The sequence below is a fragment of the Serratia sp. MYb239 genome, from assembly GCF_002966855.1.
GTDB classification, from domain to species: Bacteria; Pseudomonadota; Gammaproteobacteria; order Enterobacterales; family Enterobacteriaceae; genus Serratia_B; species Serratia_B rhizosphaerae.
Window position 1 is genome coordinate 1 of sequence record NZ_CP023268.1, and the last position, 57,671, is coordinate 57,671.

The window sequence follows — 57,671 nt, forward strand, 5'->3', positions numbered from 1 at the left end:
GTGTCACTTTCGCTTTGGCAGCAGTGTCTTGCCCGATTGCAGGATGAGTTACCTGCCACAGAATTTAGTATGTGGATACGCCCCTTGCAGGCGGAACTGAGTGACAACACCCTGGCGCTGTATGCGCCCAATCGTTTCGTGCTGGACTGGGTACGAGATAAATACTTAAACAATATCAACGGACTGCTGAACGATTTCTGCGGTACGGACGCCCCTTTGCTGCGTTTTGAAGTCGGCAGCAAGCCCATCAGCCAAACCGTCAGCGAAGCGGTGGCCGAAAGCCGCAGCGCCCCTGCGGCGCCGGTGGCGCGTACGGCTGCGCCTTCACGGCCGAGCTGGGACAACGCGGCCCCGCAGCCGGAGCTGTCCTATCGCTCTAACGTCAATCCCAAGCACACGTTTGATAACTTCGTTGAAGGTAAGTCGAACCAGCTGGCGCGCGCGGCGGCGCGTCAGGTGGCGGACAACCCGGGCGGCGCCTATAACCCGCTGTTCCTGTACGGCGGCACCGGTCTGGGTAAAACTCACCTGCTGCACGCGGTGGGCAACGGCATTATGGCGCGCAAGGCCAATGCCAAAGTGGTCTATATGCACTCGGAGCGTTTTGTGCAGGACATGGTCAAAGCCCTGCAGAACAACGCGATCGAAGAGTTTAAGCGTTACTACCGCTCGGTTGACGCGCTGCTGATCGATGATATTCAATTTTTTGCCAATAAAGAGCGTTCGCAGGAAGAGTTCTTCCATACTTTTAATGCGCTGCTGGAAGGCAATCAACAGATTATCCTGACGTCGGACCGCTATCCGAAAGAGATCAACGGCGTGGAAGACCGCCTGAAGTCCCGCTTCGGCTGGGGTCTGACGGTGGCGATCGAACCGCCGGAGCTGGAAACGCGCGTCGCGATCCTGATGAAAAAGGCCGACGAGAACGACATTCGCCTGCCGGGCGAAGTGGCGTTTTTCATCGCCAAGCGCCTGCGTTCCAACGTGCGTGAGCTGGAAGGCGCGCTGAACCGCGTGATCGCTAACGCCAACTTTACCGGCCGCGCCATTACCATCGATTTCGTGCGTGAAGCGCTGCGCGATCTGCTGGCGCTGCAGGAAAAACTGGTCACCATCGACAACATTCAAAAGACGGTGGCGGAATACTATAAGATTAAAGTCGCGGATCTGCTGTCTAAACGGCGTTCGCGCTCCGTCGCCCGTCCGCGCCAAATGGCGATGGCGCTGGCGAAAGAGCTCACCAACCACAGCCTGCCAGAAATCGGCGATGCGTTTGGTGGCCGCGACCATACCACGGTGTTGCACGCCTGCCGGAAGATTGAGCAGTTGCGTGAGGAAAGTCACGACATCAAAGAAGATTTCTCCAACTTAATCAGAACATTATCTTCGTAGCGCTATGAAATTTATCGTCGAACGTGAGCATCTGCTAAAACCGTTGCAACAGGTGAGCAGCCCGCTGGGCGGCCGCCCAACGCTGCCGATTCTGGGTAACCTGCTGCTGCAGGTGACGGAAGGTTCCCTGTTGCTGACCGGTACCGATCTGGAGATGGAGATGGTGGCGCGCGTCGCCCTGTCCCAACCCCATGAGGCGGGCGCGACTACCGTCCCCGCGCGCAAATTCTTTGATATCTGCCGTGGTCTGCCGGAAGGCGCCGAGATCGCCGTGACCCTGGAAGGGGAGCGGATGCTGGTGCGCTCCGGGCGCAGCCGCTTCTCGCTGTCCACCCTGCCGGCGGCGGATTTCCCTAACCTGGACGACTGGCAAAGCGAGGTGGAGTTCACCCTGCCGCAGGCGACGCTCAAGCGGCTGATCGAAGCGACCCAGTTCTCCATGGCTCACCAGGACGTGCGCTATTACCTGAACGGCATGCTGTTTGAAACCGAGGGCGCGGAGCTGCGCACCGTGGCGACCGACGGCCACCGGCTGGCGGTCTGCGCGATGCCTATCGAGCAGCAGCTGCCGCTGCATTCGGTGATCGTGCCGCGTAAAGGGGTGATGGAGCTGGTGCGCCTGCTGGACGGCGGCGATACGCCGCTGCAGCTGCAGATCGGCAGCAACAATATCCGCGCCCACGTCGGCGACTTTATCTTCACTTCCAAGCTGGTTGACGGCCGTTTCCCGGATTATCGCCGCGTATTGCCGAAGAATCCGGATAAAACGCTGGAGGCCGGCTGCGATCTGCTGAAGCAGGCGTTCGCCCGGGCGGCCATCTTGTCGAACGAGAAGTTCCGCGGCGTGCGGCTGTATGTCAGCCATAACCAGCTGAAGATCACCGCCAATAACCCGGAACAGGAAGAAGCGGAAGAGATCCTCGACGTGGCGTATGAAGGCACCGAGATGGAGATCGGCTTCAACGTCAGCTACGTGCTGGACGTACTGAACGCGCTCAAGTGCGAAGAGGTGCGCCTGCTGCTGACCGACTCGGTATCCAGCGTGCAGATTGAAGACGCGGCGAGCCAGGCGGCGGCCTACGTTGTCATGCCAATGCGGTTGTGATCGACATCCGGGCTATCTTGCTTGCCATTTTACGTTTGGGCAGTGCTCGCAATCCTCACGTACTCGACGTACGCTCCGGTTGCTGCGCGCTGTCCGCACGTAAACTGCCTGCGCCGATAACGCCCTCACATTGAGCGTCATTTCCCGGTGATAGAATAGGCATGGCATTAACGCGTTTACTGATTAAAGATTTCCGCAATATTGAAGCGGCGGATCTGGCGCCGGCGCCGGGGTTTAATTTCCTGGTTGGCGCCAACGGCAGCGGCAAAACCAGCGTGCTGGAGGCGGTATACACCCTTGGCCACGGGCGTGCGTTTCGCAGCCTGCAGGCCGGACGGGTTATCCGCCACGAGCAATCGGAGTTTGTGCTGCACGGCCGCATAGACAACGGCGCGGAGCGTGAACTGTCGGTCGGGCTGAGCAAAAGCCGCCAGGGCGACAGCAAAGTGCGCATCGACGGCAGCGACGGCCACAAAGTGGCGGAACTAGCCCAGCTGTTGCCGATGCAGCTGATCACGCCGGAAGGTTTTACCCTGCTGAACGGCGGGCCGAAGTACCGGCGCGCTTTCCTTGACTGGGGCTGTTTCCATAACGAACCCGGTTTTTTCACCGCCTGGAGCAACCTGAAGCGGTTGCTGAAGCAGCGCAATGCCGCGCTGCGCCAGGTGAGCCGCTATGCGCAGATTCGCGCCTGGGATCAGGAACTGATCCCGCTGGCCGAGCGCATCAGCGAATGGCGGGCGGCTTACAGCGACGCAATCGCCGCGGATATCACCGCGACCTGCGCGCAGTTTCTGCCCGAGTTCGCCCTCAGTTTTTCGTTTCAACGCGGTTGGGACAAAGAAAGCAGCTATGGCGAACTGCTGGAGCGTCAGTTTGAACGCGACAGAGCATTGACCTATACCGCGTCGGGGCCGCATAAGGCGGATTTCCGCATTCGCGCCGACGGTACGCCGGTAGAGGATTTACTATCGCGCGGTCAGCTGAAACTGCTGATGTGCGCGTTGCGCTTGGCGCAGGGTGAGTTTCTCACCCGGCAGAGCGGGCGGCGTTGCCTGTATCTGATTGATGATTTTGCCTCCGAGCTGGACACCGGCCGTCGCCGGTTGCTGGCCGATCGCCTGAAAGCCACCCAGGCCCAGGTTTTTGTCAGCGCGGTGAGCGCTGAACAAGTAATCGACATGGCCGGTGAAAAGGGCAAGATGTTCCGCGTGGAACAAGGTAAAATAGAGGTTCAACCACAGGACTAAAATGAGCGAGAAACGTTGATGTCGAATTCTTATGACTCCTCAAGTATCAAGGTATTAAAAGGGCTGGATGCGGTGCGTAAGCGCCCGGGCATGTATATCGGCGATACCGATGACGGCACCGGTCTGCACCACATGGTATTCGAGGTTGTGGACAACGCTATCGACGAAGCACTCGCTGGCCACTGTAGTGATATTCAGGTCACCATCCATGCCGACAACTCCGTGTCGGTGCAGGATGACGGCCGTGGCATTCCGACCGGGATCCACCCGGAGGAAGGCGTTTCCGCCGCGCAGGTCATCATGACCGTACTGCACGCCGGCGGTAAGTTCGACGATAACTCTTACAAGGTTTCCGGCGGCCTGCACGGCGTGGGCGTCTCGGTGGTTAACGCCCTGTCCGAGAAGCTGGAGCTGACTATCCGCCGCGATGGACAGGTGCACGAGCAAACCTACAGCCACGGCGAGCCGCAGGCGCCGCTGACCGTGGTCGGCGAGACCGAGCAGACCGGCACCATGGTGCGCTTCTGGCCGAGCCATCAGACCTTCACCAACGTGGTGGAGTTCGAGTACGACATCCTGGCGAAACGCCTGCGCGAACTGTCGTTCCTGAACTCCGGCGTTTCCATCCGTCTGAAAGACAAGCGCAGCGACAAAGAAGACCACTTCCACTATGAAGGCGGCATCAAGGCGTTTGTCGAGTACCTGAACAAGAACAAAACCCCGATCCACCCGAACGTGTTCTATTTCTCCACCGTGAAAGACGATATCGGGGTGGAAGTGGCGCTGCAGTGGAACGATGGTTTCCAGGAAAACATCTACTGCTTCACCAACAACATTCCGCAGCGCGACGGCGGCACCCACCTGGCGGGCTTCCGTGCGGCGATGACCCGTACGCTGAACGCCTATATGGACAAAGAAGGCTACAGCAAGAAGGCGAAGGTCAGCGCCACCGGCGACGATGCGCGTGAAGGCCTGATCGCCGTGGTTTCCGTGAAGGTGCCGGATCCGAAGTTCTCCTCCCAGACCAAAGACAAACTGGTCTCCTCCGAGGTGAAATCGGCGGTGGAACAGCAGATGAACGAACTGCTGAGCGAATACCTGCTGGAAAACCCGTCCGATGCGAAGATCGTCGTAGGTAAAATCATCGACGCGGCGCGCGCACGTGAAGCGGCGCGCAAGGCGCGTGAGATGACGCGTCGTAAAGGGGCGCTGGATCTGGCAGGCCTGCCGGGCAAGCTGGCGGACTGCCAGGAACGCGACCCGGCGCTGTCCGAACTGTACCTGGTGGAAGGGGACTCCGCGGGCGGCTCTGCCAAGCAGGGGCGTAACCGCAAGAACCAGGCGATTTTGCCGCTGAAAGGTAAAATCCTCAACGTGGAGAAAGCGCGTTTCGACAAGATGCTCTCTTCGCAGGAGGTGGCCACCCTGATCACCGCACTGGGCTGCGGCATCGGCCGCGACGAGTACAACCCGGACAAACTGCGTTACCACAGCATCATCATCATGACCGATGCCGACGTCGACGGCTCGCACATCCGTACGCTGCTGTTGACCTTCTTCTACCGTCAGATGCCGGAAATCATTGAGCGCGGCCACGTGTTCATTGCCCAGCCGCCGCTGTACAAAGTGAAGAAAGGCAAGCAGGAGCAGTACATCAAAGATGATGACGCGATGGACCAGTACCAAATCGCCATCGCGCTGGACGGCGCCACCCTGCACACTAACCCTGATGCGCCGGCGCTGTCGGGCGAAGCACTGGAAAAACTGGTGTCCGAGCACAACAGCGTGCAGAAGCTGATTGCGCGTATGGAGCGCCGCTACCCGCGCGCGCTGCTGAACAACCTGATCTACCAGCCGACGCTGGCGGAAGAGGACCTTGGCGACCGTGCGAAAGTGCAAGGCTGGATCGAAGCGCTGGCTAACCTGCTGAACGAAAAAGAGCAGCACGGCAGCAGCTACAGCTTTGAAATCTATGAAAACCGCGAACGTCAGCTGTTCGAGCCGGCGCTGCGCATCCGTACCCACGGCGTGGATACCGACTATCTGCTGGACTTCGACTTCATCCACGGCGGCGAATACCGCAAGATTTGCCAGCTGGGCGAGAAGCTGCGCGGCCTGATCGAAGAGGGCGCGTTTATCGAACGCGGCGAGCGTCGTCAGCCGGTCGACAGCTTCGAAAAAGCGCTGGAGTGGCTGGTGAAAGAGTCACGCCGCGGCCTGGCGGTTCAGCGCTATAAAGGTCTGGGCGAGATGAACGCCGAGCAGCTGTGGGAAACCACCATGGATCCGGAAAACCGCCGCATGCTGCGCGTCAGCGTCAAAGATGCGATCGCGGCGGACCAGTTGTTCACCACCCTGATGGGGGATGCGGTTGAACCTCGTCGCGCCTTTATCGAAGAGAACGCCCTGAAAGCGGCGAACATCGATATCTAAGCGTCGACAGCACGATAAAATCCGCGCCGGGCAACCTGCGCGGATTTTTTTTCGGCTTTTTTCACGCTGACAAGCCAGGCTGAAACGCGTTAGCATGACAAAAAACAGTGGGAGACTGCGCATGGCTATTGAACTGATTGCAATTGATATGGACGGCACGCTGCTCAATCCGCAGCACCAGATTACGCCGGCGGTAAAGCAGGCGATCGAGGCCGCGCGCCGCCAGGGAGTGCACGTGGTGCTGGCGACCGGGCGGCCTTACGTTGGCGTGCAGGACTATTTGCGTCAGCTGGATATTCAGGGAGCTAACGATTACTGCATTACCTATAATGGTGCGTTGGTGCTGCAGGCGGTCGACGGCGCCTGCGTCCTGCAGGAAACGCTGGGTTTTGAGGACTATCTATACTTCGAACAGCTGGCGCGCGAGCTGGGCGTCCACTTCCACGCGTTTGATTTCGACACGTTGTACACCCCGAATAAAGACATCGGCAAATATACCGTGCATGAGGCTTCTCTGACCGGTATCCCGCTGAAATACCGCAGCGTGGAAGAGATGGATCGCCAGATGCGTTTCCCGAAAGTGATGATGATCGATGAGCCGGCGCTGCTCGACGCGGCGATTGCGCGCATTCCCGCCGAAGCGCAGGCGCGCTATACGCTGCTGAAAAGCTCGCCGTACTATCTGGAGATTCTGCATAAGCAGGTGGATAAAGGCGCCGGGGTGAAAATGCTGGCCGAACATCTGGGCATCGCGCAGGCAAACGTGATGACATTGGGCGATCAGGCCAACGATACCGCGATGATCGAGTATGCCGGCGTCGGCGTGGCGATGGGCAATGCGATTGACGAACTGAAAGCGGTGGCGCAGTTTGTCACCAGCAGCAACGCCGAGGACGGTGTGGCGCGGGCGATCGAGAAGTTTGTACTCAATGCCTGACCAATCAGGGGCGCCGCGGCGCCCTTTACACGGCGGCTAACACCCCTTTCGCAATTTGCAGGTCCTGAATCGCCAGCCCGGTGAGATCGGCTACCGTGATCTGCTCCCGGCCGCTGCGGACTTTTCCACCCTGCGCCAACGCGGCGCCAAATTCGACGATCGGCGTCGATGTCAGCATATTTTGCCGGTAAGCCGCCGCTATTTCGCCATATTCCGCACACTGCGCCAGCGCATCAACCAACAGAATATCTGCCTTGGCCGTCAGCGCGGTCGCCAGCTCCTGTTTGCCGTCCGCGTCGGCGCCGACCGCGGTGATATGGGTGCCGGGGCGGATATCCGCCGCCTGCAAAATTGGCTCACGGCTTGGCGTGGTGGTGACGATCAGCCGGCAGTGTGTCGCCAGCTCTGCCGCATCCTGCGTAGTGCGCACCCGGAAGCCCTCGGCTTCGGCATCGTGGCGATAAGCCTCCAGCGCCTGCTGATTCCGGCCCCATACCCATAGGTCGCGGCAGTCGGTAACCGGCTTCAGATATTGCAGCTGCAGCCTTGCCTGCAAACCGGTGCCGAGGATGCCGATCGCCTGAATATCCGGCGGTGCGCAGAGTTCGGCGGCGATGCGTCCGGCCAGCGCGGTGCGCAACGCCGTCAGCCACCCCTCATCCAGCAGCAGCGCCTGCGGTTCACCGGTCAGGGCGGAAAATGCCATCATCAGCCCCTGGTTGCTGGGCAACCCGCGTTCAGCGTTGCGGTAGAAGCCGGTGGACACTTTGACGACGAATAACTCATCCCCCTCCAACCAGGCCGATTTGATACAGCCATCACCGGCCGCCTGTTCAAACAGGAAGTGCTGTACCGGCGGTTGCTGAACCCGGCGCTGCGAATAGGCGATAAAGCCCTGCTTCAGCAGCGCCGTGACGGCATCGGCATCGAAAGCGGCCAGGATTTGCTGCCGGTCAAGGATGCGCATGGTCGATGGCCTTCAGGTATTTCTCCAGCACGATATTTTTGCCGCACAGCACTACCGCGACCTTTTTCCCCTGCAGTTCCGGCGCCAGCTTTATGGCGGCGGCCAGCGCCACGCCGGCCGCACCTTCGATAATCCAGCGCTCGCTGGCGGCCAGGGCGCGCATTGCCCGGCGGATTTCCGCTTCGCTGACCAGCACGCGCCGATCGATCAGGCGCTGGCACAGCGGGAAGGTGATAGCATCAGGTTCGACGCCGCCGGCGGTGCCGTCAGACAGGGTCTCCTGCTCCTCGACCGGGTGGATATGGCCGGCCTCCAGCGCGCTGTACATGCTGGTGGCGTTCTCCGGCCAGCAGCCAATCAGCCGGGTTTTCGGCGACAAATGCTGCAGTACGCTGCCGATGCCTGCAATATACCCGCCGCCGCCGACCGCCACGAATACCGCATCCAGATCGCTAAGCTGTTCGGCCAGCTCCATGCCGCAGGTGCCCTGACCGGCGATCACCTGTTCATCGTTATACGGGGAAATATACACCTTGCCCTGTTCGGCGGCGGCGCGCTCTCCGGCGATTTCCGCCTGCAGTGCATCGCCGGGCACCAGCGTCACATCGGCGCCGAGCGCGCGGATGGCGTCCAGTTTGACCGAGGCGGCGTTCTCCGGCGCATAAACCGTCACGCCGATACCCATCAGTTTACCCGCCTGCGCAATGGCCAGGCCGTGGTTGCCGCTGGAGGCGGCGATCACGCCGTTGCGGCGCTGGGCGTCGCTCAGCAGGCGCAGCTTGTTGCTGGCGCCGCGAAACTTGAAGGAGCCGGTTTGCTGCAAATGGTCGCACTTTAGCCACAGTTCACAGCCTAATTGCTGTGAAAGCAGGATGCTGTGCTCCAGCGGCGTGACGCGTACCTGTGGCCGCAACTGCCGGTGCGCGTCCTCAATGGCGGCGAATAAATCTGTCATACCGACTCCTTAATATTTTTCAGGTAGTTGTAAACCGTGGCGCGGCCGATACCGAGGATTTTCGCGACATAGCCGGCGGCATTTTTTCCCCGGAAGGCGCCCTGGTGATACAGCGCTTCCACCAGCGCCCGTCTGGCGGGGCCGCCCAGCGTCGACAGCGTTTGCTGATGCTGCTGCAGCCACTGGTGAATAAAGGTATTGATGCGTTCCTGCCAGTCGTCCTGGAACAGCACGGCGGGCTGTGGCTGGAGCGTGCTGCCGGACAGGAAAGTCTCCAGCGCCGCTTTGGCGCTGCTGAGCACCGTAATATCCAGATTGATGCACATCAGGCCGATCGGGCGCTGGTTGTCGTCACGCAGCACTGCGCTGATAGAGCGCATTTGGCCGCCGTCCCAGTTGTGCTTCTGATAGGGGCCGAGCACCTGCAGATCCAGGTTGTCCTGCAGGTCGTTCAGGTTGGAATCTTCGCCCAGTTCACGCTGCGAACGGTTATTGGCGATATACACCAGCTTCTGACTGGCCAGATCGTGGATCGCTACTTCGGCATAGGGGGTAAACAGCAGCGCGATGGCATCGGCGATGGCGTGATAGCGGTTCAACATGGGCGGAGGCATTCCGAATAGACTTAAAAGTCTACATTGTACTTTTTATTCCAATTTGTAAAACAAAATTGATGTCAGGTGATTGCCGTGTTTGTTTTGTGACCCAGATTGTAGTACGAGATTTATTAATGGTACTACAATCATGGGGTAGGTAACGGTGAGTCAATAAAGATTGTGCTGCAATCACAGGTATTACCAACGCTGGCGGAGTAAAGTTAAAGCCTGTCCAGCAGGTGAACACAGTGGGGAAACCATGAAGCAGCAGATCGGTAAAACTGACCGCATCATTATTGAGATTGGCCGGCAGATCGTCGGCGGTAAGTATGTTCCTGGTGCAGCGCTGCCGTCAGAAGCGGAGCTGTGTGAAGAGTTTGCTACTTCGCGCAATATCATCCGCGAAGTGTTACGGGCGTTAATGGCCAAACGGCTGGTGGAGATGAAGCGATACCGCGGTGCCTTCGTCACCCTGCGTAATCAGTGGAACTATCTGGATACCGATGTCCTGAACTGGGCGCTGGAGCAGGATTATGATCCGCGCCTGATTGTGGCAATGAGCGAGGTACGCAACCTGGTGGAGCCGACCATCGCCCGCTGGGCGGCGGAGCGTGCCACGTCCAGCGAGTTGGCGGTGATAGAGGCGGCATTGAACGACATGCTCGCCCATCACCAGCAGCGCGAGTTGTTTAATGAGGCGGATATTCGCTACCACGAAGCGGTGTTGGCGTCGGTGCATAACCCGGTATTGCAACAGCTCAGTGTGGCGATAAGTTCACTGCAGCGCGCAGTGTTTGAGCGTACTTATATGCCGGATGAGGACAATATGCCGCGCACGCTGCGTGAGCATCAGGATTTGTATGACGCGATACGTCATCAGGATGCGGATGCGGCAGAGCGCGCTGCGCTGACGATGATCGCCAGTTCGACAAAAAGGTTAAAGGACATGCTATGAGTGACAGCTTTATCGCGATTGACTGGGGTTCCACCAACTTGCGCGCCTGGCGTTATGAACGGGGCGTATGCGTCGACAGCGTGCAGTCCGAAGCCGGAGTCACCCGCCTCGGTGAGCGTTTGCCGCAGCAGGTATTTGGCGAGCTGATGGCCCGTTGGGCGGAGCCGCTGCCGGTGGTGATGGCGGGGATGATTGGCAGCAATGCCGGCTGGATTCAGGCGCCGTATTTGTCTTGTCCGACCCGCCTGACCGGCATCGCCGCCCAGTTGACCACGATAGAGCAAGCCGCGCCGTATCACGCCTGGATTATCCCGGGGATATGCGTTGCTAACGAAGATAACTGTAATGTGATGCGCGGCGAGGAAACACAGCTGGTCGGCGCCTATGCCGCGCGGCCGTCGCCGCTGTACGTCATGCCGGGTACTCACAGCAAATGGGTGCGGATGGACGGGGATGCGCTGGTGGATTTTCGCACCGTGATGACCGGCGAACTGCACCATTTACTGCTGGCCCATTCACTGGTTGGCGCCGGCCTGGGCGAACAGCTGAGTGATGAACGGGCGTTTGAACGCGGGTTGGCGATAGGGCTGAGCGAACGGCATATCGTCCGTCGGCTGTTTGAAACCCGCGCTGCCCATTTGCTTGGCAAGTTGGAAAAGAGCGCGGTCAGCGACTGGTTGTCCGGCCTGCTGATCGGCAATGAAGTGGCGCAGATGCAGCAGGAATTTGCGTTACCGGCGCAGGATGCGTTAACGGTAATCGGCAACCCAAAACTGACGGCGCGTTATGCCCGGGCGCTGAGCATGGCTGGCATGGCTCACAGCGTATTGGATGGCGATGACGTTTTTCAATTAGGCATCAGGAGCATAGTCAATGAGTTGGAATACTAAATTGCCGTTGATCGCTATTCTGCGCGGCATCACGCGGCCGGAGGCAGGTGAACATATAGAGGCGCTGCTGGCAGCGGGTTTTGATGCGATAGAAATCCCGCTGAACTCGCCGGAGTGGGAGGAGAGCATCGGTGATGCGGCGCAGCGTTTTGGCGATCGCGCGTTGATTGGCGCCGGCACGGTATTGCAGACGCAGCAGGTAGAACGCCTGGCGACACTGGGCAGCCGGCTGGTGGTGACGCCCAATACGCAACCGGCGGTTATCAGCCGTGCGGTTGCGCTGGGCATGACGGTGTGCGCCGGCTGTGCGACGGCGACCGAAGCATTCAACGCGCTGGACGCCGGTGCGCAAGCGTTGAAAATTTTTCCGTCCATGTCGTTCGGCCCGTCTTATATCAAAGCGCTGAAGGCCGTATTGCCGCCGCAGGTGCCGGTCTTCGCCGTTGGCGGCATCACGCCGGAAAACGTGCACCAGTATTTGGCCGCAGGTTGTGTTGGCGCAGGATTAGGCAGCGATTTATATCGCGCCGGTCAGCCGCCGGAACGTACCGCGCAGCGGGCCGCTGCTTTTGTCCAAGCCTATAAGGAAGCCACATCATGAAAATCACCAAACTGACCACCTATCGGCTGCCACCGCGCTGGATGTTCCTGAAAGTAGAAACCGATGAAGGCATTATCGGCTGGGGCGAGCCGGTAATTGAAGGACGGGCGCGCAGCGTTGAAGCCGCAGTGCATGAGCTGTCCGAATACGTGGTTGGGCAGGATCCGGCACGCATCAATGATATTTGGCAAACGCTGTATCGCGGGGGTTTTTATCGCGGCGGGCCGGTGCTGATGAGCGCGATCGCCGGCATCGACCAGGCATTGTGGGATATCAAAGGCAAAGCGCTGGGGGTGCCGGTGTACCAGCTGTTAGGGGGGTTGGTGCGCGATAAAATCAAAGCGTATAGCTGGGTCGGTGGCGATCGGCCGGCAGAGGTGATCGCCGGCATAGAAAAACTGACGCAGATTGGCTTCGACACTTTCAAGCTGAACGGCTGCGAAGAGATGGGCATCATTGATAGCTCGCGCAAAATCGATGCCGCGGTGGCGGTGGTGGCGCAGATTCGCGAAGCGTTTGGCAACAAGATTGAGTTTGGCCTCGATTTTCACGGCCGTGTCGCTGCGCCTATGGCGAAGGTCTTAATTAAAGAGCTGGAGCCTTACCGTCCGCTGTTTATTGAAGAGCCGGTATTGGCGGAGCAGGCCGAATATTACCCGCGTCTGGCGGCGCAAACCCATATTCCTATCGCCGCGGGGGAGCGTATGTATTCACGCTTTGATTTTAAACGCATCCTGGCTGATGGCGGCCTAGCGATCGTGCAGCCGGATCTTTCACATGCGGGCGGCATCACCGAATGTTTTAAGATTGCGGCGATGGCGGAATCTTACGACGTATCGTTAGCGCCGCACTGTCCGCTGGGGCCGATCGCGCTGGCTTCTTGCCTGCACGTTGACTTTGTGGCGCGCAACGCGGTGTTCCAGGAACAGAGTATGGGGATTCACTATAACCAGGGGGCGGAACTGTTGGATTACGTGCTTAACAAGGATGATTTCGCCATGGACGACGGCCATTTCTATCCGCCGTGTAAACCAGGGTTAGGGGTTGAGGTGAACGAAGAGCTGGTGGTTGAACGCAGCAAACCGGCTGCCGACTGGCGCAATCCGATCTGGCGCCATGCCGATGGTGCTGTTGCTGAATGGTAAGCGTGCGTTAGTCAAAATAATCAAACCTAATAGGAAAGTATATATATTAAACAGCGCCCGGCTGAGGGGTTTTCCTGGCCGGGTGCACACCTGCAAATAGATAGCTCGGGGGTAAGTGATGAATAACGATCTGTACTCCTCAACCATCAATAAAATGAATGTCAGGATCATTCCTTTTATTATGGTTCTGTATTTAATTGCTTATATCGATCGATCTAATATTTCGGTGGCGGCGTTACAGATGAATGCCGATTTGGCCATGACGGCCGAAATGTACGGTATTGCCGCCGGTATATTTTATATTTCCTATATTATATTTGAAGTTCCGAGCAATGTTATCCTGACCCGTGTTGGCGCAAAACTCTGGATTGCGCGGATTATGGTCACCTGGGGCGTTATCGCGGCCGGCATGAGCCTGGTGCAAACGCCGATGCAGCTGTACATCATGCGTTTCCTGCTGGGCGTCGCCGAAGCCGGCTTTACTCCCGGCATTATTTATTATCTCTCCTGTTGGTATCCGCGCAGCGAGCGTGCACGCGCTATGTCCCTGTTTTATATCGGCGCGGCGCTGGCTTCGGTGATCGGTTTGCCCCTTTCCGGCTCTATTCTCAATCTGCACGGTTTTTTCGGTATTGAAGGCTGGCGTTGGTTATTCCTGTTGGAAGGCATCCCGGCGTTTATGCTGGGGATCGTGGTGTATTTCTATCTGGATGATGCGCCGGAAAAAGCGCGTTGGCTAACTACGGCACAGCGTAGCTGGCTGAGTGAGCAACTGGCCAGTGAAAATGCGCAGACGGCGATCGGTCATCATCATGACTGGCGCACAGCGTTGAAAACCCGGCGCGTCTGGGTGCTGAGCCTGTTATGGCTGCTGCAGGCGTTCGGCACCATTGGCATAACCCTGTTTCTCCCGCTGATCGTGAAAGGTGTGGCGGCGCAGCAGAGCAATTTTATGGTCAGTGTGCTGTCCGCCGTCCCGTTTCTGTTCGCCTGTATTTTTATGTATGTGAATGGCCGCCATTCCGATCTGACCAAGGAGCGCGCCTGGCATCTCGGTTTGCCACTGATGGTCGCTGGTGCGCTGCTGTTGCTGGCGATCTACAGCCAGAATCTGCTGCTGGCGTACGTGTTGCTGGTATTGACCGTTGGCCTTAACTGGGCCATTACGCCTATTTTCTGGGCGGTGACTACCGAAACCGTCGTGGGTGCTGCCGGCGCCGCCTCTATTGCGTTGATTAATGCCGTAGCGAATATTGCCGGCCTGATTTTCCCTCCGGTAATGGGAAGAATAAAAGATGTGACCGATAGCTATAACAGTGCGCTGATTATTGTCGCTCTGGCATTAATTATTGGTGGTGCCATCGGTTTGAAAATTGGCCGGAAAAACATGTCATCCGTTGCTAAAAAAGAAACCAGTATTTCCTCTCGTTACTAGTATTTATCCGGCGAAATCGTACCCTACACACGTATTTCGCCATTATTAAAATCCGAAAAATAACGGAATACGATAATGGAAATGACATTAACCGCAACACCAAAAACCAAGCGTCGCTACCTGACATTATTAATGATATTTGTCACCGTGGTGATTTGTTATGTCGATCGCGCCAATTTAGCGGTGGCGTCGGCGCATATTCAGCAGGAGTTTGGCATCAACAAGGCGCAGATGGGCTATATCTTTTCTGCCTTTGCCTGGACGTACACGCTGTGCCAAATCCCCGGCGGCTGGTTCCTCGATCGCTTAGGTTCCAAACTGACCTACTTTATCGCCATTATGGGCTGGTCGATTGCGACATTGCTGCAGGGGTTCGCCAACGGGTTAAGCGCGTTGATCGGCTTACGGGCGGTCACCGGGCTGTTTGAAGCGCCGGCATTTCCGACGAACAACCGTATTGTGACCAGCTGGTTCCCGGAACAGGAACGTGCATCGGCCGTCGGTTTTTATACTTCCGGCCAGTTTGTCGGTCTGGCGTTTTTAACGCCGCTGTTGATTTGGGTGCAGGAGCTGCTGAGCTGGCACTGGGTGTTTATTATCACCGGAGGCGTCGGCATCGTCTGGGCGCTGATTTGGCACTTCGCGTATCAGTCGCCGCGGAAAAGCAAAGGCGTGAATGAAGCGGAGCTGGCGTATATCCAGGCCGGCGGCGGCATGGTGGACGGCGATGTTCCCGATGAGAAAAAGGCGCGTGTCGCCCTGACAGCGGCGGACTGGAAGTTGGTGTTCCACCGCAAGCTGTTGGGGGTATACATCGGCCAGTTTGCCATTACCTCGACCCTGTGGTTTTTCCTCACCTGGTTCCCTAACTACCTGACGCAAGAAAAACACATTGCTGCGCTGACCGCCGGCTTTATGACCACCGTACCATTTTTGGCGGCATTTTTCGGCGTACTACTGTCAGGATTTGTCGCCGATCGCTTGCTGCGTAGCGGGAAATCGATAGGTTTTGCACGTAAAACGCCGATCATCTGTGGGCTGCTGCTCTCTACCTGCATCATGGGCGCGAACTACACCGACGATCCGTTCTGGATTATGGTGCTGATGGCGCTGGCGTTCTTTGGTAATGGTTTTGCCTCGATAACCTGGTCGCTAGTGTCATCGTTAGCGCCGGTGCGCCTGATTGGCCTGACCGGCGGTTTGTTTAACTTTGTTGGCGGATTAGGCGGAATTACCGTACCGCTGGTAGTCGGCTATCTGGCACAGGACTACGGCTTCGCCCCGTCGCTGATTTATATTTCCGCCGTGGCGCTGATTGGCGCATTGTCCTATTTGTTGCTGGTGGGCGATGTGAAACGGGTGGGGTAATCCGCTAAACTGGCGGCTCAATGCCAGCATGCGCAGGGGAGCCGCCATGAGTCAACGGGACACACAGCTTACGTTCGATCAACGGGGCCATCAGTTAACCAATATCAACGTCTGGACGCCGTGCAGCCAGTGGCTGGCGTATGACGTGCGCCCGAGTGGCGCATCGTTTACCGGGCTGACCATCGAGCGGGTCAACGTAGCCAGCGGCGAAGTGCAGGTGGTGTACCGCGCCGAGCATGGCGCGCACGTCGGCGTGGTGACCGTCAGCCCGGACGCGCCGGCGCGCTATGCGTTTATCCACGGGCCGGAGCACCCGGACAGCCACTGGCATTATGATTTTCATCACCGTCGCGGCGTGATAGTCAGCGAGCCGGACCGCGAACTGGCGGTGACGCTCGACGCGTTGGATATCACCGCCCCCTACACGCCGGGCGCGCTGCGCGGCGGCAGCCATGTTCATGTGTTCAGCCCCGACGGCAGCCGGCTCAGTTTTACCTATAACGATCACGTGATGCATGAGCGCGATCCGGCGCTGGACCTGCGCAACGTCGGCGTCGCGCTGCCGCTGCGCGGCGTTAATCCGCCGAAACAGCATCCGCGTGAATATGACGGCAGCCACTTCTGCGTGCTGGTCAGTCGTACCACGCCGCAGCCGCGTCCGGGAAGCGATGAGATTAACCGGGCGTATGAAGAGGGCTGGGTCGGTAATCACGGCTACCTGAAGCCGGACGGCAGCCGGCAGCGCTGGGCGCTGGCGTTTATCGGCGACACGCTGGCGGAAAACGGTGAAAAACTGCCGGAAGTGTTTATCGTCGACCTGCCGGAAAACGACGCCGACTATGCAAAGGCCGGCGATGAGCCGCTGCAGGGCAGCGAAGGTCGCCTGCCGGCACCGCCGCGCGGCGTGCGACAGCGGCGGCTGACCTTTACCGGCGAACGGCGCAACCCCGGCGTGGCGACAGCGCCGCGCCACTGGCTGCGCAGCGCGCCGGACGGCAGTCAGATCGCTTTTTTGATGAAAGATGATAACGGCGTGGCGCAGCTGTGGACGGTTTCTCCCAACGGCGGGGCGCCGCGGCAGGTGACGCAGGGCAAACATGCGGTGCAGTCGGCGTTTAGCTGGCACCCGCAGGGCGGGCATGTTGCGCTGGTCTGTGATAACAGCGTGATGTTGTGCAATATGGCGACCGGCGCGCTGCGTCGCCTGACGCCGCGTAGCGAGCAGCCGCCCAGCGGCGATGCGGTGGTGTTTTCTCCCGATGGCAAACGGGTGGCGTTTATGCGGGACGTGGCGGGCTTTAGCCAGATATTTATCGTCGAGGTCTAGCAAAGAGGGCGGGTCGGCGTGCGACCCGTATCACGTCAGTGTGTGACGGGGCCTTGTCCCGGGTTGCCGGTAGAGGCCAGATTCTGCTGCTCGCTGCGCAGAATGCGCTCTCTTGGCGAGTCGGCAGTTTTGTCGCTGTCGGCACGCAGGTAGTCGTAAGGCAGCAACACGGTATCCATTACCGCAGAGAAAGGCAGATCCAGCGCCACCAGCGGCTTCATTGCCCAGCCGGTCTCATTGTCTTTCAACATGTTCATACTGGCGCGCGTGCCGGGATAGTAGCCCATATCGGGGCCGCTGTGGCTCATTACGCTGGAGCAACCGCTGGTCGCCAACAGCAGGCAACTGGTCGCCATCAATCTTTTCATCATCATTTCCATCCTGAAGGGTGCTGTTCCCCTGAATTGCTGATTTATCACATCCGGCAGATGCTTTTAAAGGAGCAAAACGCCGCTCTGTGGCGGTTATCTCACTCTTTATTGTATGTGATAAAAAAACTTTCGCTGCCTTCATTGGCAATTTTTTATCTTGGGCGCTTGAAAGGGAAAAAGCAAACCCCATTTAATCTACAAGGCCAAATTAAGAATTCGCCGTCAGGGAATTCCGGTCGTTGCGTCTGTCCATGATGGAAGACCTGTTTTTTAAACCTCGCTAAAGTGCCTTAGGAGGCTATGTTATGCGCAGTTTCGATTTGTCCCCGCTCTACCGTTCCGCAATTGGTTTTGACCGTTTATTTAACGCGCTGGAAGCCGGGCAGAGTCAGGGAAATGGTTATCCTCCCTACAATGTTGAGCTGGTTGACGAGAATCATTATCGCATTGCCATTGCGGTTGCCGGCTTTACCGAGCAAGAACTTGAGATCACCTCGCACGATAATCTGCTGACGGTGCGCGGCGCACACAGCGGCGAGGCGACAGAAAAAACCTATCTGTATCAGGGGATTGCTGAAAGAAACTTCGAGCGTAAATTCCAGCTTGCCGAACATATCCATATTAAAGGCGCCAAACTGGAACATGGTTTGTTGTATATCGATATGCAACGCATCGTGCCGGAAACGTTAAAACCGCGCCGTATCGAAATTAAATGATTGTTATTATTTCCGCTGATTAATTATTTTCAGAGGAAATATCTGATGCCCGCCGAAAGGGGGCGTTATAAGTGTCTCTCGCTTCATAGAAGGAGTAACTATTATGCGTAACTACGACTTATCCCCGCTGCTTCGCCAATGGATCGGTTTTGATAAATTAGCCAGTTCAATGGGCGGACAGGAACCTCAGGGATTCCCTCCCTACAATATTGAAAAAAGTGATGATAACCATTATCGCATTTCCCTGGCGCTGGCCGGATTCAGGCAAAGCGAGCTGGATATCGAGGTGGAAGGCCCGCGCCTGACGGTGCGAGGTAAACCGACGCCGGCGGAGAAACCGGTGGAGTACCTGCATCAGGGGCTGGTCTGCAAAGAGTTCAGCCTGAGCTTTACGCTGGCTGAACATCTGCACGTGGCCGAGGCCCAGTTTGAGAACGGCCTGCTGCACATTGATTTGGTGCGGCAGGTGCCGGAAGCGTTGCAGCCGCAGCGCATCGCCATCGGCAGCACGCCGGGGCTGGAAGAAAAATAACCGGCCGCTGACGCGGTAAAAAAACGGGGGGAAGTCCTGACGGACTTCCCCCCGTTGCGTTTATGGCCGGCGGCGTTATTGCGCTTCGCGGTGCGCCCGCTCCACTTCCTCCGCCAGAATGGCGATGCCGCGTTCGATTTTATCCGGCTCCGGCACGTAGTTCATGCGCATGCACTGATGGGTATGCGGCCACTCGTGCTCCAGCCCCGGGAAGAAGTAGTGCCCCGGCACCATCAGTACGCCGCGCTGCTTCAGGCGCTGGTACAGCAGCTCGGTGCTGATCGGCAGGTCTTTAAACCACAGCCAGAGGAAAATCGCGCCTTCCGGTTTATGGATCAGGCAGCGCTCTTCCGGCAGATAACGGCGGATGGTGGCGATGGTCTGCGTCACCCGTTGCTGGTAGAACGGCTTAATCACTTCGTTTGACAGGCGCAGCAGGTCGCCGCGTTCAATCATTTCCGCCGCGATTGCCGGGCCGATGCTGCCCGGTGACAGGCTGATAATACCGTTCATATTGGTCAGCGCGGTGATGGTTTTCTCATCGGCAATCACGATGCCGCAGCGCGACCCCGGCAGGCCCAGTTTAGACAGGCTCATGCACAGGATGATGTTCGGGTTCCACAGCGGCGTGGCGTCGCTGAAGATAATGCCCGGGAACGGCACGCCGTAGGCGTTATCGATCACCAGCGGAACATCGTGCTGCTGTGCCAGCGCGTCAAGCTGGATCAGCTCGTCATCGGTGATGACGTTACCGGTCGGGTTGGTGGGGCGCGACACGCAGATCATGCCGATATCGTCGCCGATAGTCAGGTTGTCGAAATCGACGTGATACTTGAACTGGCCTTCCGGCAGCAGCTCGATATTCGGCTTGGCGGAGACAAACAGCCCTTCGTCCAGGCCGGCGTCGGCGTAGCCGATATACTCCGGCGCCAGCGGGAACAGCACGCGACGCCGGTTGCCGTCGGCGCAGCGGCCGGCGAACAGATTGAATAAGTAGAAAAACGCGCTCTGACTGCCGTTTGTCAGTGCAATGTTCTGTGGTTCGATCTGCCAGCCCAGCTCTTCACTCAGCAGGGTGGCCAGCGCTTTAAGCAGCGTATTCTTCCCTTGCGGGCCGTCATAGTTGCACAGCGCTTCGGTCAGTTTGCCCTGGTCGAGCATCTCCTGACACAGCTGTTTGAAGTAGTGCTCCATCTCTGGAATTTGCGCCGGATTACCGCCGCCGAGCATGATGGCGCCCGGGGTGCGCAGGCCTTGGTTCAAGTCGTCCATTAAGCGGGTGATGCCCGAGTAACGGGTAAATTTGTCGCCGAAAAGTGAAAAAGTCATAGGTGCAGCATATTGGTTTTTGCAGGGAGTCGCCCACCATACCGCCAGATAATTGCGGGCGCAATGCGCAGGATAAAACCCGCATTAGCGTTAAATTTTAATTATATGCATAATGTTGGGGTTTTGTTCTGATGGGTAAGGGCGGGTGATCCCGCCCGGTACAGAGCGCTATTTCAGCACCTGTGGGTTAACGCAGTTTTCCGTCACCGTGCCGGTCAGCGCGGCGATCAGGTTATCCACCGCGCACTCGGCCATGCCGTAGCGGGTTTCATGGGTGGCGGAGCCAATATGCGGCAGGGCGACCACGTTCGGCATTTTCAGCAGCGGCGAGGAGACCGGCAGCGGCTCTTTTTCGAACACGTCCAGCCCGGCGGCGTGGATAGTGCCGTTTTGCAGCGCCTCAATCAGCGCCTGCTCGTCGACCACCGGCCCGCGGCCGGCGTTGATCAGAATGCTGCTTTGCTTCATCTTCGCCAGCTGTTCGCGACCGATCAGGTGGAAGGTCTGCTCGGTCAGCGGCAGGGTAATACAGACAAAGTCCGACTCGGCCAGCAGGGTATCCAGGTCGCAGTGACGCGCGCCAAAGCGCTGCTCCGCTTCCTGATGCGGGCGACGCGCGTTGTACAGAATCGGCATGCCGAAGCCGAAGTGGGCGCGCTGGGCCAGCGCCAGGCCGATGCGGCCCATGCCGAGAACGCCCAGCGTTTTATGGTGCACGTCGACGCCGAACCAGTCCGGGCCGATGCTGCCCTGCCACTCGCCGGCCTTCACCCGCTCGGCCACTTCCACCACGCGGCGCGCCGTCGCCAGCACCAGGCTCATGATGGTATCGGCCACGGTTTCCGTCAGCACCGTCGGCGTGTGCATCAGCACGATATTACGGGCGTTAAGCGCCTCGACGTCGAAGTTGTCATAGCCGACGGAGACGGTGGATGCCGCACGCAGTTTCGGCGCCTGCTGCAGAAAGGCTTCATCAACCTTGCCGCCGGAACCGATGATCCCCTCGGCCTGTTGCAGCGCCTGTTTGAATTCATCGGCATTGTCAGGATTCAGGCCGTTGAAGGCATGTACGGTGAAATGTTGTTCCAGGCGTTCACGCAGGGCGGCGGGGAGTTTTTTGTACAGTACGATCGAAGGCTTCATCTTGAACTCCAGTTGGCCCCGCGGGGCCAAAGCGCTGTGCTTTGGCCCGCGGGACGGACTCGTTTTGAAAACAGAAAGTGTAGCTAATTACGCCAGTTGCGGCTGCGCGTCGTTACGCGGGGGCTTGACCACCAGTGTCACCACCACCGCCACCACCAGCGCGACGGCCATAAACATATAGGAGGCCGCCGGCGTGCCGGTGGCGCCGTTCAGGTAGCCGACGAACCAGGAACCGAAGAACGATCCCAGAGCGCCCATGCTGTTGATCAGCGCCATGGCGCCGCCGGCCACGTTTTTCGGCAGCATTTCCGGAATGATGGCGAAGAACGGGCCGTAAGGGGCGTACATGGCCGCGCCGGCCACCACCAGCAGACCGTAAGACACCCAGAAATGATCGGCGCCTACCGCATAAGAGCCGAAGAACGCCAGCGCGCCGACCAGCAGCAGCGGCCAGACGAACAGTTTGCGGTTCTGCATCTTATCAGAGGCCCAGGAGACCACGATCATGGCGATGGTCGCCGCCAGATATGGCACCGCGGACAGCCAGCCGGCCTCTACCATGCCCATATTCATGCCGCTGCGCAGAATCGACGGCAGCCACAGCACGAAACCGTACACGCCGATGCTCCAGGCAAAGTACTGGACGCACAGCAGGATCACGTTGCGCGAACGGAACGCCTCGCCGTAGTTGCGCACCGCCTTGATGCCCTGCTGCTCGGCTTCCAGCTGCGCCTGCAGCGCCTGTTTTTCTTCTGCGTTCAGCCAGCCGACCTGAGACGGTTTGTCTTTCACCAGCGCCCACCAGCAGAAGGCCCAGATTACCGCCGGAATGCCCTCGATGATAAACATTTCACGCCAGCCGAAGGCGTGAATCAGGTAGCCGGACACCACCGACATCCACAGGACGGTCACCGGGTTGCCGAGGATCAGGAAGGTGTTGGCGCGTGAACGTTCGGATTTGGTAAACCAGTTGCTGATATAGATCAGCATCGCTGGCATCACCGCCGCTTCCACCACGCCAAGCACAAAGCGGATGGCCGCCAGCATCGGGATATTGCTGACCACGCCGGTCAGGGAGGCGCAGCCGCCCCACAGGATCAGGCACCAGAAGATCAGCTTTTTAACGCTGCGGCGCTCGGCGTAGATAGCGCCGGGAATTTGGAAAAAGAAGTAACCCAGGAAAAACAGCGCGCCCAGCAGCGAGGACATGCCTTTGGTAATGCCGAGGTCGTCGTTGATGCCGGCGGCCGAGGCAAAGCTGAAGTTGGCGCGGTCGAGATAAGCCAGACTGTAGGTGATAAACACGATGGGCATGATGTACCACCAGCGTTTAGCCGCAACGGTTGCTTTATTCATGTTCAGATTCCTCAGTGGTGTCGTTTCCGCGCAGACGGGCTGCCAATCCCGCGGAAGCGGTTCTCCCGACGTTGTCTGGGTGTAGGGCCAGAGGGGCGTCTTGGGAGCCGGCGGTTAGCCGATTATGTTTTTTTGTTGGCCCGTGGCGGTCAGGTACGGCCTGCGGCCGCGTCTGACCACGGCGGGATCACTCCGCCAGCGCCGCGCGGGTTGGCAATCCTTCGCTGTCGCCGATGGCCTGAATGGCCAGCGAGCCGATCTTGTTGCCGCGCTGCACCGCCTGTTTTAGCGTTTTGCCTTCCAGCAGGGCGCTAAGGGTCCCGACGGCAAAGCCGTCTCCCGCACCAACGGTATCCACCACGTTGCTGACTTTAATTGCCGGCACCGCCGCACAGTCGCCGGCGGCGGTTTTAAACCAGGCGCCGTCCGGGCCGGTTTTGATGATCACCGCCTGCACGCCGCGCTCCAGATAGAAATCGGCAATGCCTTCCGGCGTTGACTGACCGGTGAGGATTTGCCCCTCTTTCAGCCCCGGCAGCACCCAGTCGGCGGCGAACGCCAGTTTGTTCAGCTGTTCGATCATCACCTGCTGGCTGGACCACAGCACCGGGCGCAGGTTGGGATCGAAGGAAATGGTTTTGCCCATCGCGCGCATTTCATGCGCGGCGAAGTGGCTCAACTCCAGCGACTGGCCGGAGAGCGCGGCGGCGACGCCGCTAAGATGCAGGTGACGCGCCGCGCCGAAGTAGTCGCGGTTGAAGTCGGCGGTTGACAGATGGCTGGCGGCGGAGCCTTTGCGGAAGTACTCCACGGTGGGATCGGTTCCATCTGTGTTCTTGGATTTGATCTGGAACCCGGTCGGATACTGGCCGTCGACCGTCACCTGCTGATAGTTAATGCCTTCTTTTTTCAGCTGCTGCAGAGTGAAGCGGCCGAAGGTGTCGTTACCCACCCGGCTGACCCAGCCGACCTGCAGGCCGAGGCGCGCCAGGCCGATGGCGACGTTCAGCTCCGCCCCGGCGATGCGTTTGGTGAAGTGTTCCACCTCCGCCAGATCGCCGGTCTCCGCCGCGACGAACATCGCCATGGCTTCGCCCAGCGTGACGACATCCAGAGAGGTATTGCGCTGTGCTGTCAGTATGCTCATGGTGATTACTCCGCGCGTAACAGGTTGACGTAGTGACGGGTAACGGCCTCAAGGTCGTCGCCCTGCAGGGGGAATTCGATACCGCGCGGCACGTCCGCCGGCAGTTGAGCCAGAAGCCGGCGCCACTCGTCGCCGGCATCGTCCAGCGCAATGGCGCGCCAGCCGCGCGGCCCCTGCACCGCCGCTTTGACGTGGATATAACCGACGTGACGCGCCAGGCGTTCGGCTGCGGCGCGGGGGTCTTGCCCCACCCAGAGCCAGTTGGCCATGTCGAAGGTCATGCTGATCGGCAGCTGGCTATCTTCCGCCGCGTGCAGGAAGGCGTTCATCGGCGACAAAATCCCGCAGTCGGCGGTCTGGTCGTTTTCCACCACCAGCTGAACCGGATGTTGCATCAGGTCCACTTTCAGTTCAGTGAAATCAAAGCCCGGCTGGTAATGGCCCAAAGAGAGTTTCAGACGGCGCGCTTTCAGCGCCTGGGCCTCCGCCAGCAGCGCGGGCAGTTTAGGGTTAACGTGATGATCGGGAGTGAAAAGCGGCTCCGGGGCGGAATACACCGTGAACAGCTGCTGACGTTCGATCTCCTGCGCCAGCTGCGGCAGGTTATCCAGTTCGGCCGGGCTGAACAGTTCCCGGCGGATTTCCACGCCGTCCGCGCCGGCATCGGCAATGATCGGCAGCATGGCGGCCTGTCCGCCCCGCTGCTGAACGGTATCCGTGCCGTAAGCGCCGGTCACCACGATAACTTCTCTTTTCATATTTTTACTCCTGAGGTGGCGAAATCTCCACCGCTGCTGTTAATGGCACGTTAAATGGAACCGGTTCCATATAAAAGCCTCAGAATGTAAAAATATGATCGCAATCACGACAATGCAGCAAAGACGCGGGGCGGAGCGTGATAAACGCCGGAATTAACGGGTGGTGGAGCCGCGTACGATCAGTTCACCGGAGAACACACGCTCGTCAGGCGGAGCGTCGCGGCCTTTGATGCGTTGCACCAGCTGTTCCAACGCGGCATGGCCGATCTGGTAGGTCGGCTGCTTCAGCGTGGTGATGCCGACGCCGGCCAGCTCGGCCCATTCCAGTTCGTCAAAGCCCAGCAGGCCGATGTCGCTGCCCCAGTGGATGCCCAGCCGGCGCATCGCGCGCGCCACCTGCAGCGTCAGGGCGCCGTTGGCCGACAACACCGCCTTGCGCATGCCGCGGCGGCGGGTGTGGAAATCGCGCAGCGTCTGCTCCAGCTGCGCGGCGTCGTTCAGCGGGGTTTCCGTCTGCTCGGCGATCAGGTCTGGGTGCTGCTGCGTCATAATCTGGCGGAAGGCGTGCAGACGTTCGAGGCGCGTATTGACCGTGCCGACCGGCTCGCTGAGGAATAAAATCGCCTCAAACCCCTGCTGCACCAGGTGCTCGGTGGCGATCACGGTGGCCTCGTGGTTGTTCAGGCCGACCACGTCGCAGGCAAAGTCGGGGATCTTGCGGTCGATCAGCACCATCGGCAGCTGCGACTGCTGCAGCTGCGACAAGGCTTCCTCCCGCATGCCGACGGCGTTCACCACAATGCCTTCCACCCGGTAGCTGCTGAGCAGCTGCAGGTAGTGCTGTTCCTGATTGACTTCGTTATTGGTGTTGCACACCAGCAGGGTAAAACCGTGCTGACGACAGGCGGCTTCGATGCCGCGCATCACGTCGACGGAGTAGGGATTGGTGATATCGGCGATGATCAGGCCGATCAGGCGCGTTTGTCCGCCTTTCAGGCTGCGGGCCATCTGGCTGGGGCGATAGTCGAGCTGCAAAATCGCCTGTTCGATACGCTGTTTGAGCGGGGCGGAAAGCAGGTGCTGTTCACCGTTGAGATAGCGCGACACGCTGGTTTTGCCGGTTTTGGCCATTTTCGCCACGTCGCTGATGGTGGCGCGCCCGGTTGCACGTGAAGCTTTCACACTGCTCACAATCAATCCCCCGTAGATTTATTGCCAAGGAGACTAACATAGTGCGCGGCGCTCTTCCTACTGACGAAGAGCCTGATGGGGCCGGCGCTGAAGCAGGGCGGTCGCGCACGGGGCTGGACGTTGCCCGGCCCCGTCAACAGCCGCCGGTTACTGCAGCGGGCTGAGGGTGATTTCCACGCGACGGTTTTGCGCCTTGCCTTCGGTGGTGCTGTTGGAGGCAATCGGGTTGTCCGGGCCGGCGCCGACGCTGCGGATGCGGTTGGCGGCTACGCCCTGGGTGATCAGCGCGCTGCTGACGCCGTCGGCGCGCTGCTGCGACAGCTTCATATTGTGGGCGCGCGCACCGGTGCTGTCGGTGTAGCCGACAACGTTAACCGCGGTTTTCGGGTACTCTTTCAGCACCATCGCCACGCCGGTCAGGGTGTTGGCGCCCGCCGGTTTCAGCGTGCTGCTGTCGGTGTCGAAGGTGACATTGTTCGGCATGTTCAGCACGATGTTGTCGCCCTGACGGGTAACGCTGACGCCGGTGCCGCGCATTTTGTCGCGCAGTTTCGCTTCCTGCACGTCCATGTAGTAGCCTGCGCCGCCGCCGAGGGCCGCACCGGCCGCAGCGCCGATCAGCGCGCCTTTGCCGCGGTCTTTCTTCGATGACGACAGTGCGCCGATGCCAGCGCCCAGCGCCGCGCCCAGGCCGGCGCCGACGCCGGATTTACCTGCCTGAGACTCGCCGGTGTAAGGGTTGGTGGTACAGGCCGACAGAGCCATGGTCATCGCCACGGCGGCGGCGATAATCGCAACGCGTTTTTTCATGTTATTTCCTTTTGTGCATCAAAATCTGTGCGCATATTTCCAATCGGGAAGCGCTTAAAAATAGCCATTGGGCCAGCGCCAGCGTGAAGACTCCATGTGGCGCGCTAGTATGACGTCTTTTCCGGCCGGCAGTTCCGGCCAGGCGCGACAAACGCTTTTTTTGTGCCTTTTCAGGCGCCTCTGTTATCCGGCAAAACGCGTGGGATGGCTATGTCCAGAATTCTGAAAGCGCATTGCTGAACGTTATTTACGGCGTTTTGGGGTAACAGAGACAATCGGTGAGATGATCGTTCACCAGGCCGCTGGCCTGCATAAAGGCGTAGCAGATGGTGGAACCGATAAATTTGAAGCCGCGTTTTTTCAGTGCTTTCGACATGGCGTCGGAGACTTCGGTCTTTGCCGGCACCTGCGCCAGTTCGTGCCAGTGATTAAGCTGCGGCCGGCCGTCGACAAAGCGCCAGATAAAGGTGACGAACTCCTCGCCGGCGGCCTGCATTGCCAGATAGGCGCGGGCATTGGCGATGATCGCTTCGATTTTGCCGCGGTGGCGGATAATGCCGGCATCCTGCAGCAGCCGCTCCACGTCCTGTTCGGTCATGGCGGCGACCCGCGCCGGATCGAAGTTATGGAAGGCGCGGCGGTAGTTTTCACGCTTTTTCAGCACGGTGATCCAGGAAAGCCCCGCCTGCTGCCCCTCCAGACACAGCATTTCAAACAGTTCGCGCGCATCGGTGGTCGGCACGCCCCATTCATGATCGTGATAGGCCAGATACAACGGATCGGCGGTGACCCAGCCGCAGCGTTGGTCAGTCATACAAAGTTCCTTTTTCTGTATATATTTACAGCCATCATTGCCCTAAACGGCGTATCTGGCAAGTCTCTGATTATTTTATTATCTGCCGCCTTGACGTGAGGGAAAAGCCGACAATATTTATAACAGTGCCGTTTAACAAATGGTCAAAAAATACGCGGTTTTTTCTTTAATATTTACGGACTCTCAGGAGTCAATTCATGCCTCTAAAAATAATGCGCGCTCCCGGCAGGGCAGCGCTGGCGGTGGCTTTAGTCCTGGGGCTGGCGGCGTCCGCATCGGCCCATGAGCGGGTGTATGTGTTTGGCGACAGCCTGAGCGACAGCGGCAACAACGGACGCTACACCTACGATGGCAGCCGGCATCAGCTGTACGACGAAGCGCTGGCGCAGCGTATCGGTGCGGCGCTGCTGGCGTCCGATCTCGGCGGCGACAACTATGCGGCCGGCGGTGCGGTGGCGGTGCCGGCGCTCAACCCGGCGGACAATACCCAGGAACAGGTGCAGCGCTATCTGGGGCAGAACAACGGCCGCGCCGACGGTAACGGCCTGTATATTCACTGGATCGGCGGCAACGATCTGGCGGCGGCGGCGTTAAATCCGGCTACAGCGTCGCAGGTCAGCTATAACAGCGCGGCAGCGGCGGCGCTGCAGGTACGCTCCCTGCTGGATGCCGGCGCCGGTACGGTGATCGTGCCGACGGTGCCGAACATCGGCTTTACCCCGCAGTTGATGGAAGCGATTGTGCAACAGGCGCTGGCGCCGGTGCAGGCCGCCGCACTGCAGGCGGCCTATGCGGCGCTGAACGCGGTGGCGACGCCGGACGCCGCCTCGCGGCAGCAGGCGATTCACCGGGCGCTGAGCGCAGCGGCCCAGCAGGGCAGCAGCGATCCGCAGATGCAGCAGGCGATCGCCGCACAGCTGATCGCCGCCTATGACAGCCTGAGCGCGCAGGCGGGCCAACTGACCGATTTTTATAACCGCAGCGAGGACCAGTTGCTGGCGCAGGGCGGCGGCAATATCGTACGCGCCGACGTGAACCGGCTGTTTGGCGAGGTGATCGCCAATCCGCAGCAGTTCGGCTTCACCAATACCGCCGGCATGGCGTGTCCGGCCGGCGTTTCTTCGGCGGTATGTCGTTCCGCCGCGCCCGGTTTTAACGACGGCCAGGCCTTCCTGTTTGCCGACCATTTCCACCCCAGCCCGCAGGCGCACCTGCTGATTGCCGATTATATTCAGGCGGTGCTGGACGGCCCGGCGCAGGCGGCGGCGCTGACGCAGGCGACGGCGGCGATGGCGCGCGACAGCCGCGCCACCCTCGACAGCCGTCTCCAGCAGCTGCGCAGCGGCGGCAACCCGCAGGGGGCGTTGGGGGTATTCGGCGGCTATGCCGGGCAACATTATGATTATGCCGCCAATAACGCGGCCGGCGACGGCAACGCCACCACCCACAATCTGACGCTGGGGGTGGATTACCAACTGACGGACCGCTGGCTGATCGGCGCGCTGATCGCCGGCGCCAATGACGATCAGCAACCCTCCAGCCGCTATGACTACAAGGCGCGCGGCGTGCTGTTCTCCGCCTTTACCTCGCTGGATGTGTTTGAACACGGCTGGGTGAATGCCGATCTGCACTACGCCAGACTGGATTACGACGATATTCGCCGCAGCGTGCAGCTTGGCCCGCTAACGCGCAGCGAAACCGGTTCGACCTCCGGTAAACAGTGGGGTGCACGCGTTACCGCCGGCTATGACTTCCCGCTGACCGCCAGCCTGACCACCGGGCCGATGGCGCAGTTTGCCTGGGACTACAGCAACGTTTCCGGCTATAGCGAAGACGGTAATGACAGCACCGCGATGCGCTTTAACGATCAAACCTACCATTCGCAGATCGGCGCGCTGGGCTGGCGGCTGGACAGCAATCTCGGTGTGGTTAATCCGTACGCTGAAATCAGCTATCAGCATCAGTTCGGCGACGACGTATATCGCGCCGGCGGCGGTCTGAAGTCGACGCAAACCTCGTTTACCCGTGACGCCGCCGGCCAGGATAAAAACTGGGTCGATGTGACGCTCGGCGCCAATATGCCGCTGACCGACCGGGTGGCGGCGTTCGCCACCGTATCGCAAACCGGCGGCCTGAGCAGCGGCGAACAGGTGATGTACAACGTCGGCGTCAGCGCCCGCTTTTGATGAGCCTGCCGGGCGTTTTCCTACGCCCGGCGCATATCAGGCGGGATGGCGCGCAATGCTGGCGGCGGCGGCGCGGGCGGTAATTTTCTTTTCCGGCTGCAGCCGGGTCATGCACAGCATGCTGCAGAAAGAGACCAGCGCGGTGGCGAAGAACATCGCGCTGTAGCCGTGCTGCTGCGCCAGCCAGCCGCTGAGCATCGGCGCGCTGATGGACGCCAGGTTGGCGATGGCCAGCGTAATGCCGCTGTACGCCCCGACCGACGCTTTCGGCGTCACGTCCAGCACCACCGACCAATACACGTTATTCACCAGCGCGTTCAGCGCGTTGCCCAGCGTCATCAGCGCAATAATCGCGGCGGGCGACTGCATAAACGGGATCAGCAGGAAGCAGCCGGCGGTCAGCAGCAGCGTGACGGCGGCGAACAGATTGCGCGCCACACGCAGGTTACCGCTGCGCGCCAGCAGCGCATCGGTGATGCGTCCGCCGAGCAGCACGGTGAAGCAGGCGCCGCTCCACGGGATCATCGCCACATACCACAGCGCATGCAGGTCGTAATGGAAGCTGTCCTGCAGATATTTCGGTCCCCAGGTGACCAGCACAAAGGTGACATACAGAAAGGAAAAGTAGCCGAGCGCGTTGAACACCAGGGTGCGGTTGGTGAAGAACGCCCGCCACGGCAGCGGCGCCTGATGCTCGTCATTTTCCTCCCGATCGCTGCCAATTGCCGCCAGTTCGGCGGCGTTAACCTTCGGGTGCTGCGCCGGCGTATCGGTAAAGCAGGCGGCGAACAGCAGAATCGCCAGCAGCGAGAACAGCCCGAGCAGCATAAACATACTGCGCCAGTCGTCGGTCAGCAGCAGCAGGCCGACCGCCAGCGGCGCGGTCAGCAGCGAGCCGATCTGCGTGCTCAGCAGCCCGATACCCAGCGCGAAGCCGCGCTCTTTGCGCGGCGACCAGTGGCCGATGGTTTTATTCATCAGCGCGTAGGCCGGGCCTTCGGCAAAGCCGAACAGGATGCGCAGGGCGGCGAAGCCCATCAGCGCGGAGCCGCCGAACAGCGCAACGCCCAATTCGCCCGCCCAGGCGGTGGCGATCTCCAGCAGCGACCACAGCGCGCCGGCCAGCAGCCAGACTTTTTTGCTGCCGACGCGGTCGGCGAGGATGCCGCCGCACAGCGAGCCGAACAGATAGCCGAAGCCGAAGTAGCCCAGCACCGCCCCCAGCTGCGTCTTGTTGAAACCGAACTCGCGGGCGATGTCGTTGGCGGCGAACGACAGCGCGCCGCGATCGACATAGTTAATCAGCGCGATAAAAAACATCATGGCGAAAATGCGGTAGCGATAACGACTGTCTGCCTGCATGGAACAACCTCCTGAGCGTGGGGAACCTCAGGCAGCGAGCAAGATTGGTGCCAGCCGCGGCGATAAACGGCGCAGTGCGCGCCGGCCGCGGCGGCGGAGAGGCCAGGCGGCAGCAGAACATGCGCTTTCAGCGTGCCGATGCGCCGCGCTGGTGCGCAAAACGTTTTTTTGCACGCTGATTTACACCGGAGGCCGGATTCTGGCTGTATATCTTACGGTCAACGGGTATACTGGCCCATTCCATCTAAATCCACTTGTATCGCGTGCGAATCTAACATGCAAAAGTTTGATACCAAGACCTTTCAGGGCCTGATCCTGACACTGCAGGACTATTGGGCGCGCCAGGGCTGCACCATTGTTCAACCATTGGACATGGAAGTCGGCGCGGGAACCTCTCACCCTATGACCTGCCTGCGTGCGCTGGGCCCAGAGCCGATGGCCTCCGCCTATGTGCAGCCGTCCCGCCGTCCGACCGACGGCCGCTACGGTGAAAACCCGAACCGCCTGCAACACTACTACCAGTTCCAGGTGGTGATTAAGCCTTCACCGGACAATATTCAGGAACTGTACCTGGGCTCGCTGAAAGAGCTGGGTCTGGATCCGACTATCCACGACATCCGCTTCGTGGAAGACAACTGGGAAAACCCGACGCTCGGCGCCTGGGGCCTGGGCTGGGAAGTGTGGCTGAACGGCATGGAAGTGACCCAGTTCACCTACTTCCAGCAGGTCGGCGGCCTGGAGTGCAAGCCGGTGACCGGCGAGATCACCTACGGCCTGGAGCGTCTGGCGATGTATATCCAGGGCGTGGACAGCGTCTACGATCTGGTGTGGAGCAACGGCCCGCTGGGCGTAACCACCTACGGCGACGTGTTCCATCAGAACGAAGTGGAGCAGTCGACCTACAACTTTGAATACGCCGACGTGGATTTCCTGTTCAGCTGCTTCGAGCAGTACGAGAAAGAAGCGCAGCAGTTGCTGGCGCTGGAAAAACCGCTGCCGCTGCCGGCGTATGAGCGCATTCTGAAGGCCGGACACACCTTCAACCTGCTGGACGCGCGCAAGGCGATCTCCGTCACCGAGCGTCAGCGCTATATTCTGCGCATCCGCACGCTGACCAAAGCCGTGGCGGAAGCCTACTACGCGTCCCGCGAGGCGTTAGGCTTCCCGATGTGTAAAAAGAACGAGAACTAAGAGGCAGCCATGACTCAACAGACTTTCCTGGTGGAAATCGGCACGGAAGAGCTGCCGCCGAAGGCTCTTCGTTCCCTGGCGGAATCCTTTGCCGCCAACTTCAGCGCCGAGCTGGACAACGCCAACCTTGAGCACGGCGACGTCAGCTGGTTCGCCGCGCCGCGCCGTCTGGCGCTGAAAGTGGCGAACCTGAGCGCGGCGCAGGCCGATCGCGAAGTTGAAAAACGCGGCCCGGCGATTGCGCAGGCGTTTGACGCCGAAGGCAAGCCGAGCAAAGCGGCCGAAGGCTGGGCGCGCGGCTGCGGCATCAGCGTCGATCAGGCCGAGCGTCTGAAAACCGACAAAGGCGAGTGGCTGCTGTACCGCGCGCTGGTCAAAGGCCAGTCCGCGCAGCAGCTGCTGGCGGAGATGGTCAGCACCGCGTTGGCGAAGCTGCCGATTCCGAAACTGATGCGCTGGGGCGACCAGGAGACTCAGTTCGTGCGTCCGGTGCATACCGTGACCATGCTGCTGGGCGATGAGCTTATCCCGGGCACCGTGCTGGGCATCGAGTCGGCGCGCACCGTGCGCGGCCACCGTTTTATGGGCGAGCCGGAATTCACCCTGGATAACGCCGACCAGTATCCGCAAATCCTGCTGGAACGTGGCAAAGTGGTGGCGGATTATGAAGCGCGTAAGGCGATCATCAAGCGCGACGCCGAGCTGGCGGCGCAAAAGATTGGCGGCAAGGCCGATCTGAGCGACAGCCTGCTGGAAGAAGTGGCGTCGCTGGTGGAATGGCCGGTGGTGCTGACGGCGAAGTTTGAAGAGAAATTCCTGGCGGTGCCGGCGGAAGCGCTGGTGTACACCATGAAGGGCGACCAGAAGTACTTCCCGGTGTACGACGCCGCGGGCAAACTGCTGCCGAACTTTATCTTCGTCGCCAATATTGAATCGAAAGATCCGCAGCAAATCATCTCCGGTAACGAGAAGGTGGTGCGCCCGCGTCTGGCTGACGCCGAGTTCTTCTTCGACACCGACCGCAAGCAGCGTCTGGAAGACAACCTGCCGCGGCTGGAGAGCGTCCTGTTCCAGAAGCAGTTGGGCACCCTGCGTGACAAAACCGACCGCATTCAGGCGCTGGCGGGCTGGATTGCCGGCCAGATCGGCGCCGACGTCAACCACGCCACCCGCGCCGGCCTGCTGTCGAAGTGCGACCTGATGACCAACATGGTGTTCGAATTTACCGACACCCAGGGCGTGATGGGCATGCACTATGCGCGTCACGACGGCGAAGCGGAAGACGTGGCCGTCGCGCTGAACGAGCAGTATCAGCCGCGCTTTGCCGGCGATGCGCTGCCGCAGTCGCTGGTCGCCTGTTCGTTGGCGATTGCCGACAAGATGGACACCCTGGCGGGCATCTTCGGCATCGGCCAGCACCCGAAAGGCGACAAAGACCCGTTTGCGCTGCGCCGCGCGGCGCTGGGCGTGCTGCGTATCATCGTTGAGAAGAACCTGCCGCTGGACCTGCAGACCCTGACGGAAGAAGCGGTGCGCCTGTACGGCAGCAAGCTGACCAACGCCAAGGTGGTGGATGAGGTGGTGGACTTTATGCTGGGCCGTTTCCGCGCCTGGTATCAGGAAGAAGGCCACGCGGTCGACACCATTCAGGCGGTGCTGGCGCGTCGTCCGACCAAGCCGGCGGACTTTGACGCCCGGGTGAAAGCGGTGAGCCACTTCCGCACGCTGGACGAAGCGGCGGCGCTGGCGGCGGCGAACAAGCGCGTCTCCAACATTCTGGCCAAATCCACCGACACCCTGCTGGATCAGGTGCGCGCGTCGGTGCTGAAAGAGCCGGCGGAGCTGAAGCTGGCGACGCATCTGGTGGTGCTGCGCGACAAGCTGCAGCCGTACTTCGCCGAAGGCCGCTACCAGGAAGCGCTGGTGGAGCTGGCGGCGCTGCGTGAAACCGTCGACGAGTTCTTCGAAAGCGTGATGGTGATGGCGGAAGATGAAGAAGTGCGCGTTAACCGCCTGACGCTGCTGAGCAAACTGCGCGAGCTGTTCCTGCAGGTGGCGGATATCTCCGTGCTGCAGTAAGTCTGCGCGGTGAGGAACGAAGGCGCCTGCGGGCGCCTTTTTTTACGCCTTTTTGCCGCGGCGATCGGTAAATCGCGTATCGAACCCGCATCAGTTGTTCTATTCTTATAGGCGCAGGGAGAGCGAAAAAGGCAGGAAGCTGATGAAAAGACACGTTTATCACGGGAGTTATTTCACATGGCGGTAGGGATTCAGAGCAAAGGCGTAATGCGCTGGTTGGCGCCGATTGTGGCGTTGTTGGTGGTGATGCAGCTGACCGCCTGCGGCGATAAAGAGCCGGAGCAGCGCAAGGCATTTATCGACTATCTGCAAAACACCGTAATGCGCAGCGGCGTGAAAATACCGACGCTGAGCGAAGACCAAAAGCAGAAGTTTGGCAACTATGCCGGCGATTACGCAATTTTAGTCGCATTTTCACAGCAGTTAACCAAATCCGTTGACGCCAGTCTGACACCGGCGATCGATCAGGTGAGCCAGATCCGCACCGCGCAGGATTACATCAGCAAGCGCGACGGGCTGCAGCAGTCGATAGGCGCGCTTAATCTGCTGGGGCAGCAGATACAGACCGCCAAGTCGCAGGCGGACAGCGCCCGTACGGCGCTGAAGCAGCCGGACGATCTGAAGGCGGTGTATAACCAGGCCTATGACAAAATCGTCACCGCGCCGGCCAACGCGCTGATGCCGACCATTCCGGCAGCGGCCGGCTTTATTCAGGAGCTGGTGCAGGTAGGGGATTTCCTGCAGGCGCAGGGCAATCAGGTCAGCTTTAACAACGGCGGCGTGCAGTTCCGCAATCAGCAGCAGGTAGCGCAGTACAACGCCATGATGACCAATCTGGCGGCGAAGCAGCAGGACCTGCAGAACGCACAGAAAGCCATCAATGAGGTGGTGCGTTAAGCCTGCCGGACATGCGCCCTGACCAGCAGGGCGCATTTAGCGTTAGTCCGTGACTTTGACGGCCTCTTTTTCTTTCACCGCGCGCTGGCGCTCGACGTCGGGCGCATCGCTGTAATAGCGGCCGTAAAAACAGTCCAGCAGGAGCTGCCGAAGATCCTTAATCAGCGGATAGCGCGGATTGGTGCCGGTGCACTGGTCATCGAAGGCGTCAACCGCCAGCTTATCCAGCACCGACAGAAAATGCGTTTCATCAACGCCGGCCTCCTGCAGCGAAGCCGGGATCGCCAGCTCCGCCTTTAATCCCTCCAGCCACGTCAGCAGGTTCTCGACCTTTTGCTCTGCGCTGTCGCCGGCGGCGGCCAGCCCCAGATGATCGGCGATTTCGCCATAGCGGCAGCGGGCCTGCGGGCGATCGTACTGGCTGAAGGCCGTCTGCTTGGCGGGGCCGTCATTGGCGTTGTAACGAATGACGTTGGTCAGCAGCATGGCGTTGGCCAGCCCGTGGGCGATGGGAAATTCCGCCCCCAGCTTGTGCGCCAGGGAGTGGCAGATGCCGAGAAACGCATTGGAGAAGGCGATGCCGGCGATGGTGGCGGCATTGTGCACCCGTTCCCGCGCCCGCGGGTTTTGCGCGCCGGCCTGGTAGCTGAGCAGCAGGCTCTCCTTCAGCAGCTTCAGCGCCTGCAGCGCCTGCCCGTCGGCATATTCGTTGGCCTGCACCGAGACATAGGCTTCCACGGCATGGGTGATGGCATCCATACCGCCGTAGGCGCACAGCGTTTTGGGCATATTCATTACCAGATCGGCATCGACGATCGCCATATCGGGCGTCAGCGCATAGTCGGCCAGCGGGTATTTTTGTCCGCTGGCTTCGTCGGTGACGACGGCGAACGGCGAGACCTCCGAACCGGTGCCGGAGGTAGTGGGGATGGCGATCAGCCGGGCTTTTATCCGGGTGTTGGGGTAAGTGTAAATGCGTTTGCGGATGTCATGAAAACGCAGGGCGAGATCGCTGAATTTGACGTCGGGATGTTCATACATCATCCACATTACCTTGGCGGCATCCATCGGCGAACCGCCGCCGAGTGCGATAATCACGTCCGGTTTAAACTGCAGCATGCGCTGGGCGCCGGCGTTGACCATCGTCAGGGTTGGCTCCGCACCCACCTCGGAGAACACGTCGGTTTCCACGCCTTGCGCATGCAGAATGGCCAGCACCGGTTTGACGAACCCCTGGCTGAACAGATACGGGCCGGTGACGATAAACGCGCGTCTGGCTTTGCCCTGTACGGCGACCTATTTCAGTGCAGAGGATAAGGCGCCGCGGCGGAAGTAGATGGCCTGCGGCAGTTTGTGCCACAGCATGTTTTCCGCGCGCTTGGCCACGGTTTTACGGTTGAGCAGGTGTTTGGGGCCGATATTTTCTGAAACGGAGTTACCGCCCCAGGAGCCGCAGCCCAGCGTCATGGACGGAGGCAGCTTAAAGTTATACAGATCGCCGATGCCGCCTTGGGATGCCGGCGTGTTGATCAGAATGCGCGACGTTTTTAGCCGGCTGCCGAAGCGGGCGATGCGCGCCTTCTGATTATCCTGATCGGTATACAGACAAGAGGTGTGGCCGGCGCCGCCAAACGCGGCCAGGGCGACGGCTTTATTGATGGCGTCATCGAAGTGCTGTGCGCGATACATGCCCAGCAGCGGGGAGAGTTTCTCGCCGGAGAACGGTTCGCTCTCGCCTATCTCGGTTGCCTCGCCAATCAGCACTTTGGTGTTGGGCGGCACCTCAATACCCGCCATTTCGGCGATTCTCAATGCGGATTGACCGACGATGTCGGCATTGATGCGGCCATTTTTCACAATGATGTCGCGCACCGCCTGCCGCTGCGCTTCCGGCAGCAGATAGCCGCCGTTGGCGGCAAAGCGTGCACGCACCTCGTCATACACGGCGTCGACGACGATCACCGACTGTTCGGAGGCGCAAATCATGCCGTTATCGAAGGTTTTGGACATCAACACGGAGGCGACCATGCGTTTGATATCCGCCGTTTCATCGACCACGACCGGCGTATTGCCGGCGCCTACGCCGATGGCGGGTTTGCCGGAGCTGTATGAGGCTTTTACGCGGCCGGGGCCGCCGGTCGCCAGGATCAGATCCACCTGCGGATGGTGAATCAACCGATCCGCCATCTCGACGGTGGGGCTGTCCAGCCAGCCGATAATATCGGGCGGCGCGCCGGCGTCTACCGCAGCGCGCAAGATCACTTCCGCCGCCTTATTCGCGGCCTTGCTGGCTCTGGGATGAGGAGAAAAAATAATGCCGTTACGGGTTTTCAGGCTGATCAGCGCCTTGAAAATGACCGTCGACGTGGGGTTGGTGGCGGGGACGATCCCGCAAATAACCCCGATCGGCTCGGCGATGGTCAGGGTGCCGAAGGCGTCATCTTCTGCCAAAATACCGCAGGTCACCTCATCCTTGTAGGCATGATAGACATGCTCGGAAGCAAATTGATTCTTCATGACTTTATCTTCAACGATCCCCATGCCTGACTCGTCAACCGCCAGCTGCGCCAGTGGGATGCGGGCATCAGCCGCCGCCAGGGCCGCGGCATGAAAAATTCTGTCAACCTGCGCCTGAGAATAGTCGGCGAATATCGCCTGGGCTTTTCTGACACGCGTAATTAACTTGTTTAAATTCGACGTCGTGATGTGTGGCATATTTCTCTCCCGTAAAAAATGCAATAAATAAAAAACAAAATAGCAAGGTAGAGAGAAAGTATAGGTAGCCCGTGGCGGCTTTCTAGCGGAAGGCTAAAAAAAATCCTAACTGGATAATTAGGATGGATAAATATTTTTTTAATATGCATATCGAATGATTATGATGTGATTATCAATGAATATATATTGTCGTTGAAATTATTTTCATGCTGATAGTACCGCATTTGTTTTATTTTCTATTTGTTGTTTTTTATTTTCATAATTAACTGTTGTTTATGTGTTTTTTGTTTGTTTTTGCCGTTTTTTTTGTCGTCGATTCTGAGGTTATATTTCTTTTTGTGATTTTGTTTTTTATTTTTTGAGTAAGTGAGTGAATATAAAACCAAGTGTGTCTTTAGGGTCGAGAAAGATGCCTGCTGGCAGTTTCCGCCAGGCTGCAGTAGACCATGTTATGGTTTGATGAGATTATTTTTCTCACTGCGGTGATGGATTTTTCGTTTTTTAATTAACACAAAGAATAATAACGTCTTTCATCGGTATGTGCCCTTTGGTGGATTTTGATGGCGACATCCCACGGGATAAAGAACAAAAGAGATGGGGTGAGGGGGGCAAACGGACAAGAATGGCGCTAAAGCGTCCGCGAGGAACCTGGCAGGATACACTGCGCCGGGTGGTTTCTGTACTACACTTCACGATAATTCCGCGTTGTAACTTTCTTACGGGCAGACGCCCTGTTTCTCCACGATGTCGCCTGCCGGCACGGGATGACCGCAACATTTTCCGCCAGGCGTTAGCGCAGTGAAAATAAATTGTGACTAACATCACAATATAAAAACAAACAACAAAAGACTAAGTGTGATTTGAGTCACATAAAATGGCGTATTTCGGTCGGGATTGCCGCGGTGTTGCTTTTTTACACGACAAAAATGTGACTGTGATCACTATGCAGGGTGGTATTTTGCGGTCATTTGAGTGACTTGTGTCACAAAATTTCCATGAGGTACGCGTTGTCAACCGAGCGTGCTAGAGTCCGCCTCACAGACAGCACCAAGCGGCTGGATCGTAACAACAATAATGCGCGCTCTTATTCGCCGGCGCGTAATGCTATTACCGCTTCACAATAGGGGTGTGTTTTATGCTTTCACCAGACATTAAGGTTAAAGTGCAGAACTTTGGCCGTTTCCTCAGCAATATGGTGATGCCGAATATCGGCGCGTTTATCGCCTGGGGCATCATCACCGCACTGTTTATCCCAACCGGCTGGCTGCCGAACGAAACGCTGGGCAAGCTGGTCGGCCCGATGATCACCTACCTGCTGCCGCTGCTGATTGGCTACACCGGCGGTAAACTGGTGGGCGGTGAGCGCGGCGGCGTGGTCGGCGCCATCACCACCATGGGGGTGATCGTCGGCGCCGATATGCCGATGTTCCTCGGCTCAATGATCGCCGGCCCGCTGGGCGGCTGGGCCATCAAGCATTTTGACCGCTGGGTGGACGGCAAGATCAAAAGCGGCTTCGAGATGCTGGTGAATAACTTCTCCGCCGGCATTATCGGCATGCTGCTGGCGATCCTGGCCTTCCTCGGCATCGGGCCGCTGGTGGAAGCGCTGTCCAAACTGCTGGCGGCGGGCGTCCACGTGATGGTGGTGCATAACCTGCTGCCGTTGACCTCGATCTTCGTCGAACCGGCGAAAATCCTGTTCCTGAATAACGCCATCAACCACGGCATCTTCTCGCCGCTGGGCATTCAGCAGGCGACCGAGGCCGGTAAATCCGTCTTCTTCCTGATTGAAGCCAACCCCGGCCCGGGGCTAGGCGTGCTGCTGGCGTATATGTTCTTCGGCCGCGGCAATGCCAAGCAGTCCGCCGGCGGCGCGGCGATCATCCACTTCTTCGGCGGCATTCACGAAATCTACTTCCCGTATGTGCTGATGAACCCGCGCCTGATTCTGGCGGTGATCCTCGGCGGCATGACCGGCGTGTTTACGCTGACGATGCTGAACGGCGGGCTGGTGTCTCCGGCATCGCCCGGCTCGATTCTGGCGGTGCTGGCGATGACGCCGAAGGGCGCCTATTTCGCCAACCTGGCGGCAATCTTCGCAGCCTTTGTGGTCTCCTTCGTGGTTGCCGGCTTCCTGCTGAAAACCTCAAAAGTGAAAGAAGAGGACGATCTGGAAGAAGCAACCCGCCGGATGCGCGACATGAAATCGCAGGCGAAAGGCGGCCAGCCGACCGGCGCCGCGCTGGACGGCGATCTGAGCACCGTACGCAAAATCATCGTGGCCTGCGATGCGGGCATGGGCTCCAGCGCCATGGGCGCCGGGGTGCTGCGCAAGAAAGTGGCCGACGCCGGGCTGAGCAGTATTTCGGTCACCAACAGCGCCATCAACAACCTGCCGGACGACGTGGATCTGGTGATCACCCACCGCGACCTGACGGAGCGCGCGATGCGTCATGCGCCGCAGGCGCAGCATATCTCGCTGACCAACTTCCTCGACAGCAACCTGTACAGCGATTTGACCGCGCGTCTGCTGGCCGCCAACGACGGCGCGTCTCAGCAGCCGCAGCCGGCGGCCGCCGCGCCGGAAGAGAGCGCCGCCGACGATGAACCGGCGCTGTTCAAACTGGGCGAGGGCAACGTGTTCCTCGGCCTGGAGGCCAGCGATAAAGAGCAGGCGATCCGCTTTGCCGGCGAGCAACTGGTGAAAGGCGGCTACGTCGAGGCGGAATACGTGCCGGCGATGCTGGAGCGTGAAAAACTCACCTCCACCTATCTGGGGGAATCCATCGCCGTGCCGCACGGCACCATTGAGGCGAAAGACCGCGTGCTGCGCACCGGGGTGGTGTTCTGCCAGTACCCGCAGGGCGTGCGCTTCGGCGAGGAAGAAGATGAGGTGGCTCGCCTAGTGATCGGCATCGCCGCGCGCAATAACGAACATATTCAGGTGATTACCAGCCTGACCAATGCGCTGGACGACGATACGGTGATTGAGCGCCTGGCGAATACGACAAGCGTGCAGGAAGTGCTGGAGCTGCTCGGCGGCAAGAAAGACTAAATCCCATAAGGGCGCGGCGACAGGCTGCGCCCTTGTCATATTTAAGAAGGTTATCATTATGAAAGCATTACATTTTGGCGCCGGTAATATCGGCCGCGGCTTTATTGGCAAACTGCTGGCCGATGCGCATGCCGAACTGACTTTCGCCGACGTTAACCAGACGGTGCTGGACGCGCTCAATCAACGCCATAGCTACCCGGTGCGCGTCGTCGGCGAGCAGGAACGCACGAAAACGGTGAATAACGTCAACGCGGTCAACAGCGGCAGCGATGACGCCGTGGCGCTGATCGCCGACGCCGATATCGTCACCACCGCCGTCGGCCCGCAGATCCTGGCCAAAATTGCCGCTACGATCGCCAAAGGGCTGAGCGAACGCCGCCGCCAGGGCAATCAACAGCCGCTGAATATTATCGCCTGCGAGAACATGGTGCGCGGCACCAGCAGCCAGCTGAAACAGCACGTCTTCGCCGAACTGTCGGCGGAAGAGCAGGCGTGGGCGGAGCAGCATGTCGGCTTCGTCGATTCCGCTGTGGATCGCATCGTGCCGCCGGCGGAAGTGGGCAGCGACGATCCGCTGGCGGTAACGGTGGAGACCTTCAGCGAATGGATCGTCGACCAGACCCAGTTCAAGGGCGCGCCGCCGGCGATTGCCGGTATGGAGCTGACCGATAACCTGATGGCGTTTGTCGAACGTAAACTGTTCACGCTCAATACCGGCCACGCGATTACCGCCTATCTGGGCCAGCAGGCCGGGCTGCAGACCATCCGCGACGCAATTCTCGACCCGGCGGTGCGCCTGGTGGTGAAGGGCGCGATGGTGGAGAGCGGCGCGGTGCTGATCAAGCGCTACGGCTTTGAGCCGGCAAAACACGCGGCCTATATCGAGAAAATCCTCAGCCGGTTTGAAAACCCCTACCTGCACGACGACGTCGAGCGCGTGGGCCGTCAGCCGCTGCGTAAACTGAGCGCCGGCGACCGTCTGATCAAGCCGCTGCTGGGCACGCTGGAGTATGGCCTGCCGCACGCCAACCTGATTCGGGGCGTTGCCGCCGCCATGCATTACCGCAGCGCGCAGGATCCGCAGGCGCAGGAACTGGCTCAGCTGCTGAGCGAACGCGGGCCGAAAGCCGCGCTGGCGCAAATTTCCGGTCTGCCGGAAGACGGCGAGGTTGTGGAACAGGCCGTAGCTGTGTATAACGCCATGCAAAAGTAGTGCGTGATGATGAACACACGGGCGCAGCCTGCTGCGCTCCTGCAGCCCGAGTTCGCCATTGACGGCCTCCCTTACGCCTTTCGAACAGCGACGATGGAAGAAGCACAGGCATTTGAAAACCAGGTTCTGGAAAAGCTGAACGCCGGCAAAACGGTACGCAGTTTCCTGATTGCGGCGGTAGAGCTGCTGGCGGAAGCGCTGAACGTATTGGTGGTGCAGGTGTTTCGCAAGGACGACTATGCGGTGAAATATGCCGTCGAGCCGCTGTTGTCCGGCGCCGGCCCCCTGGGGGAACTGTCGGTGCGGCTGAAGCTGATGTATGGCCTCGGGGTGATCGCGCGTCATGAGTATGAAGACGCCGAACTGCTGATGGCGCTGCGTGAGGAGCTGAACCACGACGGCGCCGAGTATCGTTTTGTCGATGATGAAATCCTCGGGCCGTTCGGCGAGCTGCACTGCGTCAGCGCACTGCCGCCGCCGCCGGCGCTGTTGCCGCCCGGCGAGGCGGATGAAGCGCTGCTGGCGATGCAGCAGCAGCGCTACCAGCAGATGGTGCGCTCCACCATGGTGTTGTCGGTGACCGCGCTGATTGCCGGCATCGGCGCCAAGCAGCCGTCCCGCCTCTCCCCGCTCGGACGCGCGTAACGGCGTCCGCGTATCCCGCCGGGTAACCGGCCGCGCATTTTGCTACAATGCAGCAAACCCTCCTTTAAACGTGCCGGTTCGGCACTTCAGGTCAGAGAAATGAAAGAGAAAGAAAAGGCAGAGATTAAGCGCCTTAGCGACCAGCTGGACGCGCTGAACCATAAAGATGTCCAGGTCATCCAGCAGGGCAACCCGGAGCTGATCGCGCAGCACAACAAGGAAAAAGAGAAGCTGGCGACGGAGATCGAGCGTCTGAAAAACGTGCGTACGGAAAAGTTGAGCGACGAAGCGCAGAAGCTGAAAAAACTGCCGTTCAGCCGTGAAATCACCAAAAAAGAGCAGGCCGATATGGGCGCGCTGAAAAAAAGCGTGCGCGGGCTGGTGGTGGTGCACCCGATGACCGCGCTGGGCCGTGAAATGGGCCTGAAAGCGGTCACCGGCTACGCGAAAAAAGCGTTTTGATGTTCGGACGGGGCGACGCGTGCGCCCCGTCTGCCTGCCCCGTCGTCCTTCTTCCTTCGCCGCCCGGCGTCAGCGCCCCAGCAAACGACGGTTAAAATCTTCGATTTTGCCGCGGGTAATACGCAACAGCATGGTTTTACTCCAGCTGGCGGACAACCCGGCCGCCGACAACAGGCGGCGATACTGCTCCTCATCGAACGGCATGTGCCAGGCGATGCCGATCGCCTCGGCCAGCGAGACGTCGCTGCAGCGCGTCGCCAGCAGCAGCGGCTGGTCACCGCTGCCCTGCCCGGGAGAGATCACCCGGTACAGCCAGCCGCAGCGGCCGCTTTGCTGCATCAGCAGCGACAGATCGTCGATGTCGAAATGATAATTGAGCTTGAAGCACGGCGAGCGCGGCTGGGTCACCTGAATCAACGCGTCGCCCCAGCGGAAAATATCGCCGATAAACACGTTGTGCTCGGTCAGCCCGCGGGTTGAGAGGTTTTCGCCGAATGCCGGCGCGCTGAACAGTTCGGCCTGCGCCGGAAACTGCTGTCGCCAGTGGTCATAATGTTCGCTCGGGTAGTGGCACAGCGCGCGATCGGGGCCGCCGTGATAGCTTTTTTCCGCCTGCTGATCGCCCTCCAGGCCGAGCGGGGTCAGCGGCAGGGCGCCGTCGACCTGCCGTTTGGCAATCGCGCTCGGGTGTTCGCCCGGATAGGTCTGAATGTGGCCGATATAAACGGCGGGATTGGTCATAGGCGCCTCCTGGCTCAGGACTGGTTCTAGCATAGCCCGTGTGCGCCGGGAGGAACAGAGACGCCGCCCCGAAAACGGCGCGGCGATACGGTTAAAACGTGGTCCAGTTATCCTGTTCGCTTGGCGCGGGCGCGACGGTTTTCACCACGCGCGCGGGCGGCGCATCGGGCGGCTCGGCGCCACGTGACGGCGCATCTTCCAGCCGGAACACCGCCACGCTCTGCTGCAGAATTTCCGCCTGCTCCTCCAGCGAGTCGGCGGCGGCGGCGGACTGTTCCACCAGCGCGGCATTTTGCTGCGTGGTCTGATCCATTTCGGCAATCGCCTGGCCTATCTGGTCGATGCCGCGCGTCTGCTCATCGGAGGCGGAGGCGATCTCCGCCATGATGTCGCGCACGTGGCCGACGGCGAGTACGATCTGCTCCATGGTGCTGCCGGTGTCTTCCACCAGTGCGGTGCCGTTTTGTACGCGGTCGACCGATTCGCCGATCAGTCCCTCAATCTCCTTGGCCGCCTGCGCGCAGCGCTGCGCCAGGCTGCGCACTTCGCTGGCCACCACCGAGAAACCGCGCCCCTGCTCGCCGGCGCGCGCCGCTTCGACGGCGGCATTCAGCGCCAAAATATTGGTCTGGAAGGCAATGCCGTTGATCAAGGTGGTAATTTCAGCAATACGCTGCGAACTGCTGGAAATATCGCGCATGGTGGCGACCACGCTGCTCACCAGCTTGCCGCCCTGCTGGGCGGTTTTAGAGGCGTCCGACGTCAGCTGGTTGGCGTGATGGGCGTTGTCCGCATTCTGCTTCACCGTGGCGGTCAGCTGCTCCATGCTGGCGGCGGTTTCTTCCACCGCTGCCGCCTGCTGTTCGGTGCGTGAGGAGAGGTCGGTATTGCCGGCGGAGATTTCACCGGCGGCGGTGTAGACCTGGCCGACCCCTTGCTGAATTTTTTCAATCATATCGCGCAAGTTCTGGTTCATCGTCGCCATCGCCTGCAGCAGTTGACCCAGTTCGTCGCGGCGTTCAGGCACCTCCACCCGGCGTAGATCGCCGGTAGCGATGCGCTGGGCGATTTCCAGCGTGTTGCTCAGCGGCCGGGTGATCTGCAGCGTCATCCGCCACGACACCAGCAGCCCGGCGATAATGGCGAGCAGCGTGGTCAGGCCCATCTTCCACTGCGCACTGTCGATGTCGTTTTTGGTCTGGGTCAGCTCATCTTTCAGAAAAGCGCGCACCAGCTTGCCGATGTCGCCGGCGTTTTTTCCCAGCTCGGCGTTCAGCGCCTGCTCATGCTCATAGGCGGGCATATAGGCTTTGATATGGACGAGATAATCGTCCAGCGTGTCGAGTAAGGGCTGCAGCAGGGATTTTTGTGCATCAGGCAGCCGCTGGTGCAGCGTTTGCGCGCCGTGGCGGGCGTCATCAATGGCGGCCAGCAGCGGTGCTTCAGCATCGCGGGTCAGGTTCAGCAGCAGGCCGCGCGCATTATAGCGGATCTGCGTCAGTTGCCTGCCAAGCTGAATAAAGGCCAGCTGCAGATCGCCGCTGCCGATCTGACGTTCGGCCTGCGCGAGCTGTTGCTGGACTTCCGACATATTCCAGCTCTGGCGAATGGCGTTTTTGGCGGCGATCGCGTCGATGAATTTCTGCTGTTGCTGTTGGTATTTGCCAAGCATGTCTACCAGCCGTTGCAAATCTTTGCGGCTTTGCGGGTCCCAGTCCAGGCTTTGTCCCTGGGCGATAAGCTTTTCTGCGGCGTTGATATTTTTGTAGTTTTCTTCCAGGTATTCGGCGCGGTAGCTCTGCGCATACAGTGCCCGGTTGTAGCGGGCCTCATTGATTTCGTGACTCAGCCGGTCGCTGAAATCGATGCGTGCAGAGCGGGATTCGATCAGTGTGAGGTAGCGGATGCCGGTAGCGGCGATGGCTATCGCCAACAGCAGCATCAGGACGAAGCCGAGAGTGAGTTTTTTCCCTACGCCAAGGTGAAGATACCTGCCTGTTAATGTTTGTAATACCGCCATGGTTTGTCCTTTTTTTAAGCGATGTGATTGGAAAGACCATCGGCATGGCAGGGATAAACTTTAGCGGGTTTTTAAACAAAAAATGCCCGCGGGAGGCGGGCATTATGCGGTGAGGCGAAGATTACTTCTTGGCGGCGAAACGCGCGGCGGCTTCGTCCCAGTTCACCACGTTCCAGAATGCTTTGATGTAGTCCGGACGTTTGTTCTGATATTTCAGGTAGTAAGCGTGTTCCCACACGTCCAGGCCGATAATCGGGAAACCGGATGCGCCGGCAACGGCTTCGCCCATCAGCGGGCTGTCCTGGTTAGCGGTAGACACCACCGCCAGTTTGCCGTCGTCTTTCAGCACCAGCCAGGCCCAGCCGGAGCCGAAGCGGGTGGCGGCGGCTTTCTCGAACTCTTCCTGGAATTTCTCCACGCTGCCGAAGTCACGCTCGATGGCGGCTTTCAGATCGCCGGACAGGGAGGTGCCGGTTTTCAGGTTTTTCCAGAAGAAGCTGTGGTTGGCGTGGCCGCCGGCGTTGTTGCGCATAAAGGTGCGCTTGTCGGCCGGGACTTTATCCAGGTCTTTGATCAGCTCTTCAACGCTCAGGGAAGCCAGTTCCGGGTAGGCTTCCAGCACGGTGTTGGCGTTGTTGACGTAGGTCTGATGGTGTTTGGTGTGATGGATCTCCATCGTCTGCTTGTCAAAGTGCGGTTCCAGCGCGTCATAGGCGTACGGCAGTGATGGCAGTGAATAACTCATGATCATCGTCTCCAGTGTGATAGGGCGGCGCAAGGATGTAAGCACCGCGTAAGCAGTCGGATCATTATAGTTAATTAAATGATATTGAAAATGATTATCAATGCCCTGTGCTTTGTGCGGTTTTTGCGCAACCCATGACTGTGATCAATGTCTCACTTTTGTGTCATTTTGTGTTTATATTATTCACTGAGACAGCACGGCTTTATAACAACCCCTGTATCGCTATGGTAATATACGGGCGTTATAACGTTACCACTATAACAACGATCATTATTAGCGCTTCCACGCCTGGCGTGAGGCAAGCGCATTCGAAACAATGTGACTACGCGATGAAGGAGACCCCCCATGCAGGTCAGCAGAAGGCAGTTCTTTAAGATCTGCGCTGGCGGTATGGCAGGGACGACGGTGGCCGCGCTGGGGTTCACCCCCGAGGCGGCGTTAGCGGAAACCCGGCAGTACAAACTGCTGCGCGCCCGTGAAACCCGTAACAACTGTACATACTGTTCCGTCGGCTGTGGGTTGTTGATGTACAGCCTTGGCGACGGCGCCAAGAACGCAAAAGAGAGCATTTTCCATATCGAAGGGGATCCGGATCATCCGGTCAGCCGCGGCGCGCTTTGCCCGAAAGGCGCAGGTCTGGTGGATTTCATCCACAGCGAAGGCCGGCTGCAGTACCCTGAATACCGCGCGCCAGGCTCCGACAAATGGCAGCGCCTCAGCTGGGATGACGCCTTTACCCGCATCGCCAGGCTGATGAAAGAAGACCGCGACGCCAACTTTATCGCCGCTAATGAACAGGGCGCCACCGTTAACCGCTGGCTGTCCACCGGCATGCTGTGCGCATCAGGCGCCAGTAATGAAACCGGCTATTTAACACAGAAATTCACCCGCGCTCTCGGCATGCTGGCCGTAGACAACCAGGCGCGCGTCTGACACGGACCAACGGTAGCAAGTCTTGCTCCAACATTTGGTCGCGGTGCGATGACCAACCACTGGGTGGATATTAAGAACGCGAATTTGATCGTCGTGATGGGCGGTAATGCGGCAGAAGCGCATCCGGTGGGGTTCCGCTGGGCGATGGAAGCCAAAATTCACAATAAAGCCAAGCTGATTGTGATCGATCCGCGCTTTACCCGTACGGCATCGGTGGCGGATTTCTATACGCCAATCCGTTCCGGCACCGACATTGCTTTCCTGTCGGGCGTCCTGCTGTACCTGATCACCAATAACAAAATCAACCGCGAGTACGTCGAGGCCTACACCAACGCCAGCCTGCTGGTGCGGGAAGACTTTGCCTTTGAAGACGGCCTGTTCAGCGGTTACGACGCCGACAACCACAAGTACGACAAAACCACCTGGAACTACCAGCTGGACGAAAACGGCTACGCCAAGCGCGACGTCACGCTGCAGGATCCGCGCTGCGTGTGGAACATGCTGAAAGAGCACGTCAGCCGCTACACGCCGGAAGTGGTGGAGAATATCTGCGGTACGCCGAAGGCCGACTTCCTGCAGGTGTGTGAATATATCGCCGAAACCAGCGCTCATGACCGCACCGCGTCGTTCCTGTATGCGTTGGGCTGGACGCAGCACTCGGTCGGGGCGCAGAACATCCGCACCATGGCGATGATCCAGCTGCTGCTCGGCAATATGGGCATGGCCGGCGGCGGCGTCAACGCGCTGCGCGGCCACTCCAATATCCAGGGGCTGACCGACCTGGGCCTGCTGTCGCAGAGCCTGCCGGGCTACCTGACCCTGCCGTCCGAACAGCAGACCGATCTGACCAGCTACCTGAGCGCCAACACGCCGAAGGCGCTGCTGCCGGGGCAGGTCAACTACTGGAGCAACTACCCGAAATTCTTCGTCAGCCTGATGAAGAGCTTCTACGGCGACAAGGCGCAGAAAGAGAACGACTGGGGCTTTGACTGGCTGCCGAAGTGGGACAAAGGCTACGACGTGCTGCAGTACTTCGAGATGATGTCGCAGGGCAAGGTCAACGGCTACTTCTGCCAGGGCTTTAACCCGGTGGCGTCGTTCCCGAACAAAAACAAGGTGGTGGCCTCGCTGTCCAAGCTGAAGTTCCTGGTGACCATTGACCCGCTGAATACCGAAACCGCCAACTTCTGGCAGAACCACGGCGAGTTTAACGACGTGGATCCGTCGCAGATTCAGACCGAGGTCTTCCGTCTGCCATCGACCTGCTTCGCCGAGGAGAACGGTTCGATCGTCAACTCCGCGCGCTGGCTGCAGTGGCACTGGAAGGGCGCCGACGGCCCGGGCGAAGCGATGAACGACGGTGAAATTCTGTCGGGCATCTTTACGCGTCTGCGCGAGATGTACGCGCGCGACGGCGGCGCCGCGCCGGAGCCGGTGCTGAACATGACCTGGGACTACCTGACGCCGGATAACCCGTCGCCGGAAGAGGTGGCGCAGGAGAGCAACGGTAAGGCGCTGGCGGATATCCTCGACGCCGACGGCAAGGTTCTGGTGAAAAAAGGCCAGCAGTTGAGCACCTTCGCCCATCTGCGCGACGACGGCACCACCGCCAGCGGCTGCTGGATCTTCGCCGGCAGCTGGACGCCGGACGGCAACCAGATGGCGCGCCGCGACAACGCCGACCCGTCCGGTCTCGGCAACACGCTGGACTGGGCCTGGGCGTGGCCGCTTAACCGCCGCATTCTGTACAACCGCGCCTCGGCCGATCCGTCCGGCAAACCGTGGGATCCGAAACGCCAGATGCTGGAGTGGGACGGCACCAAGTGGACCGGGATGGACGTGCCGGACTACAGCACCGCCGCGCCGGACAGCGACGTCGGGCCGTTTATCATGCAGCCGGAAGGTATGGGGCGTCTGTTCGCCATCGATAAAATGGCGGAAGGGCCGTTCCCGGAACACTACGAGCCGTTTGAAACGCCGCTCGGCACCAACCCGCTGCATCCGAAGGTGGTGTCCAACCCGGCGGCGCGCGTGTTTAAAGACGATCTGGCGACGATGGGCAAATCCGACAAGTTCCCGTACGTCGGCACCACCTACCGTCTGACCGAGCACTTCCACTACTGGACCAAGCACGCGCGGCTCAACGCCATCGCGCAGCCGGAGCAGTTTGTGGAGATCGGCGAGAAACTGGCGCAGAAGAAAGGCATCAAGCAGGGCGATACGGTAAAAGTCAGCTCCAACCGCGGCTATATCAAGGCCAAGGCGGTGGTGACCAAGCGTATCCGCACGTTGCAGGTGAACGGTCAGGAGGTCGACACCATCGGCATCCCGATCCACTGGGGCTATACCGGGGTGGCGAAAAAAGGCTTCCTGGCCAATACCCTGACGCCGTTTGTCGGCGACGCCAATACGCAGACGCCGGAGTTCAAGGCGTTCCTGGTCAACGTGGAAAAGGTGTAACGGAGACGAGTTATGGCAATGCAATCTCAGGACATCATTCGTAAATCCGCCACCAACGGCCTGACGCCGGCGCCGCGCGCCCGTGACGACAAAGCGGAAGTGGCGAAGCTGATCGACGTCACCACCTGTATCGGCTGTAAAGCCTGTCAGGTGGCCTGTTCCGAGTGGAACGACATCCGCGATGAGGTCGGTCACAACGTCGGGGTGTACGACAACCCCGCCGATCTGACCGCCAAATCCTGGACGGTGATGCGTTTCTCCGAAGTGGAGATGGACGACAGCGGCAAACTGGAGTGGCTGATCCGCAAGGACGGCTGCATGCACTGCGCCGATCCGGGCTGCCTGAAGGCCTGCCCGTCGGAAGGGGCGATCATCCAATACGCCAACGGCATCGTCGACTTCCAGTCGGAGCACTGCATCGGCTGCGGCTACTGCATCGCCGGCTGTCCGTTCGACGTGCCGCGCATGAACAAGGACGACAACCGGGTGTACAAATGCACCCTGTGCGTCGACCGCGTTGATGTCGGCCAGGAACCGGCCTGCGTGAAAACCTGCCCGACCGGCGCCATTCACTTCGGCACCAAAGAGGCGATGAAAAACGTCGCCGCCGAGCGGGTGGGCGAACTGCAGACGCGCGGCTACCAGAATGCCGGGCTGTACGATCCGGCCGGCGTCGGCGGCACGCACGTGATGTACGTGCTGCACCATGCCGATAAGCCGCAGCTGTATCACGGCCTGCCGGACAACCCGTCGATAAGTCCGGCGGTGACGTTCTGGAAAGGCGTGTGGAAACCGCTGGCGGCCATCGGCTTTGCCGCCACCTTCGCAGCCAGTATCTTCCACTATGTCGGCGTCGGCCCGAACCGCGTCGAAGAGGATGAGAACGACGAGCTGCACGATGAGGAGACGCGCAAATGAGGAAGGAAAAGCCAATTCAGCGCTACAGCGCGCCGGAGCGGATTAACCACTGGATCGTGGCGTTCTGCTTTATTCTGGCGGCCATCAGCGGGCTGGGGTTCTTTTTCCCGTCCTTTAACTGGCTGATGAATATCTTCGGCACGCCGCAGCTGGCGCGCATTCTGCACCCCTTCGCCGGGGTGATCATGTTTGCTGCGTTTATGCTGATGTTCCTGCGCTACTGGAAGCATAATCTGATCAACCGTGAAGATATCCTCTGGGCCAGGAACATCCACAAGATTGCGATGAACGAGGAAGTCGGCGACACCGGGCGCTATAATTTCGGCCAGAAGTGCGTCTTCTGGGCGGCGATTATCAGCCTGCTGTTGCTGCTGGCCAGCGGCATCGTCATCTGGCGGCCTTACTTTGCGCCGGCCTTCCCTATTCCGTTGATCCGCATCGCGCTGCTGGTGCATTCGCTGGCGGCGGTGGGGCTGATTATCGTGATTATGGTGCACGTGTACGCCGCCCTGTGGGTGAAAGGCACCATTACCGCGATGGTCGAAGGCTGGGTGCCGGCCGCCTGGGCCAAAAAACACCACCCGCGCTGGTACCGTGAGGTCCGCGAAAAACGACAGGAAAACAAACCCTGATGAGTATCCGCATTGTTCCTAAAGAGCAGTTAGGGGCACAGCGTGAAAAGCCACACACGGCGGAAGCAATTCCGCCGTTACTTTTCGCGAATCTGAAAAGCCTGTACACCCGCCGCGCTGAACGCCTGCGTCAGCTGGCGGCCGATCACCCGCTGGGGGATTACCTCCACTTCGCCGCCGCCATTGCCGAGGCGCAGCAGCACGCGCAGCATGACCACCCGCTGCAGCTGGACCTGTCCGACGCGCTGCGTCAGGGCGCCGAACGCGGCAAACCGCCGCTCGACCTCAGCGTTTATCCGCGCAGCGCGCACTGGCGTACGCTGCTGACGGCGCTGATCGCCGAGCTGCGCCCGCAGGCGCCGCAGCACGTGCTGGCGGTGCTGGATAACCTGGAGAAGGCCTCCGAGCAGGAGCTGGAGCAGATGGCGACCGCCTTGCTCAACCGCGAGTTCGCGCAGGTGGGCAGTGAAAATGCGCCCTTTATCTGGGCGGCGCTGTCGCTGTACTGGGCGCAGATGGCCAGCCAGATCCCCGGCAAGGCGCGTGCCGAATACGGCGAACACCGCCAGTTCTGCCCGGTGTGCGGCAGCATCCCGGTCTCCAGCATGGTGCATATCGGCACCGTCAACGGCCTGCGCTACCTGCACTGCAACCTGTGCGAAAGCGAGTGGCACGTGGTGCGCGTGAAGTGCAGCAACTGCGAGCAGACGCGCGATCTGAACTACTGGTCGCTGGACAGCGAACAGGCGGCGGTGAAGGCGGAAAGCTGCGGCGACTGCGGCACCTATATGAAAATTCTCTATCAGGAGAAGGATTCACAGGTGGAAGCGGTGGCCGACGATCTGGCGAGCCTGATCCTCGATGCCAAAATGGAAGACGAGGGATTTGCTCGCAGCAGTATCAACCCATTCCTGTTCCCGGGCGAGTAGGCGGAAATCGGCGACAGGCGCTGTGACAAGGGGCTGGGGCGTGATTTTGCAGGCGCCTCGGTAATTTCCTGTGTCTTATCTGGCATTCGCCGGAGCGTCTTGCTACGTTTACGCCATAGCGCGTAAAGCGAAAGGAAAGGGATGATGTTCAAAAAGATAGTGAAATTCGCCGCCGTAGCGGCCCTGATCGCCGGCCTGAGCGCCTGCGATGACTCGGACACCAAACAGCCGACGGTGCCGAAGCCCGCGCCGAAACCGACCGCCGCCCAACCCGCGCCGCAGCCGGAGAAGCCTGCGCCGCTGCCGGGGCTGAGCGTCTCGCTGCAGCAAGGCAAGCTGACCTTTGAGCTGCCGTCCGGCTTTAGCGATCAAACGGAAAACAGTGGCATCATTAACGACCATACGTCGACCATTCAGCGTTTCCTGAATGGCAAGTCGCGGCAGAGCGCCGTCTCCTCCGAGGTGATTCCGCCGGCGGGAATGAAGCTGAACGGCAGCGACAAAATGCTCAGTGAGCTGATGCAGAGCATGCTTACCGAACTTTCCGGCCGCTATAAGCAGATTGAAAAGACCAAAGAAGAGAACTTTACCGTCGGTAAGCAGAAATTCCGTCGTCTGGATACCGAACAGAGCGTCAACGGGCAAAAAGTGGTTTCCACCATTGTCCTGACGGTGTTCAATAAACGCGTGATTACGCTGCAGATGCTGTCGCCGGCGAAGGAGCTGGAGGTGCACCAGGCGCTGGTGCAGCGCATTGTTGATACGCTGACGGTGAAATAAACGGCGCTGCCTACCCGCAGCCAACGGGAGGGAAGATGAAACTGATTGGCAGTTATACCAGCCCTTTTGTCCGCAAGATTTCCGTGCTGCTGCTGGAAAAGGGGCTGGCGTTTGAATTCGTCAACGATCCGCCCTATGAGGCGCAGACGCGGGTAGGCGAGCACAACCCGCTGGCCAAAGTGCCGGTGCTGATCGATGAGCACGGCGAGGCATTTTATGACTCGCGGGTGATCGCCGAATATCTGGACCTGCTGCCTGCTGGGCCGCGCTTCCTGCCGGACGACCGCGCGCTGGCGCTGCGGGTGCGGCGCAGCGAAGCGCTGGCGGACGGCGTGACCGACGCGGCGTCGCTGCTGTATCGCGAGAGCCTGCGCGCCGCGGGCAAACAGGATGAAGCGTGGATGCTGCGGCAGCGCGACAAGCTGCAACAGGGACTGGACGCGCTGGAAGCGCTGGCGCAGGAGAAAGCGCTGCTGAACGGCGAGCAGCTGACGCTGGCGGATATCGCCGCCGGCTGCGCGCTGGGTTATCTCAACTTCCGCCGTATCCTGCCCAACTGGTGCGTGGGGCGTCCGGCGCTGGTCAAACTGGCCGAGCGTCTGTTCGCCCGCGAAAGTTTTGCCCGCACCTCGCCTCCCTGATGAACTGACGGGCGCGCCGGACGCGCCCCGTTTTTGCTGAATACAACCCTGAACACACCTGACACCGAGCGACCATGAGCACTGAAGCCCATTCTCTTTACAGTCAGCTGCCGGCGATTGACCGCCTGCTGCGCGACCCGGCGATAGAACCGTTGTTGGCCAGCCACGGCCAGACGCTGATTGGCGAACTGCTGCGCCAGATGCAGGCGCAGGCCCGCGAGGCGATTAAACGGCAGGGATGCCTGCCGGAGTGGTGCGGCGACTGGCCGCAGGCGCTGCAGGCGCGGCTGGCGCAACAGCAGCAGCCGCGTCTGAAGACGGTGTTCAATCTCAGCGGCACCGTTTTACACACCAACCTGGGACGCGCCCAGCTGGCGCAGCCGGCAATCGCGGCGATTGGCCGGGTAATGGGCGCGGCGGTGACGTTGGAGTACGATCTGGACGGCGCCGGCCGCGGCCATCGCGACCGTGCGGTGGCCGATATGCTGTGTCAGCTGACCGGCGCGGAAGACGCCTGCATCGTCAACAATAACGCCGCGGCGGTGCTGCTGATGCTGGCGGCGGTGGCGCCGGGCAAACAGGTGGTGGTGTCGCGCGGCGAGCTGGTGGAGATTGGCGGGGCGTTCCGTATCCCGGACGTGATGCGCCAGGCGGGCTGCCAGCTGGTGGAGGTGGGCACTACCAACCGCACCCATCTGAAAGACTATCAGCAGGCGATTACCGAGCAGACCGGGCTGTTGATGAAGGTGCACACCAGCAACTACAGCGTGCAGGGCTTTACCGCAGCGGTTGATGAGGCGCAGCTGGCGCAGCTTGGCCGGCAGCACGGCCTGGTGACCGCCACCGATCTGGGCAGCGGTTCGCTGATTGATATGACGCAGTACGGCCTGCCGGCGGAACCGATGCCGCAGCGGCTGCTGGCCGACGGCGTCGATCTGGTGACCTTCTCCGGCGACAAGCTGCTGGGCGGGCCGCAGGCCGGGATTATCGTCGGCAAAAAAGCGCTGATCGCACAGCTGCAGCAGCACCCGCTGAAACGTGCGCTGCGCGTCGGCAAAATGACGCTGGCGGCGCTGGAGGCCACGCTGCGCCTGTACCAACAGCCGGAGCTGCTGGCTCAGCAGCTGCCGACGCTGCGCATGCTGACCCGGCCGCAGCAGGAGATGCAGACCGCCGCCGAGCGTCTGCTGGCGCAGCTGTCTCCGCACTATGCAGGCCGTTTTGCACTGGGTGCCGAACCCTGCTGGTCGCAAATCGGCAGCGGTTCGCTGCCGGTCGATCGTCTGCCGAGCTATGCGCTGACCTTCGCGCCGCTGGACGGCCGCGGCGCTACCCTGGAGCGTCTGGCGCAGGCGTGGCGCGCGCTGCCGCAGCCGGTAATCGGCCGCATTAACGACGGCAAACTGTGGCTCGACCTGCGCTGTCTGACGCAGGAAGCGGCATTGGCGGAGGCGCTTTTGTCATGATTATCGCCACCGCCGGCCATGTCGACCATGGCAAAACCACGCTGCTGCAGGGGATCAGCGGGATCAACGCCGATCGCCTGCCGGAGGAGAAACGCCGCGGCATGACCATCGATCTCGGCTATGCCTACTGGCCGCAGCCGGACGGGCGGGTGCTGGGCTTTATCGACGTACCGGGGCACGAAAAATTTCTCGCCAATATGCTGGCGGGCATCGGCGGCATCGATCACGCGCTGCTGGTGGTGGCTTGTGACGACGGCGTGATGCCGCAAACCCGTGAGCATCTGGCGATCCTGCGCCTGAGCGGTCGTCCGGCGCTGACGGTGGCGCTGACCAAGGCCGATCGCGTCGACGCCGAGAGGCTGGCGGAAGTCGAAGCGCAGGTGCAGGCTGAACTGGCGCGGCAGGGCTGGCCCGACGCGCCGCTGTTTATTACCGCTGCGGCGCAGAATCTGGGCATTGAGGCGCTGCGTGCGCATCTGCTGGCGCTTGAGCCGGCGGCGCATGCGCTGACGCGCCGTTTCCGTCTGGCGGTCGACCGCGCCTTCAGCGTGAAGGGCAGCGGGCTGGTGGTGACCGGCACCGCGCTGGGCGGCAGCGTCAAGGTGGGCGACACCCTGTGGCTGAGCGGCCAGAACGTGCCGGTGCGGGTGCGCGGGCTGCATGCGCAGAACCAGTCGGCGCAGCAGGCGCAGGCCGGGCAGCGTATCGCGCTGAATATCAGCGGTGATGTCAGTAAAAGCGACGTGACGCGCGGCGACTGGCTGCTGGCGCAGCGGCCGGCGCTGCAGGCGGAACGCATTCTGGTGACTCTGGAGCAGGACCAGCCTCTGAAGCACTGGCAGCCGCTGCATATTCACCATGCGGCCAGCCATATCACCGGCCGGGTGTCGCTGCTGCAGGATTCACTGGCGGAACTGATCCTCGACCGGCCGCTGTGGCTGGCGGAAGACGATCGGCTGGTGCTGCGTGATATCGCCGCGCGTGAAACGCTGGGCGCAGCGCGCGTACTGGCGCTGACGGCGCCGAAACGCGGCAAACGCCAGCCGGCGTATCTGCACTGGCTGACGCAGACGGCGCAGGCGCAGGATGATGCGCAGCGGCTGATGCTGCAGCTGCAGCAGGGGCCGCTGGACGTGGCGGCCTTTGGCTGGGCGCGCCAGCTGAGCGATGAGCGGCTGACGCAGCTGCTGGAGGAGCACGAGGTGCTGGCGGCCGGCGGCCGGGCGCTGTCGCTGGAAAACGCCCGCCAGGCGGAGCAGCGCCTGCTGCAGGTGCTGGCAGAGTATCACCAACAGCATGGCGATCAGTTGGGCCTCGGGCGCGCGCGCCTGCGGCGCATGGCGCTGCCGACGCTGGATGAGGCGCTGGCGTTTTTACTCATCGAACGGCTGCTGGCGGCCGGCGCGTTGCGCAACAGCCGCGGCTGGCTGCATCTGCCGGAACATGGCCTGGCCTTTAGCGAACAGGAGCAGGCGCTGTGGCAGCGCATCGCGCCGCTGTTTGGCGATGCGCCATGGTGGGTGCGCGATCTGGCGGCAGAGCTGGCGGCCGATGAGGCCGAGGTGCGCGCCACGCTGCGCAAGGCGGCGCAGTTGGGTCATGTGACCGCGGTGGTGGTCGACCGCTACTATCTCAGTCAGCGTGTGGCGCAGTTCGCCGCGCTGATCCGCGAACTGCACGACGGCCAGGGCGGTGCCAGCGCCGCTGATTTTCGCGATCGGCTGGGCGTCGGGCGCAAGCTGGCGATCCAGGTGCTGGAGTTCTTTGACCGCAGCGGGTTTACCCGCCGTAAAGGCAATCAGCACCTGCTGCGCGACCGCGGGCTGTTCGACGCCTGATCCCCCTATTCTCCTGTCTTCCTGCGCGCTCAGCCGGGCTTTCCCTGGCTGAGCGTTTCGCGTTTTCTCGCCTTGGTGTGCGGTTTTCATCTAAGAATATGCTGATTTTTTGTGCATCAACCGGCTTCCGTCACATTGTTTTATAAGCAATGTGTTAACAATAGAGTAACTGTATCGTAGCAATGGTGCTGCTCTCGCTGAGGCTGGCATCCCGCTCATCGTCAGCAAAGATCGTCTTGG

At 60.1% G+C, this 57,671-nt stretch carries 46 protein-coding genes and 1 pseudogene; 30 read left to right on the forward strand and 17 right to left on the reverse strand.

All coding sequences use genetic code 11. The features are described 5' to 3' along the window. The 5 genes from dnaA (at position 1) to yidA (ending at position 7,117) form a co-directional block, all read left to right on the forward strand. On the forward strand, positions 1–1,392 hold the full coding sequence (gene dnaA, locus CLM71_RS00005; RefSeq protein WP_105229200.1) for a chromosomal replication initiator protein DnaA: 1,392 nt from the start codon (positions 1–3) through the stop codon (positions 1,390–1,392). Positions 1,393–1,396: 4 nt separating this feature from the next. Further along, entirely contained in the window at positions 1,397–2,497 is a 1,101-nt protein-coding gene (gene dnaN, locus CLM71_RS00010) for a DNA polymerase III subunit beta (protein ID WP_015344002.1), read from the forward strand. Positions 2,498–2,658: 161 nt separating this feature from the next. Next, a complete protein-coding gene (gene recF, locus CLM71_RS00020) occupies positions 2,659–3,747 on the forward strand; it encodes a DNA replication/repair protein RecF (RefSeq protein WP_105229201.1) in 1,089 nt (362 codons plus the stop codon). Between the two features lie 18 nt (positions 3,748–3,765). Beyond that, a complete protein-coding gene (gene gyrB / locus CLM71_RS00025; RefSeq protein ID WP_105229202.1) occupies positions 3,766–6,180 on the forward strand; it encodes a DNA topoisomerase (ATP-hydrolyzing) subunit B in 2,415 nt (804 codons plus the stop codon). Positions 6,181–6,301: 121 nt separating this feature from the next. After that, positions 6,302–7,117: a sugar-phosphatase gene (yidA, locus tag CLM71_RS00030; protein WP_105229203.1), complete on the forward strand. Its 816-nt coding sequence runs from the start codon at positions 6,302–6,304 to the stop codon at positions 7,115–7,117. Between the two features lie 25 nt (positions 7,118–7,142). On the opposite strand, the gene CLM71_RS00035 is transcribed toward yidA, so the two are convergent. The 3 genes from CLM71_RS00035 to CLM71_RS00045 are packed head-to-tail and all read right to left on the reverse strand — an operon-like array spanning position 7,143 to position 9,641. After that, positions 7,143–8,084: an ornithine cyclodeaminase family protein gene (locus CLM71_RS00035; protein WP_105229204.1), complete on the reverse strand. Its 942-nt coding sequence runs from the start codon at positions 8,082–8,084 to the stop codon at positions 7,143–7,145. Further along, positions 8,071–9,039, reverse strand: coding sequence for a threonine/serine dehydratase (locus CLM71_RS00040; RefSeq protein ID WP_105229205.1), 969 nt, complete (start codon positions 9,037–9,039; stop codon positions 8,071–8,073). The genes CLM71_RS00035 and CLM71_RS00040 overlap by 14 nt, the downstream gene beginning before the upstream one ends. After that, positions 9,036–9,641 (reverse strand): transcriptional regulator, encoded by a 606-nt coding sequence (locus tag CLM71_RS00045; RefSeq protein WP_105229206.1) that lies wholly within the window; start codon positions 9,639–9,641, stop codon positions 9,036–9,038. The genes CLM71_RS00040 and CLM71_RS00045 overlap by 4 nt, the downstream gene beginning before the upstream one ends. 253 nt (positions 9,642–9,894) lie before the next feature. Here CLM71_RS00045 and dgoR point away from each other — a divergent pair, with 253 nt between their 5' ends. The 7 genes from dgoR (at position 9,895) to CLM71_RS00080 (ending at position 17,356) form a co-directional block, all read left to right on the forward strand. Then, on the forward strand, positions 9,895–10,590 hold the full coding sequence (dgoR, locus tag CLM71_RS00050; protein WP_105229207.1) for a D-galactonate utilization transcriptional regulator DgoR: 696 nt from the start codon (positions 9,895–9,897) through the stop codon (positions 10,588–10,590). Next, complete coding sequence (locus CLM71_RS00055) at positions 10,587–11,480, forward strand: 2-dehydro-3-deoxygalactonokinase (RefSeq protein WP_105229208.1); 894 nt, start codon at positions 10,587–10,589, stop codon at positions 11,478–11,480. The genes dgoR and CLM71_RS00055 overlap by 4 nt, the downstream gene beginning before the upstream one ends. After that, positions 11,464–12,081, forward strand: coding sequence for a 2-dehydro-3-deoxy-6-phosphogalactonate aldolase (locus CLM71_RS00060; protein WP_105229209.1), 618 nt, complete (start codon positions 11,464–11,466; stop codon positions 12,079–12,081). The genes CLM71_RS00055 and CLM71_RS00060 overlap by 17 nt, the downstream gene beginning before the upstream one ends. Then, positions 12,078–13,226: a galactonate dehydratase gene (dgoD, locus tag CLM71_RS00065; protein ID WP_105229210.1), complete on the forward strand. Its 1,149-nt coding sequence runs from the start codon at positions 12,078–12,080 to the stop codon at positions 13,224–13,226. Before CLM71_RS00060 ends, dgoD begins: the two co-directional genes overlap by 4 nt. 118 nt (positions 13,227–13,344) lie before the next feature. Then, positions 13,345–14,661, forward strand: a complete 1,317-nt coding sequence (locus CLM71_RS00070) for an MFS transporter (RefSeq protein WP_105229211.1) — start codon at positions 13,345–13,347, stop codon at positions 14,659–14,661. 75 nt (positions 14,662–14,736) lie between these two features. Then, complete coding sequence (locus CLM71_RS00075; protein WP_105229212.1) at positions 14,737–16,029, forward strand: MFS transporter; 1,293 nt, start codon at positions 14,737–14,739, stop codon at positions 16,027–16,029. Between the two features lie 46 nt (positions 16,030–16,075). Continuing rightward, positions 16,076–17,356 carry a DUF3748 domain-containing protein gene (locus tag CLM71_RS00080; RefSeq protein WP_105229213.1) on the forward strand — a complete coding sequence of 427 codons (1,281 nt, stop codon included), beginning with the start codon at positions 16,076–16,078 and terminating at the stop codon, positions 17,354–17,356. 35 nt (positions 17,357–17,391) lie between these two features. Here CLM71_RS00080 and CLM71_RS00085 read toward each other — a convergent pair whose 3' ends face one another. Next, on the reverse strand, positions 17,392–17,730 hold the full coding sequence (locus tag CLM71_RS00085; RefSeq protein ID WP_105233170.1) for a YceK/YidQ family lipoprotein: 339 nt from the start codon (positions 17,728–17,730) through the stop codon (positions 17,392–17,394). 302 nt (positions 17,731–18,032) lie between these two features. On the opposite strand from CLM71_RS00085, the gene ibpA reads away from it, so the two are divergent. Further along, positions 18,033–18,443: a small heat shock chaperone IbpA gene (gene ibpA, locus CLM71_RS00090; protein ID WP_105229214.1), complete on the forward strand. Its 411-nt coding sequence runs from the start codon at positions 18,033–18,035 to the stop codon at positions 18,441–18,443. Between the two features lie 103 nt (positions 18,444–18,546). Then, positions 18,547–18,975 (forward strand): small heat shock chaperone IbpB, encoded by a 429-nt coding sequence (gene ibpB / locus CLM71_RS00095; protein ID WP_105229215.1) that lies wholly within the window; start codon positions 18,547–18,549, stop codon positions 18,973–18,975. Positions 18,976–19,050: 75 nt separating this feature from the next. Here ibpB and CLM71_RS00100 read toward each other — a convergent pair whose 3' ends face one another. From CLM71_RS00100 to CLM71_RS00135, 8 genes are all read right to left on the reverse strand, one after another. After that, positions 19,051–20,304 carry a valine--pyruvate transaminase gene (locus CLM71_RS00100; protein ID WP_105229216.1) on the reverse strand — a complete coding sequence of 418 codons (1,254 nt, stop codon included), beginning with the start codon at positions 20,302–20,304 and terminating at the stop codon, positions 19,051–19,053. Between the two features lie 168 nt (positions 20,305–20,472). Beyond that, entirely contained in the window at positions 20,473–21,447 is a 975-nt protein-coding gene (gene ghrB, locus CLM71_RS00105; RefSeq protein WP_105229217.1) for a glyoxylate/hydroxypyruvate reductase GhrB, read from the reverse strand. Positions 21,448–21,534: 87 nt separating this feature from the next. After that, entirely contained in the window at positions 21,535–22,803 is a 1,269-nt protein-coding gene (locus CLM71_RS00110) for an MFS transporter (RefSeq protein WP_105229218.1), read from the reverse strand. Positions 22,804–22,990: 187 nt separating this feature from the next. Beyond that, positions 22,991–23,950 carry a sugar kinase gene (locus tag CLM71_RS00115; RefSeq protein WP_105229219.1) on the reverse strand — a complete coding sequence of 320 codons (960 nt, stop codon included), beginning with the start codon at positions 23,948–23,950 and terminating at the stop codon, positions 22,991–22,993. Positions 23,951–23,955: 5 nt separating this feature from the next. After that, complete coding sequence (locus CLM71_RS00120; RefSeq protein WP_105229220.1) at positions 23,956–24,708, reverse strand: sugar phosphate isomerase/epimerase; 753 nt, start codon at positions 24,706–24,708, stop codon at positions 23,956–23,958. Positions 24,709–24,861: 153 nt separating this feature from the next. Then, positions 24,862–25,899, reverse strand: a complete 1,038-nt coding sequence (locus CLM71_RS00125) for a LacI family DNA-binding transcriptional regulator (protein WP_105229221.1) — start codon at positions 25,897–25,899, stop codon at positions 24,862–24,864. Between the two features lie 147 nt (positions 25,900–26,046). Further along, on the reverse strand, positions 26,047–26,709 hold the full coding sequence (locus CLM71_RS00130) for an OmpA family lipoprotein (RefSeq protein ID WP_105229222.1): 663 nt from the start codon (positions 26,707–26,709) through the stop codon (positions 26,047–26,049). A 247-nt stretch (positions 26,710–26,956) separates the two neighbouring features. Next, positions 26,957–27,523: a DNA-3-methyladenine glycosylase I gene (locus CLM71_RS00135; protein ID WP_105229223.1), complete on the reverse strand. Its 567-nt coding sequence runs from the start codon at positions 27,521–27,523 to the stop codon at positions 26,957–26,959. A gap of 197 nt (positions 27,524–27,720) precedes the next feature. On the opposite strand from CLM71_RS00135, the gene CLM71_RS00140 reads away from it, so the two are divergent. Continuing rightward, on the forward strand, positions 27,721–29,709 hold the full coding sequence (locus CLM71_RS00140; protein WP_105229224.1) for an autotransporter outer membrane beta-barrel domain-containing protein: 1,989 nt from the start codon (positions 27,721–27,723) through the stop codon (positions 29,707–29,709). Positions 29,710–29,745: 36 nt separating this feature from the next. On the opposite strand, the gene CLM71_RS00145 is transcribed toward CLM71_RS00140, so the two are convergent. Beyond that, complete coding sequence (locus tag CLM71_RS00145; protein WP_105229225.1) at positions 29,746–31,071, reverse strand: MFS transporter; 1,326 nt, start codon at positions 31,069–31,071, stop codon at positions 29,746–29,748. Between the two features lie 276 nt (positions 31,072–31,347). Here CLM71_RS00145 and glyQ point away from each other — a divergent pair, with 276 nt between their 5' ends. The 3 genes from glyQ (at position 31,348) to CLM71_RS00160 (ending at position 35,238) form a co-directional block, all read left to right on the forward strand. After that, positions 31,348–32,262, forward strand: a complete 915-nt coding sequence (glyQ, locus tag CLM71_RS00150) for a glycine--tRNA ligase subunit alpha (protein WP_015344023.1) — start codon at positions 31,348–31,350, stop codon at positions 32,260–32,262. Between the two features lie 9 nt (positions 32,263–32,271). Further along, positions 32,272–34,341: a glycine--tRNA ligase subunit beta gene (gene glyS, locus CLM71_RS00155; protein ID WP_105229226.1), complete on the forward strand. Its 2,070-nt coding sequence runs from the start codon at positions 32,272–32,274 to the stop codon at positions 34,339–34,341. A gap of 177 nt (positions 34,342–34,518) precedes the next feature. After that, the gene (locus CLM71_RS00160; protein WP_105229227.1) at positions 34,519–35,238 is read left to right on the forward strand and encodes a DUF3053 domain-containing protein; all 720 of its coding nucleotides are present in this window, start codon (positions 34,519–34,521) and stop codon (positions 35,236–35,238) included. Between the two features lie 42 nt (positions 35,239–35,280). Here CLM71_RS00160 and adhE read toward each other — a convergent pair. Continuing rightward, positions 35,281–37,953 (reverse strand): annotated as a pseudogene (gene adhE, locus CLM71_RS00165) (bifunctional acetaldehyde-CoA/alcohol dehydrogenase). A gap of 1,135 nt (positions 37,954–39,088) precedes the next feature. Here adhE and CLM71_RS00170 point away from each other — a divergent pair. The 4 genes from CLM71_RS00170 (at position 39,089) to CLM71_RS00185 (ending at position 43,328) form a co-directional block, all read left to right on the forward strand. Next, a complete protein-coding gene (locus CLM71_RS00170; RefSeq protein WP_105229228.1) occupies positions 39,089–41,008 on the forward strand; it encodes a PTS mannitol transporter subunit IICBA in 1,920 nt (639 codons plus the stop codon). Between the two features lie 58 nt (positions 41,009–41,066). Continuing rightward, on the forward strand, positions 41,067–42,221 hold the full coding sequence (locus CLM71_RS00175; protein WP_105229229.1) for a mannitol-1-phosphate 5-dehydrogenase: 1,155 nt from the start codon (positions 41,067–41,069) through the stop codon (positions 42,219–42,221). 93 nt (positions 42,222–42,314) lie between these two features. Continuing rightward, positions 42,315–42,866 carry an MltR family transcriptional regulator gene (locus tag CLM71_RS00180; RefSeq protein ID WP_234008661.1) on the forward strand — a complete coding sequence of 184 codons (552 nt, stop codon included), beginning with the start codon at positions 42,315–42,317 and terminating at the stop codon, positions 42,864–42,866. Positions 42,867–42,965: 99 nt separating this feature from the next. Beyond that, positions 42,966–43,328 (forward strand): YibL family ribosome-associated protein, encoded by a 363-nt coding sequence (locus tag CLM71_RS00185; protein ID WP_105229231.1) that lies wholly within the window; start codon positions 42,966–42,968, stop codon positions 43,326–43,328. A 69-nt stretch (positions 43,329–43,397) separates the two neighbouring features. On the opposite strand, the gene yiiM is transcribed toward CLM71_RS00185, so the two are convergent. From yiiM to sodA, 3 genes are all read right to left on the reverse strand, one after another. Beyond that, positions 43,398–44,069, reverse strand: a complete 672-nt coding sequence (yiiM, locus tag CLM71_RS00190; protein WP_105229232.1) for a 6-hydroxyaminopurine reductase — start codon at positions 44,067–44,069, stop codon at positions 43,398–43,400. Between the two features lie 91 nt (positions 44,070–44,160). Then, on the reverse strand, positions 44,161–46,089 hold the full coding sequence (locus CLM71_RS00195) for a methyl-accepting chemotaxis protein (RefSeq protein WP_105229233.1): 1,929 nt from the start codon (positions 46,087–46,089) through the stop codon (positions 44,161–44,163). Positions 46,090–46,210: 121 nt separating this feature from the next. After that, positions 46,211–46,834, reverse strand: coding sequence for a superoxide dismutase [Mn] (gene sodA / locus CLM71_RS00200; RefSeq protein ID WP_105229234.1), 624 nt, complete (start codon positions 46,832–46,834; stop codon positions 46,211–46,213). A 345-nt stretch (positions 46,835–47,179) separates the two neighbouring features. Between sodA and fdnG the strand changes: the two genes are divergently transcribed. The 8 genes from fdnG to selB all read left to right on the forward strand — a co-directional run bounded on the left by fdnG (position 47,180) and on the right by selB (position 57,431). Next, on the forward strand, positions 47,180–50,227 hold the full coding sequence (gene fdnG / locus CLM71_RS00210) for a formate dehydrogenase-N subunit alpha (protein WP_158684769.1): 3,048 nt from the start codon (positions 47,180–47,182) through the stop codon (positions 50,225–50,227). 12 nt (positions 50,228–50,239) lie between these two features. Next, complete coding sequence (gene fdxH / locus CLM71_RS00215; protein ID WP_015344035.1) at positions 50,240–51,145, forward strand: formate dehydrogenase subunit beta; 906 nt, start codon at positions 50,240–50,242, stop codon at positions 51,143–51,145. Further along, positions 51,142–51,777, forward strand: a complete 636-nt coding sequence (gene fdoI / locus CLM71_RS00220; RefSeq protein ID WP_105229237.1) for a formate dehydrogenase cytochrome b556 subunit — start codon at positions 51,142–51,144, stop codon at positions 51,775–51,777. The genes fdxH and fdoI overlap by 4 nt, the downstream gene beginning before the upstream one ends. Further along, positions 51,777–52,706, forward strand: a complete 930-nt coding sequence (gene fdhE, locus CLM71_RS00225) for a formate dehydrogenase accessory protein FdhE (RefSeq protein WP_105229238.1) — start codon at positions 51,777–51,779, stop codon at positions 52,704–52,706. The genes fdoI and fdhE overlap by 1 nt, the downstream gene beginning before the upstream one ends. A gap of 144 nt (positions 52,707–52,850) precedes the next feature. Continuing rightward, on the forward strand, positions 52,851–53,486 hold the full coding sequence (locus tag CLM71_RS00230) for a DcrB-related protein (protein WP_105233171.1): 636 nt from the start codon (positions 52,851–52,853) through the stop codon (positions 53,484–53,486). A gap of 35 nt (positions 53,487–53,521) precedes the next feature. Then, entirely contained in the window at positions 53,522–54,127 is a 606-nt protein-coding gene (locus tag CLM71_RS00235) for a glutathione S-transferase (protein ID WP_105229239.1), read from the forward strand. Positions 54,128–54,201: 74 nt separating this feature from the next. Further along, complete coding sequence (gene selA / locus CLM71_RS00240) at positions 54,202–55,593, forward strand: L-seryl-tRNA(Sec) selenium transferase (protein WP_105229240.1); 1,392 nt, start codon at positions 54,202–54,204, stop codon at positions 55,591–55,593. After that, positions 55,590–57,431 carry a selenocysteine-specific translation elongation factor gene (gene selB / locus CLM71_RS00245; protein WP_105229241.1) on the forward strand — a complete coding sequence of 614 codons (1,842 nt, stop codon included), beginning with the start codon at positions 55,590–55,592 and terminating at the stop codon, positions 57,429–57,431. The genes selA and selB overlap by 4 nt, the downstream gene beginning before the upstream one ends. Positions 57,432–57,671: the final 240 nt, after the last annotated feature.

Excerpts from the sequence above, each read along its gene's own strand:
- CLM71_RS00040 (WP_105229205.1), bottom strand. The coding sequence starts at position 9,039 with ATGACAGATTTATTCGCCGCCATTGAGGACGCGCACCGGCAGTTGCGG.
- CLM71_RS00145 (WP_105229225.1), bottom strand. The coding sequence starts at position 31,071 with ATGCAGGCAGACAGTCGTTATCGCTACCGCATTTTCGCCATGATGTTT.
- ibpB (WP_105229215.1), top strand. The coding sequence starts at position 18,547 with ATGCGTAACTACGACTTATCCCCGCTGCTTCGCCAATGGATCGGTTTT.
- CLM71_RS00195 (WP_105229233.1), bottom strand. The coding sequence starts at position 46,089 with ATGGCGGTATTACAAACATTAACAGGCAGGTATCTTCACCTTGGCGTA.
- CLM71_RS00055 (WP_105229208.1), top strand. The coding sequence starts at position 10,587 with ATGAGTGACAGCTTTATCGCGATTGACTGGGGTTCCACCAACTTGCGC.
- CLM71_RS00120 (WP_105229220.1), bottom strand. The coding sequence starts at position 24,708 with ATGAAAAGAGAAGTTATCGTGGTGACCGGCGCTTACGGCACGGATACC.
- glyS (WP_105229226.1), top strand. The coding sequence starts at position 32,272 with ATGACTCAACAGACTTTCCTGGTGGAAATCGGCACGGAAGAGCTGCCG.
- glyQ (WP_015344023.1), top strand. The coding sequence starts at position 31,348 with ATGCAAAAGTTTGATACCAAGACCTTTCAGGGCCTGATCCTGACACTG.
- CLM71_RS00115 (WP_105229219.1), bottom strand. The coding sequence starts at position 23,950 with ATGAGCATACTGACAGCACAGCGCAATACCTCTCTGGATGTCGTCACG.
- CLM71_RS00110 (WP_105229218.1), bottom strand. The coding sequence starts at position 22,803 with ATGAATAAAGCAACCGTTGCGGCTAAACGCTGGTGGTACATCATGCCC.
- CLM71_RS00230 (WP_105233171.1), top strand. The coding sequence starts at position 52,851 with ATGTTCAAAAAGATAGTGAAATTCGCCGCCGTAGCGGCCCTGATCGCC.
- CLM71_RS00080 (WP_105229213.1), top strand. The coding sequence starts at position 16,076 with ATGAGTCAACGGGACACACAGCTTACGTTCGATCAACGGGGCCATCAG.
- selB (WP_105229241.1), top strand. The coding sequence starts at position 55,590 with ATGATTATCGCCACCGCCGGCCATGTCGACCATGGCAAAACCACGCTG.
- CLM71_RS00035 (WP_105229204.1), bottom strand. The coding sequence starts at position 8,084 with ATGCGCATCCTTGACCGGCAGCAAATCCTGGCCGCTTTCGATGCCGAT.
- CLM71_RS00060 (WP_105229209.1), top strand. The coding sequence starts at position 11,464 with ATGAGTTGGAATACTAAATTGCCGTTGATCGCTATTCTGCGCGGCATC.
- CLM71_RS00170 (WP_105229228.1), top strand. The coding sequence starts at position 39,089 with ATGCTTTCACCAGACATTAAGGTTAAAGTGCAGAACTTTGGCCGTTTC.
- sodA (WP_105229234.1), bottom strand. The coding sequence starts at position 46,834 with ATGAGTTATTCACTGCCATCACTGCCGTACGCCTATGACGCGCTGGAA.
- selA (WP_105229240.1), top strand. The coding sequence starts at position 54,202 with ATGAGCACTGAAGCCCATTCTCTTTACAGTCAGCTGCCGGCGATTGAC.
- CLM71_RS00160 (WP_105229227.1), top strand. The coding sequence starts at position 34,519 with ATGGCGGTAGGGATTCAGAGCAAAGGCGTAATGCGCTGGTTGGCGCCG.
- fdhE (WP_105229238.1), top strand. The coding sequence starts at position 51,777 with ATGAGTATCCGCATTGTTCCTAAAGAGCAGTTAGGGGCACAGCGTGAA.
- gyrB (WP_105229202.1), top strand. The coding sequence starts at position 3,766 with ATGTCGAATTCTTATGACTCCTCAAGTATCAAGGTATTAAAAGGGCTG.
- ibpA (WP_105229214.1), top strand. The coding sequence starts at position 18,033 with ATGCGCAGTTTCGATTTGTCCCCGCTCTACCGTTCCGCAATTGGTTTT.
- CLM71_RS00175 (WP_105229229.1), top strand. The coding sequence starts at position 41,067 with ATGAAAGCATTACATTTTGGCGCCGGTAATATCGGCCGCGGCTTTATT.
- yiiM (WP_105229232.1), bottom strand. The coding sequence starts at position 44,069 with ATGACCAATCCCGCCGTTTATATCGGCCACATTCAGACCTATCCGGGC.
- CLM71_RS00100 (WP_105229216.1), bottom strand. The coding sequence starts at position 20,304 with ATGACTTTTTCACTTTTCGGCGACAAATTTACCCGTTACTCGGGCATC.
- CLM71_RS00135 (WP_105229223.1), bottom strand. The coding sequence starts at position 27,523 with ATGACTGACCAACGCTGCGGCTGGGTCACCGCCGATCCGTTGTATCTG.
- fdoI (WP_105229237.1), top strand. The coding sequence starts at position 51,142 with ATGAGGAAGGAAAAGCCAATTCAGCGCTACAGCGCGCCGGAGCGGATT.
- CLM71_RS00085 (WP_105233170.1), bottom strand. The coding sequence starts at position 17,730 with ATGATGATGAAAAGATTGATGGCGACCAGTTGCCTGCTGTTGGCGACC.
- fdxH (WP_015344035.1), top strand. The coding sequence starts at position 50,240 with ATGGCAATGCAATCTCAGGACATCATTCGTAAATCCGCCACCAACGGC.
- recF (WP_105229201.1), top strand. The coding sequence starts at position 2,659 with ATGGCATTAACGCGTTTACTGATTAAAGATTTCCGCAATATTGAAGCG.
- dgoD (WP_105229210.1), top strand. The coding sequence starts at position 12,078 with ATGAAAATCACCAAACTGACCACCTATCGGCTGCCACCGCGCTGGATG.
- yidA (WP_105229203.1), top strand. The coding sequence starts at position 6,302 with ATGGCTATTGAACTGATTGCAATTGATATGGACGGCACGCTGCTCAAT.
- CLM71_RS00185 (WP_105229231.1), top strand. The coding sequence starts at position 42,966 with ATGAAAGAGAAAGAAAAGGCAGAGATTAAGCGCCTTAGCGACCAGCTG.
- CLM71_RS00045 (WP_105229206.1), bottom strand. The coding sequence starts at position 9,641 with ATGTTGAACCGCTATCACGCCATCGCCGATGCCATCGCGCTGCTGTTT.
- CLM71_RS00070 (WP_105229211.1), top strand. The coding sequence starts at position 13,345 with ATGAATAACGATCTGTACTCCTCAACCATCAATAAAATGAATGTCAGG.
- CLM71_RS00180 (WP_234008661.1), top strand. The coding sequence starts at position 42,315 with ATGGAAGAAGCACAGGCATTTGAAAACCAGGTTCTGGAAAAGCTGAAC.
- CLM71_RS00140 (WP_105229224.1), top strand. The coding sequence starts at position 27,721 with ATGCCTCTAAAAATAATGCGCGCTCCCGGCAGGGCAGCGCTGGCGGTG.
- dnaN (WP_015344002.1), top strand. The coding sequence starts at position 1,397 with ATGAAATTTATCGTCGAACGTGAGCATCTGCTAAAACCGTTGCAACAG.
- dgoR (WP_105229207.1), top strand. The coding sequence starts at position 9,895 with ATGAAGCAGCAGATCGGTAAAACTGACCGCATCATTATTGAGATTGGC.
- CLM71_RS00235 (WP_105229239.1), top strand. The coding sequence starts at position 53,522 with ATGAAACTGATTGGCAGTTATACCAGCCCTTTTGTCCGCAAGATTTCC.
- ghrB (WP_105229217.1), bottom strand. The coding sequence starts at position 21,447 with ATGAAGCCTTCGATCGTACTGTACAAAAAACTCCCCGCCGCCCTGCGT.
- CLM71_RS00075 (WP_105229212.1), top strand. The coding sequence starts at position 14,737 with ATGGAAATGACATTAACCGCAACACCAAAAACCAAGCGTCGCTACCTG.
- CLM71_RS00130 (WP_105229222.1), bottom strand. The coding sequence starts at position 26,709 with ATGAAAAAACGCGTTGCGATTATCGCCGCCGCCGTGGCGATGACCATG.